59 protein-coding genes (1 of these 59 running past the window's edge) are annotated in these 57,671 nt (G+C 32.4%); 18 read left to right on the forward strand and 41 right to left on the reverse strand.

Going from position 1 to position 57,671, the window contains the following annotated elements; all coding sequences use genetic code 11:
- Window positions 1-387 precede the first annotated feature (387 nt).
- From ACFSSE_RS04725 to nhaA, 4 genes are all read left to right on the forward strand, one after another.
- On the forward strand, window positions 388-1,080 hold the full coding sequence (locus ACFSSE_RS04725) for a hypothetical protein (protein ID WP_379100755.1): 693 nt from the start codon (window positions 388-390) through the stop codon (window positions 1,078-1,080).
- Between the two features lie 301 nt (window positions 1,081-1,381).
- The gene (locus ACFSSE_RS04730; protein WP_379100757.1) at window positions 1,382-1,717 is read left to right on the forward strand and encodes a hypothetical protein; all 336 of its coding nucleotides are present in this window, start codon (window positions 1,382-1,384) and stop codon (window positions 1,715-1,717) included.
- A gap of 82 nt (window positions 1,718-1,799) precedes the next feature.
- A complete protein-coding gene (locus ACFSSE_RS04735; protein WP_379041767.1) occupies window positions 1,800-2,660 on the forward strand; it encodes an HAEPLYID family protein in 861 nt (286 codons plus the stop codon).
- A 184-nt stretch (window positions 2,661-2,844) separates the two neighbouring features.
- Window positions 2,845-4,008, forward strand: a complete 1,164-nt coding sequence (gene nhaA / locus ACFSSE_RS04740) for a Na+/H+ antiporter NhaA (RefSeq protein WP_379041769.1) — start codon at window positions 2,845-2,847, stop codon at window positions 4,006-4,008.
- Between the two features lie 190 nt (window positions 4,009-4,198).
- Here the strand turns inward: nhaA and ACFSSE_RS04745 are convergent, their stop codons facing one another.
- Window positions 4,199-5,104, reverse strand: a complete 906-nt coding sequence (locus ACFSSE_RS04745) for a hypothetical protein (protein ID WP_379041771.1) — start codon at window positions 5,102-5,104, stop codon at window positions 4,199-4,201.
- Window positions 5,105-5,389: 285 nt separating this feature from the next.
- On the opposite strand from ACFSSE_RS04745, the gene ruvX reads away from it, so the two are divergent.
- Both ruvX and recQ read left to right on the forward strand, forming a co-directional pair.
- On the forward strand, window positions 5,390-5,812 hold the full coding sequence (gene ruvX / locus ACFSSE_RS04750) for a Holliday junction resolvase RuvX (RefSeq protein ID WP_379041773.1): 423 nt from the start codon (window positions 5,390-5,392) through the stop codon (window positions 5,810-5,812).
- 2 nt (window positions 5,813-5,814) lie between these two features.
- Window positions 5,815-7,923, forward strand: coding sequence for a DNA helicase RecQ (recQ, locus tag ACFSSE_RS04755; RefSeq protein WP_379041775.1), 2,109 nt, complete (start codon window positions 5,815-5,817; stop codon window positions 7,921-7,923).
- Window positions 7,924-7,973: 50 nt separating this feature from the next.
- Here recQ and pgl read toward each other — a convergent pair whose 3' ends face one another.
- The 6 genes from pgl to ACFSSE_RS04785 all read right to left on the reverse strand — a co-directional run bounded on the left by pgl (window position 7,974) and on the right by ACFSSE_RS04785 (window position 14,615).
- A complete protein-coding gene (gene pgl, locus ACFSSE_RS04760) occupies window positions 7,974-8,696 on the reverse strand; it encodes a 6-phosphogluconolactonase (protein WP_379041777.1) in 723 nt (240 codons plus the stop codon).
- Window positions 8,693-10,213, reverse strand: coding sequence for a glucose-6-phosphate dehydrogenase (zwf, locus tag ACFSSE_RS04765; RefSeq protein ID WP_379041779.1), 1,521 nt, complete (start codon window positions 10,211-10,213; stop codon window positions 8,693-8,695). Before zwf ends, pgl begins: the two co-directional genes overlap by 4 nt.
- A gap of 255 nt (window positions 10,214-10,468) precedes the next feature.
- Window positions 10,469-11,206, reverse strand: a complete 738-nt coding sequence (locus tag ACFSSE_RS04770; protein ID WP_379041781.1) for an ROK family protein — start codon at window positions 11,204-11,206, stop codon at window positions 10,469-10,471.
- Between the two features lie 156 nt (window positions 11,207-11,362).
- Entirely contained in the window at window positions 11,363-11,917 is a 555-nt protein-coding gene (locus ACFSSE_RS04775) for a hypothetical protein (RefSeq protein WP_379041783.1), read from the reverse strand.
- A 19-nt stretch (window positions 11,918-11,936) separates the two neighbouring features.
- On the reverse strand, window positions 11,937-14,213 hold the full coding sequence (locus tag ACFSSE_RS04780; protein ID WP_379100760.1) for a TonB-dependent receptor: 2,277 nt from the start codon (window positions 14,211-14,213) through the stop codon (window positions 11,937-11,939).
- 66 nt (window positions 14,214-14,279) lie between these two features.
- Complete coding sequence (locus ACFSSE_RS04785; RefSeq protein ID WP_379041786.1) at window positions 14,280-14,615, reverse strand: hypothetical protein; 336 nt, start codon at window positions 14,613-14,615, stop codon at window positions 14,280-14,282.
- 103 nt (window positions 14,616-14,718) lie between these two features.
- Here ACFSSE_RS04785 and ACFSSE_RS04790 point away from each other — a divergent pair, with 103 nt between their 5' ends.
- A complete protein-coding gene (locus tag ACFSSE_RS04790; RefSeq protein WP_379041788.1) occupies window positions 14,719-15,060 on the forward strand; it encodes a hypothetical protein in 342 nt (113 codons plus the stop codon).
- Window positions 15,061-15,110: 50 nt separating this feature from the next.
- Here ACFSSE_RS04790 and ACFSSE_RS04795 read toward each other — a convergent pair whose 3' ends face one another.
- A complete protein-coding gene (locus tag ACFSSE_RS04795; protein ID WP_379041790.1) occupies window positions 15,111-15,632 on the reverse strand; it encodes a hypothetical protein in 522 nt (173 codons plus the stop codon).
- A 159-nt stretch (window positions 15,633-15,791) separates the two neighbouring features.
- Here ACFSSE_RS04795 and ACFSSE_RS04800 point away from each other — a divergent pair, with 159 nt between their 5' ends.
- Entirely contained in the window at window positions 15,792-16,109 is a 318-nt protein-coding gene (locus ACFSSE_RS04800) for a YbaB/EbfC family nucleoid-associated protein (RefSeq protein ID WP_379041791.1), read from the forward strand.
- A gap of 6 nt (window positions 16,110-16,115) precedes the next feature.
- The gene (locus ACFSSE_RS04805) at window positions 16,116-16,808 is read left to right on the forward strand and encodes a metal-dependent hydrolase (RefSeq protein WP_379041793.1); all 693 of its coding nucleotides are present in this window, start codon (window positions 16,116-16,118) and stop codon (window positions 16,806-16,808) included.
- Between the two features lie 47 nt (window positions 16,809-16,855).
- Here ACFSSE_RS04805 and ACFSSE_RS04810 read toward each other — a convergent pair whose 3' ends face one another.
- Together ACFSSE_RS04810 and mutY are read right to left on the reverse strand one after the other, a co-directional pair.
- Window positions 16,856-17,311, reverse strand: a complete 456-nt coding sequence (locus ACFSSE_RS04810; protein ID WP_379041795.1) for a single-stranded DNA-binding protein — start codon at window positions 17,309-17,311, stop codon at window positions 16,856-16,858.
- 17 nt (window positions 17,312-17,328) lie between these two features.
- Window positions 17,329-18,387 carry an A/G-specific adenine glycosylase gene (gene mutY / locus ACFSSE_RS04815; protein WP_379041797.1) on the reverse strand — a complete coding sequence of 353 codons (1,059 nt, stop codon included), beginning with the start codon at window positions 18,385-18,387 and terminating at the stop codon, window positions 17,329-17,331.
- Window positions 18,388-18,554: 167 nt separating this feature from the next.
- On the opposite strand from mutY, the gene ACFSSE_RS04820 reads away from it, so the two are divergent.
- The 4 genes from ACFSSE_RS04820 to ACFSSE_RS04835 all read left to right on the forward strand — a co-directional run bounded on the left by ACFSSE_RS04820 (window position 18,555) and on the right by ACFSSE_RS04835 (window position 22,314).
- A complete protein-coding gene (locus ACFSSE_RS04820; RefSeq protein ID WP_379041799.1) occupies window positions 18,555-18,854 on the forward strand; it encodes an HU family DNA-binding protein in 300 nt (99 codons plus the stop codon).
- A gap of 1 nt (window position 18,855) precedes the next feature.
- The gene (locus tag ACFSSE_RS04825; protein WP_379041801.1) at window positions 18,856-19,713 is read left to right on the forward strand and encodes a tetratricopeptide repeat protein; all 858 of its coding nucleotides are present in this window, start codon (window positions 18,856-18,858) and stop codon (window positions 19,711-19,713) included.
- Between the two features lie 251 nt (window positions 19,714-19,964).
- On the forward strand, window positions 19,965-21,515 hold the full coding sequence (locus tag ACFSSE_RS04830; protein ID WP_379041803.1) for an Rne/Rng family ribonuclease: 1,551 nt from the start codon (window positions 19,965-19,967) through the stop codon (window positions 21,513-21,515).
- A gap of 220 nt (window positions 21,516-21,735) precedes the next feature.
- Window positions 21,736-22,314 (forward strand): 1-acyl-sn-glycerol-3-phosphate acyltransferase, encoded by a 579-nt coding sequence (locus tag ACFSSE_RS04835; protein ID WP_379041805.1) that lies wholly within the window; start codon window positions 21,736-21,738, stop codon window positions 22,312-22,314.
- A 209-nt stretch (window positions 22,315-22,523) separates the two neighbouring features.
- Here the strand turns inward: ACFSSE_RS04835 and ACFSSE_RS04840 are convergent, their stop codons facing one another.
- Window positions 22,524-22,688 (reverse strand): FeoB-associated Cys-rich membrane protein, encoded by a 165-nt coding sequence (locus tag ACFSSE_RS04840; protein ID WP_379041807.1) that lies wholly within the window; start codon window positions 22,686-22,688, stop codon window positions 22,524-22,526.
- A 119-nt stretch (window positions 22,689-22,807) separates the two neighbouring features.
- On the opposite strand from ACFSSE_RS04840, the gene typA reads away from it, so the two are divergent.
- Complete coding sequence (gene typA, locus ACFSSE_RS04845) at window positions 22,808-24,619, forward strand: translational GTPase TypA (RefSeq protein WP_379041809.1); 1,812 nt, start codon at window positions 22,808-22,810, stop codon at window positions 24,617-24,619.
- Between the two features lie 93 nt (window positions 24,620-24,712).
- On the opposite strand, the gene ACFSSE_RS04850 is transcribed toward typA, so the two are convergent.
- The 3 genes from ACFSSE_RS04850 to ACFSSE_RS04860 form a co-directional block, all read right to left on the reverse strand.
- Window positions 24,713-26,644: an LTA synthase family protein gene (locus ACFSSE_RS04850; RefSeq protein WP_379041811.1), complete on the reverse strand. Its 1,932-nt coding sequence runs from the start codon at window positions 26,642-26,644 to the stop codon at window positions 24,713-24,715.
- A 153-nt stretch (window positions 26,645-26,797) separates the two neighbouring features.
- The gene (locus tag ACFSSE_RS04855; protein WP_379041813.1) at window positions 26,798-29,566 is read right to left on the reverse strand and encodes a PAS domain S-box protein; all 2,769 of its coding nucleotides are present in this window, start codon (window positions 29,564-29,566) and stop codon (window positions 26,798-26,800) included.
- Window positions 29,567-29,573: 7 nt separating this feature from the next.
- Entirely contained in the window at window positions 29,574-30,845 is a 1,272-nt protein-coding gene (locus ACFSSE_RS04860; RefSeq protein ID WP_379041815.1) for a serine hydroxymethyltransferase, read from the reverse strand.
- 127 nt (window positions 30,846-30,972) lie between these two features.
- Here ACFSSE_RS04860 and ACFSSE_RS04865 point away from each other — a divergent pair, with 127 nt between their 5' ends.
- Window positions 30,973-31,995, forward strand: coding sequence for a Gfo/Idh/MocA family protein (locus ACFSSE_RS04865; RefSeq protein ID WP_379041817.1), 1,023 nt, complete (start codon window positions 30,973-30,975; stop codon window positions 31,993-31,995).
- Here ACFSSE_RS04865 and ACFSSE_RS04870 read toward each other — a convergent pair.
- On the reverse strand, window positions 31,952-32,713 hold the full coding sequence (locus ACFSSE_RS04870) for a segregation and condensation protein A (RefSeq protein WP_379041819.1): 762 nt from the start codon (window positions 32,711-32,713) through the stop codon (window positions 31,952-31,954). The two genes, ACFSSE_RS04865 and ACFSSE_RS04870, sit on opposite strands and share 44 nt — an antisense overlap.
- 269 nt (window positions 32,714-32,982) lie before the next feature.
- On the opposite strand from ACFSSE_RS04870, the gene ACFSSE_RS04875 reads away from it, so the two are divergent.
- Together ACFSSE_RS04875 and ACFSSE_RS04880 are read left to right on the forward strand one after the other, a co-directional pair.
- Complete coding sequence (locus ACFSSE_RS04875; protein WP_379041821.1) at window positions 32,983-33,327, forward strand: hypothetical protein; 345 nt, start codon at window positions 32,983-32,985, stop codon at window positions 33,325-33,327.
- Between the two features lie 331 nt (window positions 33,328-33,658).
- Window positions 33,659-34,057 carry a hypothetical protein gene (locus tag ACFSSE_RS04880; RefSeq protein ID WP_379100763.1) on the forward strand — a complete coding sequence of 133 codons (399 nt, stop codon included), beginning with the start codon at window positions 33,659-33,661 and terminating at the stop codon, window positions 34,055-34,057.
- Here ACFSSE_RS04880 and ACFSSE_RS04885 read toward each other — a convergent pair.
- The gene (locus ACFSSE_RS04885) at window positions 34,054-35,322 is read right to left on the reverse strand and encodes an MFS transporter (RefSeq protein ID WP_379041825.1); all 1,269 of its coding nucleotides are present in this window, start codon (window positions 35,320-35,322) and stop codon (window positions 34,054-34,056) included. The genes ACFSSE_RS04880 and ACFSSE_RS04885 overlap by 4 nt on opposite strands.
- Before the next feature lie 559 nt (window positions 35,323-35,881).
- Here ACFSSE_RS04885 and ACFSSE_RS04890 point away from each other — a divergent pair.
- A complete protein-coding gene (locus ACFSSE_RS04890; RefSeq protein WP_379041827.1) occupies window positions 35,882-36,295 on the forward strand; it encodes a hypothetical protein in 414 nt (137 codons plus the stop codon).
- Window positions 36,296-36,412: 117 nt separating this feature from the next.
- Here the strand turns inward: ACFSSE_RS04890 and ACFSSE_RS04895 are convergent, their stop codons facing one another.
- The 25 genes from ACFSSE_RS04895 to ACFSSE_RS05015 form a co-directional block, all read right to left on the reverse strand.
- Complete coding sequence (locus ACFSSE_RS04895) at window positions 36,413-38,143, reverse strand: carbamoyltransferase family protein (protein ID WP_379041829.1); 1,731 nt, start codon at window positions 38,141-38,143, stop codon at window positions 36,413-36,415.
- Between the two features lie 8 nt (window positions 38,144-38,151).
- A complete protein-coding gene (locus ACFSSE_RS04900; RefSeq protein ID WP_379100765.1) occupies window positions 38,152-38,610 on the reverse strand; it encodes a DUF3368 domain-containing protein in 459 nt (152 codons plus the stop codon).
- Entirely contained in the window at window positions 38,588-38,830 is a 243-nt protein-coding gene (locus ACFSSE_RS04905; protein WP_379041833.1) for a UPF0175 family protein, read from the reverse strand. Before ACFSSE_RS04905 ends, ACFSSE_RS04900 begins: the two co-directional genes overlap by 23 nt.
- Window positions 38,831-39,084: 254 nt before the next feature.
- Window positions 39,085-39,945, reverse strand: a complete 861-nt coding sequence (locus tag ACFSSE_RS04910) for a glycosyltransferase family 2 protein (protein WP_379041835.1) — start codon at window positions 39,943-39,945, stop codon at window positions 39,085-39,087.
- A complete protein-coding gene (locus tag ACFSSE_RS04915) occupies window positions 39,935-40,672 on the reverse strand; it encodes a glycosyltransferase (protein ID WP_379041837.1) in 738 nt (245 codons plus the stop codon). The genes ACFSSE_RS04910 and ACFSSE_RS04915 overlap by 11 nt, the downstream gene beginning before the upstream one ends.
- Window positions 40,633-41,394, reverse strand: a complete 762-nt coding sequence (locus tag ACFSSE_RS04920) for a glycosyltransferase (protein WP_379041839.1) — start codon at window positions 41,392-41,394, stop codon at window positions 40,633-40,635. Before ACFSSE_RS04920 ends, ACFSSE_RS04915 begins: the two co-directional genes overlap by 40 nt.
- Window positions 41,391-42,014: a zeta toxin family protein gene (locus ACFSSE_RS04925; protein ID WP_379041841.1), complete on the reverse strand. Its 624-nt coding sequence runs from the start codon at window positions 42,012-42,014 to the stop codon at window positions 41,391-41,393. The genes ACFSSE_RS04920 and ACFSSE_RS04925 overlap by 4 nt, the downstream gene beginning before the upstream one ends.
- A gap of 1 nt (window position 42,015) precedes the next feature.
- Window positions 42,016-42,273, reverse strand: coding sequence for a hypothetical protein (locus ACFSSE_RS04930; RefSeq protein ID WP_379041843.1), 258 nt, complete (start codon window positions 42,271-42,273; stop codon window positions 42,016-42,018).
- Window positions 42,274-42,531: 258 nt separating this feature from the next.
- Window positions 42,532-42,720 carry a hypothetical protein gene (locus ACFSSE_RS04935; RefSeq protein WP_379041845.1) on the reverse strand — a complete coding sequence of 63 codons (189 nt, stop codon included), beginning with the start codon at window positions 42,718-42,720 and terminating at the stop codon, window positions 42,532-42,534.
- Window positions 42,711-42,935, reverse strand: coding sequence for a hypothetical protein (locus ACFSSE_RS04940; RefSeq protein ID WP_379041846.1), 225 nt, complete (start codon window positions 42,933-42,935; stop codon window positions 42,711-42,713). The genes ACFSSE_RS04935 and ACFSSE_RS04940 overlap by 10 nt, the downstream gene beginning before the upstream one ends.
- 510 nt (window positions 42,936-43,445) lie before the next feature.
- Complete coding sequence (locus ACFSSE_RS04945) at window positions 43,446-44,645, reverse strand: glycosyltransferase family 4 protein (protein WP_379041848.1); 1,200 nt, start codon at window positions 44,643-44,645, stop codon at window positions 43,446-43,448.
- The gene (locus ACFSSE_RS04950; protein ID WP_379041850.1) at window positions 44,642-45,976 is read right to left on the reverse strand and encodes a glycosyltransferase; all 1,335 of its coding nucleotides are present in this window, start codon (window positions 45,974-45,976) and stop codon (window positions 44,642-44,644) included. The genes ACFSSE_RS04945 and ACFSSE_RS04950 overlap by 4 nt, the downstream gene beginning before the upstream one ends.
- Entirely contained in the window at window positions 45,976-47,262 is a 1,287-nt protein-coding gene (locus tag ACFSSE_RS04955; protein ID WP_379041852.1) for a hypothetical protein, read from the reverse strand. Before ACFSSE_RS04955 ends, ACFSSE_RS04950 begins: the two co-directional genes overlap by 1 nt.
- A complete protein-coding gene (locus tag ACFSSE_RS04960) occupies window positions 47,255-48,304 on the reverse strand; it encodes a glycosyltransferase family 4 protein (protein WP_379041854.1) in 1,050 nt (349 codons plus the stop codon). Before ACFSSE_RS04960 ends, ACFSSE_RS04955 begins: the two co-directional genes overlap by 8 nt.
- Window positions 48,283-48,984, reverse strand: a complete 702-nt coding sequence (locus ACFSSE_RS04965; protein WP_379041856.1) for an FkbM family methyltransferase — start codon at window positions 48,982-48,984, stop codon at window positions 48,283-48,285. Before ACFSSE_RS04965 ends, ACFSSE_RS04960 begins: the two co-directional genes overlap by 22 nt.
- The gene (locus ACFSSE_RS04970) at window positions 48,977-50,071 is read right to left on the reverse strand and encodes a hypothetical protein (RefSeq protein ID WP_379041858.1); all 1,095 of its coding nucleotides are present in this window, start codon (window positions 50,069-50,071) and stop codon (window positions 48,977-48,979) included. The genes ACFSSE_RS04965 and ACFSSE_RS04970 overlap by 8 nt, the downstream gene beginning before the upstream one ends.
- Before the next feature lie 108 nt (window positions 50,072-50,179).
- On the reverse strand, window positions 50,180-51,253 hold the full coding sequence (locus ACFSSE_RS04975) for a glycosyltransferase (protein ID WP_379041860.1): 1,074 nt from the start codon (window positions 51,251-51,253) through the stop codon (window positions 50,180-50,182).
- Window positions 51,254-52,132, reverse strand: a complete 879-nt coding sequence (locus ACFSSE_RS04980) for a glycosyltransferase family 2 protein (protein ID WP_379041862.1) — start codon at window positions 52,130-52,132, stop codon at window positions 51,254-51,256.
- Between the two features lie 27 nt (window positions 52,133-52,159).
- A complete protein-coding gene (locus tag ACFSSE_RS04985) occupies window positions 52,160-53,053 on the reverse strand; it encodes a glycosyltransferase family 2 protein (RefSeq protein ID WP_379041864.1) in 894 nt (297 codons plus the stop codon).
- Window positions 53,050-53,700, reverse strand: a complete 651-nt coding sequence (locus ACFSSE_RS04990; RefSeq protein ID WP_379041866.1) for an acyltransferase — start codon at window positions 53,698-53,700, stop codon at window positions 53,050-53,052. Before ACFSSE_RS04990 ends, ACFSSE_RS04985 begins: the two co-directional genes overlap by 4 nt.
- Complete coding sequence (locus ACFSSE_RS04995; protein WP_379041868.1) at window positions 53,675-54,844, reverse strand: glycosyltransferase; 1,170 nt, start codon at window positions 54,842-54,844, stop codon at window positions 53,675-53,677. Before ACFSSE_RS04995 ends, ACFSSE_RS04990 begins: the two co-directional genes overlap by 26 nt.
- Complete coding sequence (locus ACFSSE_RS05000) at window positions 54,823-55,722, reverse strand: NAD-dependent epimerase/dehydratase family protein (protein ID WP_379041870.1); 900 nt, start codon at window positions 55,720-55,722, stop codon at window positions 54,823-54,825. The genes ACFSSE_RS04995 and ACFSSE_RS05000 overlap by 22 nt, the downstream gene beginning before the upstream one ends.
- Entirely contained in the window at window positions 55,722-56,342 is a 621-nt protein-coding gene (locus ACFSSE_RS05005; protein WP_379041872.1) for an acyltransferase, read from the reverse strand. The genes ACFSSE_RS05000 and ACFSSE_RS05005 overlap by 1 nt, the downstream gene beginning before the upstream one ends.
- Window positions 56,329-56,916, reverse strand: coding sequence for an acyltransferase (locus tag ACFSSE_RS05010; protein WP_379041874.1), 588 nt, complete (start codon window positions 56,914-56,916; stop codon window positions 56,329-56,331). Before ACFSSE_RS05010 ends, ACFSSE_RS05005 begins: the two co-directional genes overlap by 14 nt.
- Before the next feature lie 50 nt (window positions 56,917-56,966).
- A protein-coding gene (locus tag ACFSSE_RS05015; RefSeq protein ID WP_379041876.1) for a sugar transferase crosses the window boundary here: on the reverse strand, window positions 56,967-57,671 show its 3' portion. 201 nt of this gene lie beyond the right edge of the window; the window shows 705 of its 906 coding nt (coding positions 202-906); its start codon lies beyond the right edge, outside the window; the stop codon is at window positions 56,967-56,969.

The following is a 57,671-nucleotide window of genomic DNA, read 5'->3' on the forward strand; positions in this document are numbered from 1 at the left end:
AACAATGGACTGTCCGAATTTTTACCCGATTGCTTTATTAATGATTGTATTACTTTCTTTTGTACTATTGTCATCAGGCCCGTATTTTTTCTTTTTTTTGGGTTTCGCAACTCAAAATTAGAATTATACAGGCCTTTTTTGTATATTATTTGTTCGGACAGTTATGACAATATCTGACTTATGTATTTTCATATTATTAAATATACTACAAATATATTTATAACTTACAAATAAAAGAACTAATAATATTAGTAAATCCATATCTACCCTTTCTTATGAAAAAAAAGGCAGCTTATAACAAAGGTTTTGTCCTACTTAGGCTGACCTGCAATAAAATTCTGTTGTTCTGTTTTCTTCTTCATTTCTTTCTATTTTGTTCTTCTGCTAATGCCTTGTAGTACAAAGCCTGAATACGGCACAGGTGACCACAATCAACTTAGTAGAAAACAATTAGATAATCAAATGAAAATGATTTGCTCGATATTAAAACTTATTCTTGTAGTAGGGTTTGTATTTTATTTGACAAGTTGCAGTAACAAAAGTGATGCTAAACAGACTTCTCAAAAACAAACACAAGACACAGCAAAAGGACAAAAATTTGAACCCAATAACAATCCATATTTAGAATTACGAAATATGGCATTGAATGCTACACCTGAACAACTTGTAATCGAATTACCAAAAGACAAAACAAAAATATATGGTGTTGTTATTGACTGGGGTTTAGAAGAAGGAACTGCAACCCTTGTAGCTTTTATGAGAGGAGATGCAAGTTTATATCTAAGTTCTGGTGGTGGAATAATGGGAGGTGTTGGACGTGAAAATGTACAAAAAGCTGTAAAAAACTTTATTGATAAATCTGAAACATATTTAAGAAAGACCACGAAAACAGAAACTACACCACAAGCAGAAAAAAACGATGTGAAATTTTACTTTCTAACAAACAATGGAAAATATGTTGGACAAGAAAGTATGACTAATATTGAAAATAACACTTCTGGATGGTTGCCATTATTTGAAGAAGGCAATAATTTAATTACAGAAATCAGAAAGTCAACCAAAGACAAAAATTGGGAATAGTACCTAATGAAAAAGAACGAAGTGCTAACTTGGTTTTGCAAAAGGCTTTAGTACTAGGCTGAACAATTGTACTTTCTTTTAGCTTTTGTACTTTCTAAACCCCACCTTCGCCAAGCCCAAAACCGTTACACCAGCATTTCTATGCTTTAAAACACATATTATCATACTTTTCAATTCCTACTTTCCTCCCACAATTACTAAATTAGCAATCACATCATGAAAAAAGATAAAAGAATGTTAATTTTGGACCGTGTTTAGTCAAATAAGAAATAGCATATTTAGCAAAATCCTTTGGACACTTATGGGGATTCATCTTTTTAACGTTAGTGTTGATACGAGAGATCCTAATCCCGAACATATCACTGAAGATTTATCAATTAACGATCAGGAAAGTATCATTGAAATAGTTTTTGAACAAGTTTTAGGTTATGAAGATGCTTTTAAAGAATATGACGACCATGATACAGAAGACCACAACAAAAAATCGAATGTTAAAATTGATTTAAGCACTTATTATATAACTGAAATCATCTTTAATAAAAAATCAAGAATAAAATCTCGACAAAATTTTCCTGATTACACGACCTTTTTGACTGAAGGTTTTAAAAAACTCCATATTCCACCTCCCAAGATTTAATTTGTTTTACAGTTAAACTAACTCCTGTTGTCTTATTACATGACAGCGGTATAATTTATTATGCTAAAAAAACAAATTAAAAATGTATTTAAAAAAACCATTGATGCTAATGCTGCTATTAGCATACTCAACATATTTATTTGCACAAAATACAAATACTGAAAAAGATAGTATTTATATCCAACAAGTAGAAAGCCATAAAGAACCTGTCAAGGTATTACACGCAGAACCTCTCTATATAGACCTTATACGAGATTTGGGAGCAAGGAAAGGAGAAAAGGAGTGGAACGTTGGTTTAGGTTTAACAGATAATTTAAAATTTGATGCATACGAAGCCTTAATTGAATATGAATGGGCTCCCGTAAACAGATTGGGTTTTGAGGTAGAGTTGCCTTTTACTTTTTACTCAGCACAAAGCGGAATGGGAAATGAAGAAGCGCCATCTAATAGCTTAAATAGTATAAAAATAGCAACTCAATGGTCATTTTTTGTTAGTGAACCACTGGCTACTTCTATGGCAATTGGCTATATTAACGAGTTTGAACTGTCCAATTTCAGAAACTTTGGGAACCCATTTATTACGGGCAATGTGTACAACCCATTTTTTGTAGTTGCAAAACGTTGGGGAAGTAACTTTCATTCGTTAATTTACACTGGGCCAATGATTAAGCAAAATTTCAAAAACAACCATTTTCGTTTTGCATACGATATTAATACAAGTTTTCATTATATGATTACAGGCACAAAAAACTTTCTTGGTGTTGAATTTAATAAGACTGTTGAAAATGGCCAACTGGATATGACCATGCGGCCACAAATGCGTTTAGGAATTGCTGATAACTTATTGATTGGGATTGTCGCAGGAATTCCTTTAAACAAAGAAAACGAAAGATTAAGCTCTTTTTTACGATTGATATGGGAACCAAATAGCAAGCATAAATAAGTTAAGGCTTAGAAAATTTATAGAAAACAGGAGTTTTGGGCTAATTTTTGTAAGCAAATTAGTTTTTAATTACCTTAATTTTAAAGGGCATGTATTTAAACTTAATAACATTTTTGTACTAATGTTATAGCAAAGTCACATCATCTACACATATAATTATTTAATAAATATTTAAAAATAGGTAATGAAAGCAACTAAACTTTTTAAAGAATTTTTTGAAAGTGAAAAAGCAGGAGGTCTCGTTTTAATAGCTTGTACACTTGTTTCTCTTGCCTTAGCTAACTCAAACTTTGGAGCTAATTATCAAAGTTTTTTTCAAACCAAACTTACAGGCTTGTCTATTGAGCACTGGATAAACGATGGGTTAATGGCCATCTTCTTTTTACTAATAGGCTTAGAATTAGAAAGAGAAATTTATAAAGGAGAATTATCTAATTTTAAAGATGCTTTGTTTCCAATTTTTGGAGCTATTGGCGGTTTAATATTTCCTGCAGGGATTTATCTGTTATTTAATTATGGTTTAACAACCCAATCCGGAATTGGAATTCCGATGGCAACAGATATTGCGTTTGCATTGGGTATTTTATCACTTTTAGGTAACAAAGTGCCACTTTCATTAAAAGTTTTTTTGACAGCGTTAGCCATAATTGACGATTTATTTGCAATCATAATTATAGCTGTTTTTTATACCAAAACTTTATTTTTTACTAATTTATTTATAGCATTAGGTGTTTTTGCGCTATTGCTGATATTTAACAGACTTAAAGTTAGAAACCTTTTTATCTATCTTATTGGCGGCGTAGTAATGTGGTATTTTATGTTAAATTCTGGCGTTCATGCTACTATTACAGGGGTTTTATTGGCATTTGCTATTCCGTTTGGTAACGGAGATGAGGCATCATCTTCTTATAAACTACAACACTTTTTACATAAGCCAGTTGCATTTGTAATTTTACCCGTTTTTGCATTAGCCAATACTGCAATTATTTTTAGCGGTTCAATTGCTCAAATACTTTCAGAAAACTATAGCTTAGGTATTTCATTGGGGCTAATTACAGGCAAGCCACTGGGTATATTTCTTTTAACATTTTTGGCTGTAACATTTGGACTATGCAAGCTTCCTAAAGACTTAAATTGGAAATCTATTTTTGGGGTTGGTCTTTTAGGCGGTATAGGTTTTACCATGTCTATATTTATAACCTTACTTGCATTTGATAACCAAGTTATCATCAATAATTCAAAATTAGTAATACTTTTTGCATCATTAATTGCAGGGCTTTTAGGGTTTTTGACACTAAAATTTTCGCTAAAGCCAATCTTAGCCAAAGAAAAACTTAATGTAGAATAAGGCAATGGCATTAAATTGAGAAGTGGTGGGAGTTGGCAAAAAAATATACAGTTGAATATAAAATGATAAGAAATAATCAAGGTATTATATTTATAAAAAAAGTTTACAAGCTGCTAAAAAATAAGGGATTTTGTTTCAAACAAAATCCCTTATTAAAATATAATGCCCAACTGCTTGCTGACGCAACAAATTATCTTAAACTAAAAGTACCTCTTCCCATGGTGTAACCATCAGCATATAATACAACGGTATAAGTGCCAATCTCAAAAGCATTTCTGTTGGTCCAATCAAGTGTAAAGTTTTTAGCTTCGCCATTAAACTCAACAGATGTTTTGTAGGTGTATTGCAATTCTTGGTCGTTAGCCATAAAACTACCACCTTCTCCAATTATTAAATTTCCTGCGGGGTCTAAAACTCTCATCAGTATGGTGTGCGATCCTTTTTCGGCAATTGGGTTAGGGTTAATTGTAAAATTAACCTTAATTTTTTGTGCGGTATTTGCTCTCGTAACATCTGTTTCTTTACCATTAGATTTTATTCTGAAAGTACCAATATCAACCCTAGTAGTTTTTAAAGCCGCAGCAGCTTTCACTTTCACATACAAAGAATCATTGCTTCTACTTAAGTTATTAGCCAGTTCAGTAACATTGTTTACTGTAGATTTTAAACTGTCCCTTTCTCCGGCTAAAGCAGCATTCTTCTTCAGTAAATCATCAATATCATTGGTGTATTTACCTACAAAATACCGCAATTGTTTAACATCTTCTTTCGCTTTAGCTAATTCGCCAGCAGTTAATTGGCCTTTGTTTAAAGCAACTCTTAACTGTGCAATTTTTGCCCTAAGTTCTTCATCTTTAGCTTTAAGCTCTCCAGAAAGTTCGCCGGTTGTATTGTTAGCTTGTTCAAGTTCGGTCTCTAATTTTTCTAGTTCTGTTTGCAAAGCAGTTTTTTCATCGCTTACAGTAACAATTCTTTGATCCGATTTAGTTTTTTGGAAAAATAAATAAACATTCGTTCCCAATAAAGCTACTATCACCGCAATAAGAAAATATATCTTATTGGTATCTTTCTTCTTCTTTTGCTCTTGATTATCCATTTTATTTTTTTGTGTGTTTCAAATTAACAAAAATAGTTCCAATTTTGACCATTAATTTTTAAGGAATATTAAAAAATTTAAGTTCATTTCTAAAACGTTAGAATTTGTTAATTGATATAATTAACCTTTAGCAGCTTTAATTTTTTAAATTTGGAATTATTTTACGCTTCATCAATTCATTAATTTACTAATCACAAATACAATTTTTTGCGGTATAGATTTTTAACATTAAAACTTTAAATCTTGCTTTTAGCATCAATATAAGCTTCATAATTTTTTATAAACATGGCAAGAATAATGGCATTCGATTTTGGTACAAAACGTTTAGGAATTGCAGTTACCGACCCTTTAAAAATGTTTGCAACTGCTTTAACAACCATACACCCAAAAGATACAATTATTTTTTTGCAGCAATATTTGAATACAGAAGCAGTAGAAACTTTTGTAGTTGGAGAACCTAAACAAATGGATGGTACTGCATCACAATCTGCACAAGATGTTAGAGGTTTTGTAACCATATTAAAAAAAAATTTCCCAAATATTCCGGTTCAAATGATTGACGAGCGTTTTACCTCTAGAATGGCAAGTCAGGTGATTTCTCAAAGCGGCTTAAAAAAATCTGACAGGCAAAGAAAAGATTTGGTAGATACAGTAGCCGCTACCATTATTTTGCAATCATACTTAGAAAAAATAAGCTTAAACTTTTAATCATGTTGGCTCCTAATAAACTACTTAAAAAACATTTTGGATACGATAAGTTTCGCCCACAGCAAGAAGAAATTATTGAAAAAGTTTTAAGCAATGCCGATGCTTTAGTTTTAATGCCAACCGGTGGTGGAAAATCTCTATGCTTTCAAATACCAGCTTTAATGCTTATGGGTACTGCAATAGTGGTTTCACCATTAATTTCATTAATGAAAGATCAAGTAGATGCTTTAAATAATAACGGTATTGCTGCTGCTTTTTTAAATAGTTCGCAAACTTTTGAGCAACAACAATATATTTTAGATGCTTGTCACAATCAGCAAATTAAACTGCTTTATGTATCGCCAGAGAAATTAATTTCCGATATAAACATCATCAGCCAAGCTTGTAATATAAGTTTATTTGCTATTGATGAAGCACACTGTATTTCATCTTGGGGACATGATTTTAGACCAGAATACACCCAATTAGGTTTTTTAAGAGAGCGATTTGCCCACGTTCCTTTTATTGCATTAACTGCAACCGCAGATAAAGTAACTCGCAGAGATATTATGAAGCAGTTAAAGCTTAAGAACCCACAAGTTTTCTTAAGCTCTTTCGATCGTAAAAATTTGAGTTTAGATGTTCGCATCGGTGTTAAGCCTAAAGAAAAAATAAAAGAAATTATTGATTTTATAGGTACCCGTAAAAATGAAAGCGGCATTATATATTGTTTAAGCCGTAAAAAATGCGAAGAAGCTTATGAGGCTTTAGCAAATGCAGGTATTAGCGCAATGTATTACCATGCAGGTATGAATAGTGAGATTAGAGCTACCGTACAAGAACGTTTTATAAAAGACGAATTACAAGTAGTTTGTGCAACTGTTGCCTTTGGTATGGGGATAGATAAATCTAACGTACGTTGGGTAATACATTATAATTTACCTAAAAATATGGAGGGTTATTACCAAGAAATTGGTAGGGCAGGTAGAGACGGTTTACCATCTGAAACTATTTTGTATTACAACTATGCTGATATGATGTTGCTGAACAAATTTGCAAGTGAAGGCACACAAGCTGATGTTAATTTAGAAAAGCTAAAGCGCATACAAAATTACGCTGAGGCGGATAGTTGCCGTAGAAAAATTTTATTGAATTATTTTTCAGAAAATTTGACCGAAAACTGTGGCAATTGCGATGTTTGCGAAAATCCACGGAAACATTTTGACGGGACTATTATGGTACAAAAGGCATTATCAGCCATTGTGCGCACCAACCAAAAAGAAGGTGCAAACATGATAATTGATGTGTTGCGTGGCTCTAAAAGGCAAGAAATTGTTGCTGCCGGTTACGATAAGATAAAAACACATGGTGCCGGTGCAGAAATACCTGCTTTTGATTGGCAACGTTACATGATGCAAATGCTAAACATAGGAGTTTTAGAAATGGCTTATGATGAAAATTTTGCTTTGCGGATGACTGCTTTGGGGAAAGAAATATTGTACAATAACCAAAAAGTAGAGCTTACTGTTTTGCAAACACTTATACCTTTAGAGCAAACTATTAAAACCAAAAGAACGCAAGCTATTAGCCCAGATGAGGAGTTGTTTAACAAATTAAGAGCGGTAAGAAGTAAATTTGCAAGCCAAGAAAATGTGCCTGCCTATGTTATTTTTTCTGATGCAACGCTAAAAGAGATGGCGCAAGAAAAACCTATTACTGATGCAGATTTATTGTTAATTGGCGGTGTTGGCGAGCATAAATTAGAAAAATACGGACAAGCATTTTTAAATGCAATTATAGATTTTAATCCAAATTCTGGCATAAAAAAAACAAGTACTTTCCAAGAAACTTTAGCCTTGTACAAGCAAAACATTGCAGTAGAAGAAATTGCCAGAATTAGAAGTACTGCTTTACCTACCGTTTTTTCTCATATAGCGCAGCTTTACATTAACGGTGATATTGATCAATTATCTCAGTTTGTTACCGAAGATGAAGTGATGCAGGTAAGGGAAGCGGTTCAGAAAATAGGGGAGACCAAAGCTATGAAACCAATATTTGAGTACTTAAAAGAAGGTGTGGCTTACTATAAAATTAGGTTAGCCTTAGCTATTTTAGAGAAAAGACGCCAATAAAAGAGGGTTTCATTTTTTGAATGAAACCCTCAATAATTCTTTATAAACACTTATTTTTTCTCAAGCTTACTCACAGCAGCTTCATCTACAAACCAGCTTAAATTACCATTAACAGGCTTAATTAATTGAGCTGGGTATTGTTCAACATCTTTTTCACCTTCTAAAACCGCTTTAATCGCGTCGGCTTTATTTGCTCCAAAAGTTAAAAATGCAATTTCTTTTGCTTGGTTTATTAATGGTGCTGTAAAACTAATTCTGTAAACTTTTTTATCTTCTAAATAAACTTCCTTTACAAGCTCTTCGTCAATCCAAATTAAAGCTGTATTTGGGAAAATTGAAGCTGTGTGTGCGTCATCACCTAAACCTAAAATAATTAAATCAAAGCTGGTTTTATTATCAAAAAAAGCACAAATACTTCGTTGGTATTCTAATGCTGCACTTGCAGGGTCTAAACTGGTGTCAACTTTAAAAATTTGATTTTCGTTAATTGGTAAAGCATCAAATAAACCGTTTTTAGCTAATAAATAGTTACTGTCTGCATGGTCATGTGCTACGTAACGTTCATCCCCAAAAAAGAAATAAACTTTAGTCCAATCAATTGCTTCAGCATAATTATTGGCCAAAACATCGTATAATTTTTTTGGCGAACTACCACCAGATAGCGCAACAGAAAATTTATTGTTTTGAGCGATAGCTGTCTTTGCTTTTTCAACAAATACTTTTGCTAAAGCTTCTATAGCTTCGTTACTTTCTTTAAAAACGTTTAAACTCATTTTTTGTCTGTTTTTTTAATGGGTAAAGTAAACCAATGGAAACCATCTTTGGCAATTAAAGCTTCTGCGGTTTCTGGTCCCCAACTATCGGCAGAGTAATTAGGGAAACTGATACTTTTTTTAGATTCCCAGCTTTCTAAAACTGGCATAATTAAATCCCAAGCGGTTTCTACTTGGTCACCACGCATAAATAATGTTTGGTCGCCTTTCATGGCGTCTAATAATAAAGTTTCGTAGGCTTCTGGGCTATCGTTTTCATAAGTGCCATCGTAATTAAAAACCATGTCAACAGGGTTTAAAATCATATCTACACCTGGTCTTTTTGCTTGTACTTGCAAACGGATACTCATTTCTGGTTGAATACTAATAATCAACCTGTTTTGTTGCCAACTTTCTGATGATTGAGAAGGGAAAATTAAATGCGGAACATCCTTAAATTGAATACTGATGATTGAAGATTTTTGATGTATCCTCTTACCAGTTCTTACATAAAAAGGAACATTTTGCCATCTCCAGTTGTCAATAAAAAACTTCATTGCAGCAAAAGTTTCTGTATTAGAATCTTTATTTACACCTTCTTCTTCTCTGTAACCAGCTACTTTTTCGCCTTTTACCCAGCCCTCACTATATTGGCCACGTACGGTATTATTTCTTAATTCCTCGGTGCCAAACTTACGCATAGCTCTAAGTACATCAACTTTTCTATTACGTATTTCTTCCGCATCAAAATTTACTGGTGGTTCCATTGCAACTAGGCAAAGCACTTGTAAAATATGGTTTTGTACCATGTCTCTTAAAGCGCCAGAACCATCGTAATAACCGCCTCGGTCTTCAACACCAATATCTTCTGTAACAGATATTTGTACGTGTTCTATAAAGTTTCTATTCCAAATTGGCTCAAAAAGTGCATTTGCAAACCTAAAAGCTAACATGTTTTGAACCGTTTCTTTACCTAAATAATGGTCTATTCTGTAAATCTGTTTCTCTGCAAAAATACTACTCAGTAAATTATTTAGCTCCTTTGCCGATTCTAAATCATGACCAAATGGTTTTTCAATTACAATTCTTGTTCTAAGACAATCACTTGCCGAATCTAATTTTGCAAGATTACTAGCTATTATAGGAAAGAAATTTGGTGCAACAGCTAAATAATGAATAATTGCAGGTTTTTCTGACCATTCCGCCTCATGCTTTTCAATAATAGATTGCATTTTTAAATAATCACCTTCGTTGTTAACATCGGTTCTTAAATAAGTGATACGACTAGAAAATTCAGCCCATTTTTCTTTATCGGCTTTACCACTTCGTGAAAATTTATTGACACCTGCCAATAGATTTTTTATGAAACTTGAATCATTATAATCCGTACGGCCTAAACCTACAATGGCAAATTCTTTATGCATGTAATTCTCTAAAAATAGATTATACAATGCAGGAATTAGTTTTCTTTCAGCAAGATCACCCGTACCGCCAAAAATCATAAATATTGTTGGCTTTGGTTTAATGTTAGATTTCATTTATTTGTTGTTCGGTTTAGTTTAAAGGTTAAATTATATGCTTTAAAATGGTTGGTTTTTTTCTCGGTTTCTGAGTTTAAAATAGTGTGATTACAAAAAATAGGATTGGTTTGCCAATTTGAAAGATTTATGATTAAACATTAATTTTAAGCGGTATCCAAATCCACGTTTTAAATTTTGATTCTTAATTGCCCCAAAAGTATCAATTGTTTTAATTGATTTTTGTATTAATTTAAAAAAATGAAATTCAAAAGATTAAGGTTTAACCGTTTTAACGCTATAGCTTTCTTCAATTGCCCATAAAAAGACGCCACCCTTTATTCCGTCTCTATTGTTTACTACTTTAATATTAGCATCTAATTTGAAATTTATTTTCTTAGAATTTCCTCCGCTAAGGTATAAATGATCGTAATTAATTACTGTTTTAAATGTTTTTAAAACTTCTTTAAGTTTTTCGTTCCATTTAACTTCTCCATCTTTTATCAAAGCATCATCACCAATAAACTCATCATAATCTATATCTTTCCTTACTGGTAAATGTGCTAATTCTAAATGAGGCAGTAAGGCACCATCCATAAAAAGTGCCGTACCAAAGCCTGTACCCAAAGTAATTACCATTTCTAAACCTTTACCTTTTATTAATGCAAAACCTTGTAAGTCGGCATCATTTACCAAACGTACAGGCCTTTTAAATTGTGTGGCTATTGCTTTACTTAAATCAAAATTTTCAAATGCTTTGTTGTTTAAATTTGGGGCGGTAAAAACAACACCTTTTTTAACAAAACCGGGGAAACCCACTGCTATTTTATCAACCTCAGGAAAATCTTTAGTTAAAGTTTCTATAGCTTTCAATACTTTTTTCGGATCTGCTTTTTCAGGAGTTTCAATCTTTTTATACTCATGTACAGATTCTCCATCCTCACTTAATACTGTAGCCTTAATATTGGTGCCGCCAATATCAATCACCAATATATTTTCTTTTTTAATTTTCATTTTTTATGTTTTAAGATATAAGGTTTTGGATTTGTGCAAATTTGCAAACAATTTTATGCTAAAAGCATAAATAATTAAAAGTTAAGGTAATAAACAAAAAGAAAAGGAGCTAAAAATTTTAGCTCCTTTTCTTAAAATATAATTCAAATTGAATTTTTAATTTACTACTGCTAATGGAAACGTAGCTTCTAAATCAGTGCTTCCAGGTGTTTCAGTGCCGTTTTTAACACCATTAGGCTGGTGTCTTAAAACAATTGTAAATGTACCATTACTTGCTGCACCGGTTGTGCCTCTGGCAGTAAAGCCTACTGGTAAATTTTTCGAATCGACATCAAAATTGCTAAAAGTTAAATTAGCCCCAGTAGTTTTATAAACAAACAAATGTTCGTCTTTTTTTTCTTCAACTTCTTCCTTAACGTCCTCCGCAGGATTTTCAGTTTCATTTAAAATAGAAGTTACAGCAACATTATATACTTTATTAGCTTTTAAAGATAAATTGCTAATTACTGGCGCATTGCCACCATCACCGTCTAAATCTCTGTAGGTAATAGTTTTAACATCCGTAGCATCTGTTGTATTTGTAAATGTTAAAGAAATAGTTGTAATTAATTCTTCTTCATCAACATCGGGTAAATTGTCTTTTTTACAAGCGTTTAAAGAAATTGATACAATTGCAAAAGCGAATATTAAATATTTGAATGAATTTTTCATAATCTGTTTTTTTAATGTTTTAAAATGGAATTTTTATTCTAAAAATAAAGTTTCTGCCTTGTTCATCGGCAAAGTATCTAAACCTATTTAAGTAGTTTCTGTAAGCTAAGTTTGTTAAGTTTTGTACGGTTAAACTAAAACCTACCTCTTTTTTGAATAGGGTAATTTTTGTACTTACATCTGCACTAAAGAGGGTGTAAGCTGGGGGTGTTGCTGCATAATCTTGTGATTGTAATACTCTGTTTTGTCTGTTTGTGTGGGTTAGGCCAAAGTTAACAGTACTATTATGAAGTTTACCAATCTTCTCTATATTCCAGATGGCACTTAATCCATATTGGTCTGCAGGAATAAACTCTAAAAACGTATCCTTTGCTCTATCAATTGCTCTAACCATAGAGTATTTAGCTTGCAATTCTACACTGTTTACTATTTCAGTACCAGCTAAAAAATCTATCCCAGTAAAACGGGCATTTACTTGTTTGTAATTAAAAGTTGGATACGCACCTCTGCTGGTTAAAATGAGTTCTGTTCCGGGTTTTAAATAAATATAATTATCTATTAGGTTCAGATAAGCATTTACATCAAATGTAAACTTACCTTGTTCCTTCTTTAATCCTGTGGCAAAATTAAGTGCACTTTCTTCTTTCAAGTTTCTATCGCCAATTTCAAAAGTTCCACTGCCTTGGTGTGTCCCAAAGCTAAATAACTCGTTAATAGACGGTGGTCGCCAGCCCTTACTAAAAGTAAAATTTGCTAGAACAGCGCTTCCAATTTGGTAATTACCGCCTAAAGAAGCAGAAAACTGACTAAAGTTGAACTCCGGTCTTATTTCAGGTGAAGTACTTACATTTGGGTTTTCACGCAATCTGGCTACCATATATTTATAGTCAAATCGTAATCCCGCTTCTATTTCAAACTTATTACCAACATACTTTTCTGTTGCGTAAACACCATTTGCTAAACTGTTAAAGAAAGGCACTAAATACCTACCATCGTAAAAATTTTGCTGAAAAATAGCATTGTAGCCTATTTTACCTTTAATGTTTTTGCTTAAACTATGGTCCAAGTGAAAATCCAAATTATGTGTACTTAGCTCAAATCTTAATTGGTAAGATTTACTTTGCGATGCTCTAATTTGATCATACTCTTCACGGTTATTCTGTTGAAAGCTATATTGTAATTCTAGCTTTCCCATATTAACCAATTTAAAAGCCTTCAACTTTAAAATACTATGACTAACTTGCTGGTAAGGCCTATCAATTTCATAACCAAAATCTGCATCAGGTAATGGTCTAGTGCCATTAATTGCATTTTGCAAATCTGTAGTACTTCCAATCTGAGCGCCAGAAAAAACACCAATCTTAGTAATAAAATTACTTGCGTAAACTTCAAATCCAAATTTGTTTTTTTGATAACCTGCCATCACAGCGCCATTAAATTGCTGGAAACCTGTATTGTCTAAATAATAATCTGGCGTTTTGGCATTGCCTGCAATTTGAGAAGTTAGATAGGCTCTCCAGCTCCAATTTTTAGATGAATTTTCTACCCTTGTGTTAAATAAAGCTTGTCCATTATTGCTTCCGCCAACTAAATTAACTTCACCATTAAATCCGCTTTGATATTGCAAAGGTTTAGGTTCTACTAATATTACTCCGGCTATAGCGTCAGATCCATAAGCTACCGCAGATGCTCCTTTTAAAACGATAATTTGATCTGCAATTAATGGGTCAATTTCTGGTGCATGTTCTACCCCCCATTGTTGCCCCTCTTGCCTAACACCAGCATTATAAATTAATACACGGTTAGAGTGCATGCCATGTATAGCAGGTTTAGAAATGGAAGGACCGGTTTGTAAAGATGTTAAACCCGGTATTTTTTTTAAAGCTTCGCCAAGGCTTGCACCTTTAGTCAATTCTAAATTTATACCTGTTAAAACAGATCTGGTTTGTGTAGGGGTTTCAATTATCTTTTTCTCGGTAATTACTACTTCGTTTAAAGCATTATCATCCATTTTTAAAAAGAAATTTAATTCTAAGTTTTTGGCAATAGTTATTTTGCGAATAACTTTTTGGTAACCCAAAAAAGAAATTTCTACAGTATAATCTCCTGCACACAAATTTTCGAAATGAAAATGACCTTCATAATCTGTAACCGTTTGTAGGTTTTTTTCAGCTAGCTTAATAAACGCACCTGGTAACAATGTTTTAGTTTGGTTATCATATACATTACCAAAAAAAGTATAGTTACAGTTTTGCGAATAGAGTTGTTGGCTAAAGCTTAATAATGCAATAAGCATTAAAAACTTAAACCAATTTTTAAAACACATGGAATAATTAATTAGTGATAATTATTAAATAAAAAATTATGCAGCAATTAATACAGGAGGGGCTTTATTTCTACAGAAATATAAATATTTGGTATAACGTTTATCTTCAAAATTTACAATTAAATCTATAAAAGGGCCATCAAAATTATCTGATTGTTGAATGTTCGGAATATTCCCTATAAAAACAGCATCAGAAAAAGTATGACAGTGTTCGTCATGAGATTTAATGTGGTTTTCGCAAAATTTAAGATTACAATCAACAATAGGTAAAAAATGATGATTGTGAAAAATATTATGCAAAGGTATAGAGGCACTAGTAATGGCTACTAATAATATAATACTATAAATATATTTTACTGCCCTTTTAAGCATAGCCACAAAATTAACTATTTTAGCCTAAAAAAAACTTTTGGTAGGTAACAATATCCGTTACATTACATTAAACAAACAAAAACATCATCTATCTTTGCTTAACATGAAACCAGCAGAAGTCAATCAAAAGTTTAAAGAACTTCAACATAAATTAGCCATACAGTTTGATAGTGATACGCCAGATATTAAAGTAATTTTATTTTTAATTGGCGTACAGGAATTAGGTAAAGGCCCTAAAAAATTTAGTAAAAGACAAAAGGAAGAATTAATGCACATTGCAAATTGCAGGCTTTTTTCTGAATTGGGTTTTTACGAATTAGAAGGTGTTGACCAAGACGGCTGGCCACATTGGCGTGTAACCAAACCTATACCTGCCTATACTGTATTGGAGCAAGAAATGCTGATGAAAACTTTAATTGTAAAGTATTTTGAAGATGTTTTTTAACAAAAAAAGCCGCTATAAGCGGCTTTTTTAATTTTCATAGGTGTATGAAATTATTTGTTTGGTCTTTTAAAAGCATAAGCTAATCTTACAGCAACCATTCCGTTACTCACATCGTTTTTATATTCAAAACCCTCATAACGTAAAGCAATATCCCATTTGTTGTTAGCATAACCTAAACTTGGAGCCCAAGCAAATGCAGTTCCAGCACCATTTCTAGTTCCAAAAGCAACACCTGCTTCTGGTTGTACGTAAAATGTATTTCCGAAGAAAAATTTTGCACCAGCCTTTAATGGAATTAAATCACTTTGTTGGTTACCTTCTGGACCACCAACAAAACCATAATAACCAGTTGTTAAGGTTAAAGAAGTTCTTTCTCCTAAGTCACGCTGTAATCTCAAATCGGGAGCTATAACAATATCGCCCATATTTGATTTTGTTGGAACACCAATGCCTAAGGCACCACTTAATCTTGTTACATGTCCTTTTTCTGAAGTTTGCGCCGAAGCATTTGTAAATTGTATTAGGGCTAAAACAGCTACTGCAATAATCCCTTTAAAGTTAATTTTTTTCATAATCATTAATTTTTTATTGGCTTAAGCAAGAGCTGTGCCAAGTTATCCCTGTTATTGTTCTACATTCTACAATATTCTGTATCACTGATGATTATAAAATTATTTCTTTTGTTTAAAAAAAGAACGATTTTTGCAAGTGTATAATAAAAACCCACTAAAATGTTTGATAAACTATTTGAAGCACAGCAAAAAGCCGAGGAGGCTAAGAAAAGATTAGACGCTATAATGGTAAGCGCAGATGCACAAAATGGTGCAGTAAAAATAACAGCTACAGCATCTAAAACTATAAAAACTATAGAAATTGACGAGAAATTTATAGAAGAAAATGGTAAAGAAGGCTTAGAAGAAGTTTTAGTCATCGCTATAAATAAGGTTTTGGCACAAGCAGAAAACGTGTCTCAGGCAGAGATGGCAGCAGTAACAAACCAAATGTTAGGTGGAATGGGCGATTTAGGTAGCCTATTCGGTAAAAAATAATTGACAATGGAGATTAACTATTTAGGACATTCTTGTTTCATCATCAGTGTAAACGGAAAAACTATATTGATAGACCCTTTTATTACCCCCAACCAATTAGCTAGACATATTGATGCAAATGAAATTGTTTGTGATTATATTTTAGTAAGTCACGGACATGAAGACCATGTTGCAGATTTGGTTGAAATAGCAAAGCGCACCAATGCTAAAGTGGTAAGTTCTTTCGAGATTATAGCGTGGCTAAAAAAACAAGGTATTGAAAACGGACATCCTATGAATTTAGGTGGGAATTGGGATTTTGATTTTGGTAGTGTGAAAATGATTTACGCTGCACATTCTAACTCTTTACCTGATGGTACTTACGGAGGAACAGCTTCGGGCTTTGTAATTAAAGCAGAAGGAAAGACCATTTATTACGCTGGTGATACAGCCTTAAACCAAGAGATGAAGCTTACTGGGGAGATATTTGATATTGATTATGCCTTTTTACCCATTGGCGATAACTTTACAATGGGTATTGATGATGCCATTACTGCCTCCAAATTTATCAATTGCAAAAACATCATTGCGATGCATTATGATACCTTTGGATATATTAAAATAGATCATGAAAAAGCTAAACAAGCTTTTGCTGATGCTGGCTGTGATTTAAAAATATTACCAATTTCTGTTGCTGAGGCAGATGCTTTAACCATCTAAAACCAAAAACAGCGAATTTATTCGCTGTTTTTGGTTTCAAATAAGTTTTAAAATGGCAAATCGTTTTCAGCTTCGTCTAAACCAAACTTTCCTGTGCCTAAATCTTTAGGACCTTCTTCTGAAACTTCGTTGTTATTACTGGATGATGCAGGCGTAGTTGGACCTTCAAAATCGCTTTTTCTGCCTAACAAAGTAAAATTCTCTGCAACTACTTCTGTACTGTATTTTTTATGGCCCTCTTTATCTTCAAAAGAGCGAGTTCTTAATTTACCTTCAATGTAAACCAACTTACCCTTGTGTAAATATTTTGCAGCAACATCAGCCAAACCTCTCCACATTACAATGTTATGCCATTCGGTTTGTTCAATACGCTTTCCATCTTTGTTGTAAGATTCTGATGTAGCTAAAGGAAAACTTGCTACAGTTACATTTCCGTCTAAATGCCTCACTTCTGGGTCTTTACCCAAGTGACCAACTAAAATAACTCTGTTAACGCCTGACATAATTTAAGGGATAAATTTTAATTGAATTTATGAATTTTTTGTAGGAACGCAAAAATTAATTTCGGCATTCCATAATTATAGATTTCATCAACTTTTACCCAAATGCCATCATTTGTGTTTATGTTATATTTTTCTGCTACACTAATTTCTAAAAACTGAGCATAAATTTTTTGATGCGTTAAAATGTGTTTTATTTTTTCTGATACTGATTTTATAGCTAATATTTTTTTAAACCATTTTTTATAATCAGCATGGTTTAGTAGTTCTGGTAATTCTGTTGTTTCTGTAAACTCAACGCTTGGTAAATCATATAATCCAGCCCAAATATCATTGTTGTTTCTTCGTTTTATTAATATTTCGTTTTGTTCATTAATTAAAATCAAGAAATAAAAGTAGCGTTCTTTTATTTTTAACTTTTTAAGTTTAACAGGTAAATCATTAATTTTTTGATGCTTGTAGGCATAACAACTTTGTATAAAAGGGCATATTTGGCAATTGGGGTTTTTGGGTTTACATTGTAATGCACCAAACTCAATCATCGCTTGGTTGTGCTCACCAGCGTTATTTAAATCCAATAAATCATCGGCCACAGCCTGAAAGCTTTTTTTACCTTCTGTAGAATTTATAGGTGTATCAATACCAAAATACCTAGCCAAAAGTCTATATACATTACCATCTACCACAGCTTTAGCCTCATTATTAGAGAAAGAAGAAATTGCGGCTGCTGTATATTCTCCAATACCAGTTAAAGTGATTAAATCTGCATAAGCTGAAGGAAAAACACCGTTAAAGTCACTCACAATTCTTTTTGCAGTTTTTAGCATGTTCCTGCCTCTAGAGTAATAGCCTAAGCCTTGCCATAAGCGTAAAATTTCATCCTCAGATGCTTCCGAAAATCTTTTTACAGTCGGAAATGCTTCCGAAAATTTTAAAAAATAAGGCATACCTTGTTCAACTCTTGTTTGTTGCAAAATAATTTCAGACAACCAAATTAAATAAGCATCGTTTGTATTTCTCCACGGGAGGTCTCTCTTATTGTTTCTATACCAGGTTATTAACTCGTTTGAGAAGTTCATTTATTCAAATTAATGTAAAAAAATACAGGTGCAAATTGCTTAATTATTGTCTAACAAGGGGTTGAAATAAAAAAATAAGTATTTATTTTTCATATTCAACTAAAAGCAATACTTTTGCAACCCCAAATCACTGCACAACATAATAATTTTAAAAGAATATATATACAATGACAAAGGCAGAAATTATAGCAGAAATTGCTAACAAAACCGGAATTGAGAAGGTAGATGTACAAGAAACGGTTGAAGCTTTCTTTAAAGTAGTAAAGAACTCAATGGTAAGTGGAGAAAACGTATATGTAAGAGGCTTTGGAAGTTTTGTAGTTAAGAAAAGAGCTGAAAAAACCGCAAGAAATATCTCAAAAAATACTGCGATTATCATTCCAGAACATTTTGTTCCAAGTTTTAAACCAGCAAAAGTTTTTGTTGATAAAGTAAAAACAGGTAATAAAGTTACCGCAAACGCTTAATATGATGCTTAAATCTAAACAATACATTTTAATAGGAATAGTAGCTTTACTAGTTGTTGTTTTGTATAATTTAGATATTAAGGGTTTAGTAAAGCAAGAGGGAGAGAATGAAGGAATGCAAAATACGGCAACTTCTAACGATAAATCCCAAACTGTTGAGGTTGAAGCAGCGAGTGTAATTTCTGTGAGTAAACAAATGATAAATGAAAGCCTAGCGGCTGATATTGAAAAACTTGAAAAAGATTTAGCAGCTGCTTCTGCAGATGAGAAAATAAGTTTACAAGAGCAAATTGCTAAAAAGTGGGATGATGTAAATCAATCTGCGGCAGCAGCTTTTTCTTACGAATCAATTGCGAAAGCAAAACCAACATTAAAAAACTGGTTAATTGCTGGCGATAGATTTACAGAAGGTTATCAAAATTTTAGAGATACTACAGCTACTTTAGGTTTATTAAATAAAGCTATAAATGCTTACAATAAAGCTATCGAGATAGATTCTACTAATTTAGACGCTAAAACAGGTTTAGGCGTAGCTTATGTTACTGGCACACAAAACCCAATGCAGGGTATTCAATTGCTTTTAGGAGTAGTTAAAGAAGACCCTAAAAATGAAAAAGCAAACATGAATTTAGGTATGTTTTCTATGAAATCAGGCCAATTTCAAAAAGCGGTGGATAGGTTTAAAACGGTTATAGCTGTAAAACCAACACCAGAAGCATGGTTTTATTTAGGAACCAGCTACGAAAATTTAGGTCAAAAATCAGAAGCTGTTTTAGCTTATGAGAAAAGCAAAGAGTTAGCTGCAGATCCAAGTTTAACAGAATTTGTTGACCGTAAAATAAAAGAATTAAGTAATTAAAATAATTAAATAAAACATTAAAATTAAAGATTATGCCAAGCGGTAAAAAAAGAAAAAGACATAAAATGGCCACCCACAAGCGTAAAAAACGCTTAAGAAAAAACAGACATAAGAAAAAATAGGCAAGCCCTATTTTATTGATAACAAAATATTTATCTCTTAAATTTTAGGGGGTAAATATTTTGTTTTGTGTTTATTTTTCCTCTGTTGATAAAAAGATTGTTAAACAATCTTTTCTAAAAAAGTAGCTGTTGGTAAAGGAGTTAATTATTAATTCGACCCCAAGTGGGGTTACTATTGCATTACTGCAAGACAAGCAACTGGTAGAACTTAACAAAGAGCAAATTAACAACAGTTATGCTGTTGGGGATATTTATATGGGCAGAATTAAGAAAATTATGCCCGGCTTAAATGCTGCTTTTGTTGATGTTGGCTACGAGAAGGATGCTTTTTTGCATTATTTAGACCTTGGCCCACAAGTACAATCTTTGCTAAAATTAACTAAGCAAGTAAGAGGTAATTCTTATAAAGACCGTTTATTAGATCATTTTAAGAAAGAAACTGATATAGATAAGGGTGGTAAAATTTCAACCATACTTACTAAAAATCAGTTATTACCTGTTCAAATTGCTAAAGAGCCTATTTCTACAAAAGGCCCTAGGTTAAGCTCAGATTTATCTATTGCAGGCAGGTTTGTAGTACTAGTCCCATTTTCTGATGTAATTTCTATCTCAAAGAAGATAAGAAGTAACACAGAGCGTACACGCCTAAAAAAAATTGTTGAAGGCATTAAGCCCTCCAATTTTGGCGTAATTATTAGAACCGTATCTGAGCATAAGGGAGTTGCAGAAATTCAAAAAGATTTATTGGATTTGATCTCTAAATGGGAAACTTTTATGAAAAAGTTACCACACACAGATCCTTCAAAAAGAATTTTGGGCGAAATGGGTAGGGCTTCAACCATTTTAAGAGATATCTTAAATGATGATTTTACCCATATTCATATTAACGACCCCGCCATATACGAAGAGGTGAAATCTTATGTACATGAAATTTCTCCGGAATTGGAGAAAATTGTAAAACTGTACAAAGGAAAAGAACCTATTTTCGAACATTTTGGTATCGAAAAGCAAATTAAAGGCTCTTTTGGAAGAACCGTAAATTTAGCTGGTGGCGCCTATTTAGTGGTTGAGCATACGGAAGCTTTACATGTTATTGATGTAAATAGCGGTAACCGTAATGCAAGCCCAGAAAACCAGGAAGAGAATGCTTTTATGGTTAATAAGGAAGCTGCTAAAGAGATTGCAAGGCAATTAAGGCTAAGAGATATGGGCGGTATTGTGGTTGTCGATTTTATTGATATGCACAAAGCCCCAAATCGTAAAGACTTATTTGATTATCTAAAAGCAGAAATGAATTTAGATAGAGCTAAGCATACTATTTTGCCTCCAAGTAAGTTTGGTTTGGTTCAAATTACGCGTCAAAGGGTACGCCCAGAGATGAATATTGTAACCAACGAAAAATGTTCTTCTTGTGATGGTACCGGAGAAATTAAAGCAAGTATTGTTTTATTAGATGATATTGTGGCCAATTTAGATTATGTTTTAAATGAACAAGCAGAAAAAGGAATTACATTATGTGTACATCCTTATGTAGAAGCTTTTATTACTAAAGGATTAGTTTCTTTACAAATGAAATGGTTTTTTAAATATGGGCAGTGGGTTAAAGTTAAACCTATCGCTGCTTATCATTTAACAGAATTTCATTTTTTAAGTTCTAAAGAAGAGGAAATTAAGCTATAAGCCTAAAAAAGTATCTTTTAATTCAGCCTATAAGTTTGCTTATAGGCTGTTTTTTTATAGCATCTATTCGTTTACATTTGATTAAATTATCAATTAACCCTAGTTTGATAATCAATAATAATTTTAATCTTTATATATTTCTTAATACTAAATGATTATAAAGCCTAAACACCTACCAGTTCCAATCCTTAAAATACTAGCTGTTTTTTTAAAGTGGTATATGAAAAGGCGTTTCAATAAATTAGTAATTAATAGTGTTCCTAAAAAAGAAAACCATTCTTATCTATTAATGTTTAACCATTTCAGTTTTTGGGATGGTTTATTGGCTATTTATTTATGTTTAAGTTTAAAAGAAAAAGATGATGATTTGAGAAGCATTCATTTTATGTCTTTAAAAAAGCAGATGGAAAAAAAGCCATGGCTAAGATATATCGGGAGTTTTTCTGTTGATCCTAGAAAAAAATCTATTAAAGAAAGTCTGGATTTTGCAGCAGAAATATTAAGTAAACCCGGCAATGTTTTGGTGCTATATCCACAAGGAAACTTAGAATCTAACCATGTTAGGGATATTATTTTACAAGATGGAATAAATCAGATAGTTCCTAAAATTGCAGGTAATTGCCAATTGGTTTGGAGCAGTAATTTGGTGGAGTATTTTGAAAGTTTAAAACCAACTGTTTACTTCCACATGATGGATGCTGGCACTAACCACGATTATGATTTTGAAACATTAAGTGCCAAAATTAATGTACATCATAAAGAAGCCATTAAAAAGCAATTCAGATTTACAGATAATTAAGAGCCTGTTTAAAATTTATCTAATAATTTGTTTATGCTTCTTTTCGGCTACAAATTCGTTAAATTTTTTCGGTACATTAATTTTTTAAAAGGAACTCAAGAGTGCTAAAGCAGTTTTCGAGATAGTAGCTTTGCCATCTCTCCAAAATTTGCCTCTTTTCGCTCAAAAATAAGCTATAAACATTTTCACAATATAAATTTAAAAAGGCTCTAAAATTTGTTTTTTTTAATTTCTGTTGCAGAAAAATCAACAGCACATTTTTTACAACCACTACTGCAAGATTTTTTAGCTTTTAAAGTATTGTAAATAAGCCTTGCGACGTAAAAAACAGCACCTATGAATAAAATTATTATCGCTATATTTTGAAAATTCATGATGTTCAAAGTTAATTTAATATAAATAATAGATAGTCATTTTAAATTCAAATGATTAACCTGCAATAATTACAAATTTAAAGCTTACCTTTGCAGAAATTTTTATAGAGTTTTTTTGCATGCAAAAGATAAGAAACATAGCGATTATCGCCCACGTTGACCACGGTAAAACCACTTTGGTTGACAAAATTTTACACTCTTGTTCTATCTTCAGAGATAACGAATCTACAGGAGAATTAATATTAGATAACAACGATTTAGAGCGTGAACGTGGTATTACCATCGTTTCAAAAAACGTATCTGTTCAATATAAGGACGTGAAAATCAATATTATTGATACTCCTGGTCACGCCGATTTTGGTGGTGAGGTTGAGCGTGTATTGAAAATGGCTGATGGTGTTTTGATATTATGTGATGCTTTTGAAGGTGCAATGCCTCAAACTCGTTTTGTAACACAAAAAGCTTTGGCTTTAGGTTTAAAACCAATTGTTGTTGTAAACAAAGTAGATAAAGAAAACTGCCGTCCAGAGGAAGTTTACGAACAAATTTTCGAATTATTCTTCAACTTAGAAGCTACAGAAGAGCAATTAGATTTCCAAGTTATTTATGGTTCATCTAAACAAGGATGGATGAGTACTGATTGGAAAACCCCTACTGAAAACATTTTCCCTTTAATGGATGCTATTTTGGAAAACATTCCACCAGCACCCATACAAGAAGGTACTTTACAAATGCAAATTACTTCTTTAGATTATTCTTCTTTTGTAGGTCGTATTGCAATTGGTAGAGTTGCCCGTGGAACGATTAAAGAAAATATGCCAGTTTCTTTAGTGAAACGCGATGGTAAAATTGTAAAATCAAGAATTAAAGAATTATATACTTTTGAGGGATTAGGCAAAGTTAAAGTTGCTTCTGTTTCTTCTGGAGATATTTGTGCGGTTGTAGGTATTGATGGTTTTGATATTGGTGACACCATTGCTGATTTTGAAAACCCAGAACAATTAGAAGTAATTTCTATTGATGAGCCAACAATGAATATGTTGTTTACCATCAATAACTCTCCTTTCTTTGGTAAAGAAGGTAAATTTGTTACTTCACAACGTTTACGCGAGCGTTTACATAAAGAATTAGAGAAAAATTTGGCTTTACGTTTAGTAGAGACTGATTCTCCAGATTCTTACTTAGTTTACGGACGTGGTATTCTGCATTTATCAGTTTTAATTGAAACAATGCGTAGAGAAGGTTACGAAATGCAAGTTGGACAGCCACAAGTTATCGTTAAAATAATTGACGGTGTTAAATGTGAGCCAATTGAGACATTAATTGTTGATGTTCCGGGTGAAGTTTCTGGTAAAGTAATTGAATTAGTAACTCAGCGTAAAGGCGAGTTGTTAATTATGGAGCCTAAAGGCGATTTACAACATTTAGAATTTGATATTCCTGCTCGTGGTATTATAGGTTTACGTAATAACGTTTTAACTGCAACTGCCGGAGAAGCGATTATGGCTCACCGTTTTAAAGCTTATGAGCCTTGGAAAGGTCCAATCCCAGGACGTTCTAACGGTGTATTGGTTTCTATGGATAAAGGTATGACAACTGCTTATGCAATTGATAAATTACAAGATAGAGGTCGTTTCTTTATTGATCCAGGAGTTGATATTTACGAAGGTCAAATTTTAGGAGAGCACATCCGTGATAATGATTTAGTGATCAATATCACCAAAGGAAAGCAATTAACTAACATGAGAGCTTCTGGTACTGATGATAACACTCGTATTGCCCCAGCTATTAAATTCTCTTTAGAGGAATGTATGGAGTACATACAAGCTGATGAGTACATTGAAGTTACACCATTAAGCATCCGTTTACGTAAAATCTATTTAACAGAACAAGAACGTAAGGTTAAAGGAAAATCTTTAGTAAATCAATAAGATTTAATTTAAAACATATTTAAAAGGTCTCAAGTTTTATAATTTGAGACCTTTTTTGTGTCTATATTTTTGATTGCTTAATCTTGGTTAAGCTTATTTGGCAATTAAATCATTGTTAATCATGTGGTCATTGTACTGCTGTATAAACGCTTTTAGGTGCTGCTCCATTTTCTCCACTTGTATTTGAGCTGTTTCTTTAATGTCGTTTTTAAGAAAAATATCATCCTTATAATTGAATAGCTTTAGTACTTTATCGTTCCTGTAAATCATTAAGTAATTGCCCATTATGATTTGATAATCGCCATTTATGGTATTTATTACAAATTGATTTTCGCTAGGTTTCAACATATCGTTACCAAAAGCGAAATAGGGTTTATCATAATGTAAGTAATTCATAATTGTTGGTAAAATATCAATTTGTTGCACAGGCCTATCAATTTCTCCTTTTAAGTTACCACTGGGATCGAATATCATGATGGGTACTGCAAAGGCTCCTAATAATGTTTTATACTCATCATGCCAGGCAACAGTAGAATGGTCTGCTGTAATTACGAATATCGTGTTTTTGTACCAAGCAGATTTTTGGGCTGCCTGAAAAAACTTTTTTAAAGCCATATCAGTATAACCAATATTTTGATGAATAGGCAAAGTACCTTTCGGAAATTTGCCCTCATATTGGCTAGGTACTTTAAACGGATGATGAGAAGAAACGGTGAAAATATTACTGAAAAAGGGTTCTTTAAAAGTGTTTAATTGTTTAGCCCAATATTGTAAAAATGGTTCATCCCAGATGCCCCAAATTTGGTCAAAATCAGCATCGTTATTATATTCTGTTTTTCCATAATAGTTTTTAACGCCAGCTACATTTACAAAAGAGCTAAAACCCATAGAGCCATTTGGTGCGCCGTGGAAAAAAGAAGTATGATACCCTTCTTTACCTAATAAACTAGCTAAACTGTTAATTTTATTGCCAGAGTAATAGCCTAAAACAAACGGTTCATTTATACCTGGGATACTCGCAATTACAGATGGAAGCCCTTCTATAGATTTACGGCCATTAGCATAAGCATTGTTAAAAGATAATGAAACAGATTTTAAAGAATCTAAAAAAGGAGCATAGCCTTTATATTTACCATTATCTAAATTTTTATTGAAACTACCAATATACTCTCTGCTAAAACTTTCTAAAACTAATACAACAATATTTTTTTTGTTAAAGCTTTGGTTTGCTTCATTACTATTTTTTATAGGATTGTACAAACTATCTAATGCTGATTGGTTAAAATAGGATACCTTTTTTAAGGGTTTTGTTTTAACAGTTCTGATGATAGAAAATGGGGTATTGATCACAATGTTTATTTCGGCAGGGTCTGTAACAAATTCGCCGGCATTGCTTAATGTTATTGGTCTTGTACTATGTCTAAAACCGCCTCGCATTGCGGCAATACAAAACCAAAACAACACCAGCATCATCATGGTTGTTCCAACGTAGTATGGTATAGGTTTAGAAATTATAGGAAGCCCAATTTTTATTTTTTTATACAACCATACCATTAAAAACAGCATCAAAATAAAAAATACGGTAATGTACCAGTAGTCTAAAAATGCAAATTTGAAAAACAGCTTTGATAAATTACTTTCGTTTTCAAACTGAGAGAAAACTGAAAAAGTGGTTCTTTTTAAGGTGAAAGGATAGTAAACAATGTCGGATGTGTTTGCTAATATGCCAATGGCATTGGGTATGTAAAATAGATATGCACTTAATTTTTGGTACTTTATATTATATACAAACTTAAAGGGTATAATTTGACTTATAATAAATAGGATGTTAACGTAGATAATTGCACTTAGATCAAACTTTAACCCACCTAAAAATATACGATATAACTCATGAATGTTTAAGCCAGTAAATGAGTTAAGATTGAAGATTAGAAATACAGCTCTACCAACGGTATATAAAAGAAATATAATGAGTAATCTTAAAACTAAAGCAATATAGATATTACTTCTAATGTATTTTAGCATTTTTGGCCTAGTTGTTTTAACGGCGCAAAGTTAAATTAAAATTAATGTTAAATTTTAATTAATAAATATGATATGGTTGACTAAATATCTATATAAAAGGTTACAAAATTAACCTTTTGTATATTTCATGTTATGAAACTAAAACGGATATATCTACGCGTTAAGATGGATTTTAATTTTTGTCATCAATTCTTCGGGTTTAAAAGGCTTTAATTGAAAGTCATTCATTCCGCAAGCCTCAATTTCGTCTAAATTATCTTCAAGTATTGAAGCGGTTAATGCAATAATTGGTAATTTTTTATAGTATTCTTCGGGTTGTTGTCTTATTTTTTTGGTTGTCTCGTAGCCATTCATATCAGGCATGTGTACATCCATTAATACCAAATCAAACGCTTGGGTTTTTAATAATTCAATTGCATTAAAACCGCTGTCTGTAGTGGTAACCGTTAAACCATATTTAGTTAAAACTTTGCGGGCTAATAGTGTATTGATATCGTTATCATCAACCACTAAAATTTTTGCATTTATATTTTTTATAACTTCGGGCGTTACCATTGTATCTGTGTGAATTCCTTCTTTAAATTCATTAAAAATAAGGTTAAATGTAAATTCTGTGCCTTTGCCTAAGGTACTTGCTACTGATATTTCACCTCCATATAAGGTTATGAGTTTTTGAGAAATAGATAGTCCTAAGCCAGAACCACCATATTTTCTTGATGTATTGGTTTCTGCTTGGGTAAAAGGTTCAAAAATAGAATCTAACTTAGCTTCGGCAATTCCTATACCTGTGTCTTTTATTTTAAACTGAAGATTAATTTTTTGGTGTTGAGCTTCTAATAAATTAACTTCTATTGATATTGAACCATGTTCAGTAAACTTAATAGCGTTGTTAATTAAATTTACTAATATTTGATATAAACGGGTTTTATCACCTCGTATTAAATCTGGTATTTTATCACTTACGAAATATGTAATGCTTATGTCTTTTTCTTTAATTTTAAACGCAAAAGTGTTAACAATGTCTTTTAGCAAGTCTCTAACAGATAGACGCTTATTTTCTAACTCCATCTTTCCGACTTCAATTTTAGAAAAATCTAGTATGTCATTTATCAAATTCAATAAATTATCTGCCGAAAATTTTAATAGATTGATGGATTGTACTTGAGTTTCTAATTTTTCTTCTTCGTTTAAAATATTCGATAAACCAATTACAGCATTTAAAGGAGTTCGTATTTCATGGCTCATTATAGATATGAACGTCTCTTTTGCTTTACTTAGTTGTAAGGCTTCTTCTTTAGATGCTAATAGCTGAATTTCTATTTGCTTACGATTTGTAACATCTGTAATAATTTCAATCTGGTGGTATTGATTTTTAGCTTCATCATGTAGAGGAGTATTTGATATAGATAGCCAAACCTCGGTGCCATCTTTTTTGTAAACTTTTAACTCTATAGTATAAGGTTTATGCTTTAAAGCCTCTTCTCTTACTAATTCTAATAATTGCTTATCTGTTTCTTTACCTTTAACAATATCGCCTAATTTATAACCAATAACTTCTTCATTACTATAGCCTAAAATATTTTCTAAAGCTTCATTTATCCAATTTACCTCTCCATTTTCATCGCAAATGCAAACCCCATTATTGGTTTTGCTGGCTACTAAGGATAGTAATTCTAACTGTTTTTCAGATTCTTTGCGTTTAGTAACATCTATTATAATTTCTATTAAACTTTCAACTTCTCCTTTAATATCTAAAATTATAGTGTTATGTATAGAAAGCCATATTTCTTGTCCGTCTTTTTTGTAGGCCAATAACTCTATCGCAAACGACTTTTTATTTTCTGTTTCTTTTCTGGCCTTTACTACTATTTCTTTATTAGTTTCTTTACCAACAATTACATCACCTAATTTTTTGTTGGTTAAATCATTTAAGTTAAAACCAGTAATTTTTGTAAAAGCGTGGTTTACCCAAATTACTTCACCATCTGGTTTGCTAATAACCACGCCATTGTTAATTTTACTGGCTACTGTAGATAACTGGTTTAAGTTTTTTAAAATTTCTTTTTGTTTGGTAATTTCTCTTCCAATAATATACCAACGTCTAGCTTTCGTTACTGCATTCCAACTTATCCACTTAATCTCGTTGTTTTTAGATTTAATTCTGGTTTCAACCTCAAAATTTTTAATCTTATTTTTGAGGTTTCTGGCGGCTAATTCTAAAACTGATTTTTTATCTTCTTTAACAATAAATTCAGAAATGTTTAATCCAATACATTCTTCAGGGTGATAACCGAAAATTTGGAGAGATGTATTATTTATGCTGGTGATTTCTACTTTATCATTTAAAATGCATATTAAATCTGGTGATGAATTAAATAGAATATTATAATCATCAGTAATTTTGTTAGATTGATGTTTTTGGATATTTCTTTTTCTAAGCTCTAAAACATTTAGTACCTGTGCAGAAAGAGCGTTAAAAGATGTTATTTGGGCTGTATTTAACACTTTTTCTATTTCACTACAAACACATAATGTTCCTATAACTTGTGCTTTAGATATTAGCGGGATACCAGCATAAAACTTCAATGGTATATTTTTGTTTTCACAAAGAAATTTAGTTTTTGGGTGTGTTTGAATGTTAGCAATTTGTAAAAATTGTTTTTCTTCAATAGTAACCTTACAAACAGTTTCGTTTAATGAAATTACTAGTGGAGCAAAACCTTTAGCAAAACGTATTTCTTGCCTATTATCTTCAATAAATGATATAAATGCCAAGTCACATTCGCAAATGTAACTGGCTAATTCTAGTAAATTATTAAATTGATCATCAGAATTTCTATTATACAAATCATAATCATCCATAATTTTATTAGGATGATTATGATTTGTTAAAGTTTCAAGATCTTCTTCTGATGATTTCAAATCTAGGTTATTTATAAAGGGGATGTTTAGCCATCCACGCATTAACTTTGTTACGGATATCTTTTAATAAGGTTTCATCTTTATGGTTAATGATAGCTTCATCAATAAACCCAACAATTTGAACCATATCTGTTTCAACTAATCCTCTACTTGTTATTGCAGCAGTACCAACTCTAATGCCAGATGTTACAAATGGAGATCTTTTATCAAATGGAACCATGTTTTTATTAACGGTAATATCTGCTTTACCTAAAGCTTCTTCTGCTAATTTACCAGTAATGTCTTTGTTGCTTAAATCTATAAGCATTAAATGGTTATCTGTACCGCCAGAAATTAAATGGTAACCTTTTGCTACTAAAGCTTGCGCCATTGCATCTGCATTTCTCTTTACCTGCGTAATGTATGCTTTATATTCATCACTTAAAGCCTCGCCAAATGCAATTGCTTTTGCTGCAATAATATGCTCTAATGGGCCACCTTGTGTACCCGGAAAAACAGCACCGTCCAAAATAGCCGACATTTTTTTGACTTCACCTTTTGGTGTTTTTAAACCCCAAGGATTTTCAAAGTCATTACCCATCATTATTAAGCCACCACGCGGGCCTCTTAATGTTTTATGAGTAGTTGTAGTAACTATATGGCAATGTGGGAGTGGATTTTTTAATAAACCTTTAGCTATAAAGCCAGACGGATGAGAAATATCAGCTAAAACTAAAGCGCCAATTTCATCGGCAACAGCTCTAATAAATTCATAATCCCAATCTCTAGAGTAAGCAGAAGCACCACAAATAATTAATTTTGGTTTTTCTCTTAATGCAATTTCTTCTAATTGTTTGTAATCAATTAAGCCCGTTTCTTCCTGTACTCCGTAAAAAAATGGTTGGTATAATTTTCCTGAAAAATTAACAGGAGAGCCGTGTGTTAAATGACCTCCGTGAGATAAATCAAAACCTAAAATTTTATCTCCAGCGTTTAAAACTGCCAATAAAACTGCTGCATTTGCTTGTGCTCCAGAGTGTGGTTGTACGTTTGCCCATGCTGCGCCAAATAATTCTTTTGCTCTCTCAATAGCAATAGTTTCTATTTCATCTACAACTTCACAACCACCGTAATATCTTTTTCCGGGTAAACCTTCAGCATATTTGTTTGTTAAAACAGAACCTGCTGCTTCCATAACTTGCTTACTTACAAAGTTTTCTGATGCAATAAGTTCTATTCCGTTTTCTTGGCGCTCTTGTTCTTTTTCAATTAGGTTAAAAATTAATTGATCTCTTTTCATGAATTTTTATTAAATTTTTAATATTATTACAAGCTTGTAGAGTAATACACTCGTTTTTTAGTTTTATTTTAACTGAAATAAAGCCCTAAATTAGACATTTTACTGCATTTTTTGAATTAAAAATTACATGAGCACAATAAACTTCGTAATCATTGGTATTGGTAATATTGGAACAAAGTATGTTAACCTTATCAATGGTTTTAAAGATGCTGAATTGGTAGCTGCTGTTGATATTAATTTTAATTCCAGAAAAGCAGTAAATAAATTAATCCCTTTTTTTATTTCTGTAGATGATTTTATTGCAGCTAAAATTCCGGCTGATGTTGTATGTATTTGTACGCCTAATGGCTTACATGCACAACACACTATAGCTTGTTTAAATGCAGGGTACCATGTAGTTTGTGAAAAACCAATTGCATTAAAAACCGAGGATGTTGAGCGAATGATGGTAGCAGAAAAAAAATCGGGGAAAATGGTTTTTGCAGTAATGCAAAATAGATACAGCCCAGTTGCTATTTGGTTAAAAAAGTTGATGAAAAACAAATTATTGGGTAATATTTTAATGTTACAGATTAATTGTTTTTGGAACAGAAACCAACAATATTACAATGATTCGCCATGGAGAGGAACTAGAGAAATTGGTGGTGGACCATTATATTCTCAGTTTAGTCATTTTATTGACTTGATGATATGGCTTTGCGGAGATCCGGTAGATATTAGTAGTGATTTATATACTTTAAAGCCCGAAATAAAAACAGCATTTAATGATAGCGGAATGATAAAATTTACTTTTAGAGATGGGGGTAAAGGCGTATTTAATTTTAGTAACGCTGCTTATGAAACTAATGTTGAAAGTAGTTTAACCATTATAGGTTCTGAAGGAAACGTGAAAGTAGGAGGGCAGTATATGGAGAAATTGGATTTTGTGAATTTAAAAGAGAATTTTGAAATTCCTGTTTTTAATCAAATTACTCAAGCAAATAACTACAATTATTACCAAGGCTCTGCCGATAAACACGATGTATTTTTAACAAGAGTAATAGAATGTATTCATAAAGGGGTTAAACCAGAAATAGGTTTAGAAGATGAATTACATGTAATTAATTTTATTGAACAGGCTTTGTTTTTTGCTGAAGCCAAAAGTTATTAAAACCAAGTCCAATTTGAATGTTAGCCAACTCTTGTTGCAACATTTCTAACATTGCTAAAAAGTTATATACAAACTGCACCTTATCTTTAGAAATACTCATCAAATTATTGAAGTCCATTTTTTGATTGATTGCCAATAGCTCCCCAATTTTTATTTTTTGTTCTTCAATGCTGTAAGGATATTTTTCTACTGTATGAGTCACAGCTTTAGCCCTAATTTGGTAATTGGCCATTGTTTTATGGTAAGATTTTAGCAACTTATACAAATCAAATGAAGTAAAACCTTCGGTTTGGTCAGTTTCTGATAAAAGAATTTTTACATCTTCTAAAATATTTCCTCTCTTTAATTTAAAAAACCTTTCTTCTTCAAATTTTTTAAGATCTTCTGCAGCTTCTTTAAATCTTTTATATGCTAACAATCTTTTAACCAAATCTTCTTTTAAATCTATTTCTTCACCTTTTTCATTCAATTCTGGCCGAGGTAATAACATTTTAGCTTTTATACGCATTAATGTTGATGCCACAAAAATAAACTCACTAGCCAGCTCAATATTTAAAGCATTTAGCTGGTGCAGATAGTTCAAAAAATCGTCGGTTATTTTTGAAATAGGGATGTTGTAAATGTCCAATTCGTCTTTTTCAATAAAGAACAATAACAAATCAAACGGACCTTCAAAAATGGGAAGTTTAATGGAGAAATCTTCTACTTCAACAGACATTAAGCTATAACTCTAAATTATTTTAAAAATTGAAATCAAATATAGCAAGTGATACTGAAATTAGAGCGTTTTAACGCTTGATGTTGCCTATAATGTAAGAATGAATTTGCCTTCCTCCAGTTTTAATGATTTTGGTGGAAGTTTGTTAAGCAATAAAACCTATAAGGTTTTTGAAACCTTATAGGTTTAGAAGGATAGGAAAAATTCAAAAGGCCTTTCCGCCGGCAATGAGGCGGGAAGATTTTAATTCAAAGAACAAATCAAAAAAGATGGATAACCGTAAACCAAGCGAGAAGCAATCAACACAGGGATCGTCACCTCACCCCATCGCAAAACCCGACGCTTCACTCGTCACAATGACGCGGTTGTGGAAGGCAGTTCGTGTTAATGGGAGTATTGTAAAAAGGATTCCCAAAAGCAATAACCATTCATTACCGTCAAATTCCGCCTTGTTTTATGCGGTAGGGATGCAGAAACTAGAGCAAAATGTTAACCGCTTCATATATTGTGGAAAAAGCCTCACCCCAGCCCTCTCCGAAGGAGAGGGTGAGCTTATCAATTGGAAACTTGCAGTCAGCAAAGTAAATGTAACCTTTCCGCTGGCAATGATTTAACAAAACATTACAAATAATTGAAACACCAAAAATCCAGATTCTTCCAATTAAGCACCAATCTTAAATTACTGTAAATTCCGCCTTGTTTTATGCGGCAGAGATGCAGAAACTAGAGCACTTCCTTTGTATCAGAAAACGCCAGCCTACCGCAGGCAGGCAGCGGAGAGTTTATTCAATCTGTTTATTGTTTTTTAAAGGCTTTCATGTATTCGCTCCGCTCGGGTTTGGGTAGTGATTTTGGTGGAAGTTTGTTAAGCAATAAAACCTATAAGGTTTCAAAAACCTTATAGGTTTAGAAGGATAGGAAAAATTTAAAAGCCAACCGCCGGCAATGAGGCGGGAAGATTATAATTCTAAGAACAAATCAAAAAAGATGGATAACCGTAAACCAAGCGAGAAGCAATCAACACAAGGATCGTCACCTCACCCCAGCGCAAAATTAGACGCTTCACTCGTCACAATGACGCGGTCGTGGAAGGCAGTTCGTGTTAATGGGAGTATTGTAAAAAGGATTCCCAAAAGCAATAACCCTTGGTTAACGGTGAATTCCGCATTGTTTTATGCGGTAGCGATACAGAAATTAAAGCACTGCCATTGTAGCAGAAAACGCAGCGGCGGCTCTTTGTTACTTTTGAGCTGCAGCAAAAGTAATAGCCTTTCCGCCGGCAATGAGGCGGGGAGATTACCACTTAAAGCAATACATTCAAAAGAAAAAATCAAGAAAAACTAAGAATTACTGATATCCTCTAAAGTCATCGGTACCAACTTCTTCGTCTTAAACCACGTAACCCCAGCAACCAATAAAGTCATAGATCCCCCAAAAACTATAGCCGGAACGGTACGCATTAATTTAGCGGTTAAGCCCGATTCAAACTGACCAATTTCATTGGAAGAACCAATAAACATGCTGTTTACCGCAGAAACCCTTCCTCTCATTTCATCAGGCGTTAAAAGTTGTAAAATAGTTGAGCGAATAATCACACTCACGCTGTCAAAAGCGCCTTCTAAAAATAAGAAGAATAAAGTGAGGTAAAAATTAGTAGAAAGTCCATAACAAATAATCGATACACCAAACCCTGTAACCGCAATCAGTAAGTTTCGCCAAGGTTTACCCATAGGAGAAAACCTCGTCATCAATAACATGGTTAAAACAGCACCAACTGCCGGCGCAGCTCTCAGGAAACCAAATTCGGTGGCACCAACATGTAAAATCTCTGTTGCAACTACTGGAATTAATGCAACTGCACCGCCAAAGAAAACAGAAAATAAATCGAGACTTAAAGCGCCAACTAGCATTTTTGTTTTAAATACAAAACGCAACCCTTCTGATAAGCTTTGGTATATGCTAGTAGTTGGAATATAAGTTGCGGGTCTGCTTTTAATAAAAAATGTAGCTATAAAAGAGATGGCTAAGCAAACAATAATAAAAATAAAAGTATCGTGAATGCCAGAAAAACCATAGAGCAAGCCTCCAATTGCAGGACCAATAATAGAAGCTGTTTGCCAAGCAGAACTATTCCAAGTGGAAGAATTAGGGTAATGTTCTCTGGGAATCATTAGGGCCATTAAGGAGAATGAAGTTGGAGCGTAAAACCCTCTTGCAATACCATTTACAAAAATCATTAAGTAAATAATATAAATGAGGTTAGATTGCCTTAATTGTACGGTTACCGATGGTAATGTGACTACAAAAAGCACAGTTGAAGAGAGTAGAATAAGTGCGACAACCCTATTCAATAAAACTTTTTTATTAGATTTATCCGCAACATAACCGCCGTATAAAGCGATACCAATAGCAGGAATGGCTTCTGCTAAACCCACTAAACCTAAAGAAAATGGGTCTTTTGTAAGGTTATAAATATACCAACCAATTACCACCCCTTGCACTTGGTAGCCAATGGTTAAAAAAAAACGCATCAACAGAAACGACCGAAATTCGGGGTATCTTAATGCAATGTATGGGTCTTTTTTTAGGGATTGTGGAGCTGCTTCCAATGAATGTAATTAAATTTAAGCAAAGCAACAGAATAATAAAGGACTTAGCAAATGAAATTTAAGATCAAATATTCTGCTTATAAGAAAAAACTTCATCTTTAATGGAATGAAAGGTCTCTTAATGTTAAGAGCTTTTTAACTCAATTATCCTAAAAGCAACCCCCTTTATAAACCGCTAAATTCCGCCTTGGCGGTTGCGGTAAAGAAATAGAAGTTTTAGCACTTCCATTGTAGCAACTGGCGCAGCGGAGAGTTTTTTGGTTACTTTTTTGCGGAAAATTGCGAAGCACTCTTGAATGCCTAAAAATAAAATTAAGAAACAATGAAAAAAAGTCACTAGCCCTTATGCCCAGGCAGGGTCTCTCAAATGGGAACCCTGCGTTTTATTAAGTTTGTGCTACTTATTTTGTGATTTCACAAGAAACCTGTCCGCTCCTTGTATTATGGAAAAGCCTCACCCCAGCCCTCTCCAAAGGAGAGGAGCGCTTATCAATTGGAAAATCTGTAGTTCAATAAAGTCATAATTCTTATATTATAGCATCCCGTCACTTTGAATGCAATGGAAGATCACACAAGCAAGGTAAATAAATACAAAATAAAGAGCAATATCACTAAACCAAAATTCCCTAAAAGTAATAGCCATTCGTTACTGTCAAATTCCGCCTTGTTTTATGCGGTGGAGATGCAGAAATTAAAGCAATACCTTTGTATCAGAAAACGCCTGCCTACCGCAGGCAGGCAGCGGAGAGTTTTTTCTCATTGTCTATTGTTTTTTAAAGGAGTTCAAGTGTTCGCTATCGCTCGGGTTTGGTTACTTTTCTCAGCTGCTGGAAAATTGCGAAGCACTCTTGAATGCCTAAAAATAAAATTAAGAAACAATGAAAAAAAGTTACTAGCCTTTCCGCCGGCAATGAGGCGGGAGGATTCCAACCTAAAATGGAATTCCATCAGATTAAAGCAAAATACACTATAGACGATAACCTCCTCAACCCCCTCCAAAGGGGGATACTTGTATTGTTGAAAGAAAACAACCAATGTTCTCCCTAATCCCTCCTAATAAACCCAACGAATTTCCCCCTAATGAACTTATTTAGAGAACCCTACTCACCACAATATCACCCATTACCAACATATCCATTTTGGTTCTTAAATAGCAAGCTAAAGCCTCCTCAGGTTTGTTAACAATAGGTTCGTTTTCGTTAAAAGAAGTGTTCAATAAAATAGGAACACCTGTTTTTTGTCTAAAATTCTCTATTAAACCATAGTATTTTGGTTCTACATTTTTATCAACGGTTTGTAAGCGTCCGGTGCCATCTACATGAGTTACAGCAGGTATAGCAGCATGTTTCTCTTTTTTGATAGGGAATACTTTCTCCATAAATGGAACTTCATCAACAACTTCAAAATATTCTGCCACATATTCTTTTAAAATGGAAGGCGCAAAAGGTCTAAAAGATTCTCTTCGTTTTATTTTTGCATTTAAAATTTCTTTTGCATCTGCTCTTCTAGGGTCGGCAATAATAGAACGATGCCCTAAAGCTCTTGGACCAAATTCTGCTCTGCCTTGAAACCAGCCTACCACACCAGAGTTAATTAGGCAATCACTTACCCTATTAAATAAAGCTTCACCTTCTAATTTTTCGTAAGCAATATTTTGACTTTCTAAAACAGAAATAATTTCTTCATTAGAAAACTGACTTCCTAAATATCCATGATTGGTAATGGGTAATCTTGGTTTTTCTAAAACCTGATTATAAATCCATAAAGCAGCACCTAAACAAGTTCCAGCATCATGCCCAGCAGGAGGGATGTATAACTTCTCAAAAGTCGTATTTGCTAAAATTTTGCCATTTGCTACCGAGTTTTGGGCTACACCACCAGCTATGCAAATATTTTTTAAACCGGTACTTTTGTGCAGATGATTTAACATATGAAAAATCAATTCTTCTGTAATTCTTTGAATAGAAGCCGCTAAATCTTTATGATATTGAGATAATGGTTCGTCTTTCTGGCGCAAAGGACCAAATTTATCAATCAAATGTTGAGTGTAAAGACTATCCATGTGTGGCACACCACCTTCCCAAGCCATTTGTACACCATTTTTAGGATGGTTAAAATAATCTAAGTTCAATTCGAAAAGCCCGTTGTCTTTAAAAATCAGAACATCTTTGAGTTGATCAACATATTTTGGCTCGCCATAGGGCGCTAAGCCCATTATCTTATATTCATCGCCATAATGTGGAAATCCCAAATATTGGGTAAAAGTGGTATAAAATACACCAGCAGAGTGTGGATAAGACACGGTATCTAACACCGTAATTTTAGTGCCTTTACCAGTAGCAATCATGGTAGAAGAATAATCTCCAAAACCATCAATAGATAAAATGGCAGCCTCCTCAAAATCAGATGCAAAGAAAGCACTCGCTAAATGACTTCTATGGTGTTCTACATTAATAATTTGAGCTTTTAATACAGATTTTTCAATTTTAAAATGACTGATGATTTCATCCTCAATGCTGGCAGCTTTCTTTAGATTTTTAGCCCTATTGAGCATATTGCTCATGCTTAACCTATTTTTTAAGGCAGTGAAAACTTTTTTACTAAAATTAGCCTTTGGGTCTCTAGAAATCCCAATATAATCAACATCGCTAATGCTGATACCAGCTTCTTTTAAACAAAATTCTATGGCAATGGTAGGGAAACCAGCCCAATGTTTAATACGTCTAAAACGTTCCTCTTCTGCGGCAGCAATTAATTGGTCGTTATGGTAGATACAAGCTGAAGCATCAGCATGGTAAGCGTTAATTCCTAGGATATACATTCAATATATTAAATTTCACCAGATTTTTTTAAAATTTGATTTTCTAATTCTGATGTGATATGAAAATTTGTTATTTTTATTTTATCAATTATTGCCTTTACAGAGGCTAACTTACCCATTTTTTTTGCAATTATAAGTAAACCTAAAGTTCCTGTATAAAGCAAATTTAAATTTGCTGCTAATTTTCTAGCTTTTAAATCGTCTAAAATAACTAAAGCATTTTTTTGCTCAAAAGCTAGCGCTATTGAGCTAGCTTCTCCTAAATCAACGGTTGCATTTAATATTGTTAAAAGGTCATTATTTATTGGATTTGATATCATAATCCATCCAGGTAATTGATTTCCAAACTCTAAAGCTACCACGGAAGTAATATGGACAGTAATGAAAATATCCTTTAAAAGGTTTAAATGCCCAATTTTATGTAAAAGAATTAAACAGCTGGTATCAGCTATAATAATTTTTTGCATTTTCCAAATCTTGATTTAAGTCTTCGGGAGCATAGTTAAATACAGATACCTTATAATTAGCAAGTAGTTCCATAAATGTAGACTTGGAATAACCTGCTAAATCTGCGGCTTGCCCTAAAGATAGTTTACCAATATCATAAAGCTGGGCAGCTAAAGCAGTATTGATATCTTTCGAACTTAAATCGAGAGAATCTGGAAGCTCTATGGTTAATGTTTTCATCAATCAAAAATACTAAATGTTTTATATGTTATTAGCCTTTATTTTGTTTCTAATTAAATTTGATTATTATACAAATTTAAGAGCCTGTTTAAAATTTATCTAATAATTTGTTTATGCTTATTTTTGGCTGCAACTTCGTTAAATTTTTCTAGATAGCTTCCGGCTATCTCTACAAAATTTGCCTTGTTTCGCTCAAAAATAATCTATAAACATTTTTACAATACAAATTTAAACAGGCTCTAAGTCAAATAAAACTAAATGGTATTCCTTTTACTTTTTAACTCGTAAATTTTGGCATCCACTAAAAAACGGAACCAAAATCCTTGTAAAAAGTGAAATACTAATCCAGTTTTTCCATCTAAAAATCCCAATTTAAAAAAGTATCTAATGATGAAATAAACAAAGGGGCGAACAAATAGTGGGAATTTTTCGTAAATAGACTTAGAAAACCTTCTTCTTTGTTGCGCATTGCCTGTAAATTTAGCTTGCACTAATTCTTCTTTATTATTTTTTGAATAGGCCGAAATTTGGTCCTCTGCTTCTAAAGTTGCCCATCTATTATGTCTTTCTGTAAAAGAGTTTAAAGAGTCTGTTAAAGTATCAATCATATCAGATTTGATGGTAGCACATTGTCCTTCTACCACAAAATGCTGATCGTACAACTTATCTTCACAATAGCCAAAACCTCTTCTAAATAGTATGGCATGATAAACTGGGTAATGCCCCCCATACTTTATCCACTTACCCAAAAATATAGTTCTTCTACTGATCAGAAATCCATTGATACTTTCTGCTATAGTATTGGAGAAAATTTGCTCAATTTCTTTAGATAGCTCCTCAGTCATCCTATGGTCTGCATCCATATTCAAAACCCATGGAGTGTTTATAGGTAGGTTTTGTAGCGCCCAATTTCTTTGTTGCCCATAATTTTGAAAAGGGTGATGAGAAATATGTACCTTATATTTTTCTGCTATACTTAAGGTAGCATCTGTTGATCCAGAATCTACCAAAAAAACAGAACAGTTTAATGCTGAAATACTTTTTAAGCAAGCTTCAATGTTCTTTTCCTCATTATGTGTAAGAATGATAATGGAAAGCGCATCTTTAATCAACATGGTACATTAATTTATATTTTGAGGCTAAAGATGTGAAATCTTTATAGGTTTTAAAAGTTAAACCTTGGGTGTGCGTAAAATGCTGAAGCTCTTTTAATAAAGAATCAACATCATGTTGGTGCGTTAAACCTAATTCATTTTTAACCACAAACTGAGCCAAACCAACTTTATCTGAAATTAAGACAGGCGTACCTACAGCCAAACTTTCTATCACTACGTTGGCAAAATTTTCATTATAGGAAGGGAGTACAAAAAGATCATTTTCTGCCAATAGCTTAAATTTTTCATCACCATATACTGCGCCCACCCAATTTATACAATCTTCAAGCCCTAAGTTCTTTACTTTCAACTTTAAACTTTCAACATATTCAATGTCACCTTCTCCCACAATACTCAGTTGAAAAGGAAAATCAACTAAAGCCAAAGCTTCCAAAAGCAGCTCTATTCCTTTTTTATGATGTATCCTAGATAAAAAAATCAATTTTAAGGTCCCATCATATACCCTATCCCTAAGAGGTAAATTAGCAGGTACTTTCACAATATTGTGAATTATAAAAATGAACCTTTTCTCCTTAATATTTCCTCTTCCTTCTAAATTCTTAACTTTCCACCTTCTACTTCCAACCTCCGATAGTATATTACTGAATTCTGAATCAAAGCTTTCAATTCCTTTATCCCCCTCCACTTCTATCTGCGGACTGCGGCCTCCCGACTTTCCACTTTCCACTTTCCACCATTATCATTGTTAATTCCTCTTTGCTCTTTGTTCTTTACTCTTTCTTCTAAATCCCCCTCCATCAAATCCACAACTTTCACTTTCTCTTGATCGCCAAAAACCTGCATCACCATTTCATCAGCTTCCATTTGAGTAGTCGCATGAAAATCGCAATTCTTTAGCAAAAACTTACCTATCAGTTGATGAAATATTTTTTTGCCTCTGCTAAAAGTATAATCCCCCAACATCCCTCTAGGTGAAACAATAGGCTTAATTCCTTTTATCAAACAAATGAATACAGCACCCATACTCACTAGGTTCCACCAGGCGTGTATGTGTATCACCTCAAATTGCCTCGCTGTTTTCCATAAATACCATAAAAGACTAGGGGAGAAATGACTATGGTCTTTAGTGATACGCTTAAAGTATTGAACTGATACGCCTTCTACTATTTTTTCTTCTCCATTTTGATAAGGTAATTCTTCTTTACCATTAGCTAAAGTAGTATAAACTGTTACCTTGAAATTTGACTTTTGACTTCCGCCTTCAGACTTCGGACTTTCATTATCCATTGACTTCCTACATTCACCTTCGGACTCCGGACTAATAGCTTCCGACTTCTGACTTCCGTCTTCCGGCTTTATTAAAGCTTCACACAAGGCAGCCACCGAATAAATAGGTCCGCCATAAATGAAAGCAGGTTTGTAAGACGCTGTAATGTGAAGGATTTTCAAGATTTGATCAGTTTAACTAAATTAGGGAGATACAAAATTACCCAAGTAGGCAAATCCGCGTAGTTTATAGATTCTTTAACTGCATTATTTCTGAATAAAATTAATGATTTATGTATGGTTAAAGAGGTATCTACAATTTCTAAAGAATCAAATAAGTTTAAGTGGTCATCAACTTTTCTTAGATTACCATAAAAATTTTCTGTTAATGTAATTCTGTCAACATAGTGGCCTCCCTCAACTGCTCTAATCAATACTCTTTGAACTGAAAGTTCTATATCAGTTAAACCAAAAAAAACAAAATGAACTTCATAGCCTGCTTTTTTGAATATTTTAGGTAAAATCCAGCTACTTTCTAATGAAAAGTGCCCTTCATAAGCAAAATCTATTTTTTGATCTAGTGCATTTTTAACTAAAGAATCTAATAATTCATCAACATAATTGGATGCAAGTTCTTTGATTTGTTTTTCTGATCTTAAACCTTTCCTCCATAAAAGAGATCTTTTTACAAGATATTCTTTATCTCCATCAAATATGTCGCCATGATATTGGTTAAGATAGGAGAATCCAACTGTTGATTTACCAGCACCATTAGAACCTGTTATGATGAAAAGTTTTGGCAAACTAAATTAAAGAGAATGATGTTCTTAATTCATTTGCTTCTAATGTTGAAAGTTTCTCTAAAGTTTGAAATTCGATACCGGATTTGGAAACTGCAACTTTGGTAATCGTTCCATCAGGATATTCTAGGTAACATGTATTTTTTTCAATTTCCTCGGTATTTATCATAAAAGGTAAACCCATGCTTAATCTTTTTTTTCGTAATTGAAGAACAGCTTTAGTTCCGTTTCTGCTACTTTGATGTAAATGCGGATTTATCATATTTAAAGAATATAATCAAATATAAGCATATTTTAATTTTGAAAACAAATAGGTTAAATAAAAGCAGCCACCGAATAAATAGGTCCGCCATAAATAAAGGCGGGTTTGTAAGATGCTGGAATGTTGAGATTTTTCAAAAAAAAATTATTTAGGGTTTGGGAAATTTCTGTTTTGGGTGTTGGCGAGTATCAAAAAAGGTTAAAAGAATGAGTTTATTATCTTTGATCAAATCATCAGATTATGTTTTGTTACAACAGCTTATCTTATCTCTAGTGTGGATGAAATTGATCTAAAAATTTTAGGTTGAACCGTCAGGGTCTGTATTAATATTTCAGTTCGTCTTACAAAATCTTTAGCAACTTGGTTGCCCCAATTTTCATTAAGATAGCTAATAACACTATGAAACTTTTGCAATGATTTTGGAGACCATTGAATTTCTAAAGCCATTTTTTATAGGTCTCTTGAGCTTCTAAATGATTTATTAAATCCCCTGCTTCAACTTGCCCAATAGCGTCCTTAATATCTTCAATTACCTCACTCGGAAGATTTGTCCAGTTATCTGAACTTTGTGTTGAACCAGAAAGAATAGATTTGATAGATTTAATAATATCAATATCATTCGTATCCAATAATTGTTTTACTAACTCGATCTTCTCTGCCATGATATTCATATTGTAAATTTATGAAATTTAGGGCGATAATAAAACTCAATTTTTCTTGATAAAAACATGATGTGATCTAAATCGAATTGCCCTAAGGTTAAGGTTTTATCCTTTTTCTTGCCAATTGTAGCTAACAAATAATCATAATTATATTAATCTGTTATCCAATATACTCATTATCATTTGATGGGTAATGGGTTGGGAAGCATAAGATTGTATAGCTTGCAATATTTGTATTTAAAAATGTAATATATTAAGGTTATAATCGGTAATTATCCGATTATCTTATCAAAAAAATACATTATTTAGCAATGCTAATGATAAATTTCAAATCTTCCTTAAATTCAATTAAACCATTCAAATCTATCTTTTAAAACTACTTTCATCGTAATTCCGCTGACAAATTTAACGTTCATCCTCTTTCAACTTTCCACGCTACCTTGCCTTCCGCCTTTTAATTTCAGCCTTCCGCCTCTTCCAACTTTCCACGCTACCTTGCCTTCGGTATTCTTATTTATGGTTCTGTCTTAAAGTAGCTGTTTTAATTTCTTTCCACATGAACTGATAACCCCATTTTTCTAATACTATTTGATTGATTTCATTTTTTATGGAACCATTTAAAATTATAGATTCTTGTATTTTATCAGCTAAGTATTTGTAATCACCAAAAGGATAAGTATGTCCATTTTTTCCTTCCACAATTAAATCTTTACTAGATCCTACCTTATCAGAAGTAATCACTGAACAATTACAAGATAGCGCTTCATGAACCGATACTCCCCAAGGTTCGTTTTTTGCCGCATGTATAAAAATAGTACTTAATCCATAGTAGTAGGGTAGTTGCTGATAAGGAACATAGCCTGTAAAAATAATTTGCAAATGACTGTTTTGATTAGCATATTCTTCTAAAGCTTTTCTTTCTTCGCCATCGCCTACTAAAATTAAGGTTAAGTTTTTATCATTCAACAATTTAAAAGCCTCCAAAATATCCCAAGGAGATTCTCTTGGGACAAATTTAGCCACACTTAATAAAACTGTTTCATTCTTAATTTGTAATGTTTCTTTTAAAAATTTTACTTTTTCTACATCTGCTGATTGTGCTTTAAACCAGACTTCATCTACCGAGTAAGAGAAATAACTGATACGATGATTTGCAATGCTTAACCAATTTAAAAAGCGTTTAGTTTCAGAGCCAACGGCAAAGAAATGGTCAAATTGTCTGTAAGCAAAAGGTAAATAGATGCGCTTCAAAAACTTTTTTACTGGACTTAAATTATAAAGTACAGAGTCTATCCTTAATGCTATGGGAATATTTTTAGATTTACACAGTTTTGCTAAGCCTTTGTATGAATTTTTATATCCATTCAAAATGATATAATCATAATTTTCCCTAGTAATAATTGTATCTACAGCATTTACAATGTCATTTCTATCAGCAATAAAATGAGTATAACCTTCATATAAGTTAAACCCCCAGCCTACTTTTTTACCCAATTCAAAATCGTGATAATCCTGCTGGTCAGTATTGTTAAAGATCACATGAAAATCAAAACGCTCATTTTCCAATGCTTTCGGCTTTAAGCCTTCCGCCTTCCGCCTTTCCCCTTCCGCCTTTAGCTTTAAGCTTTCCGCTTTAAGCTCTTTTGCTACATACTGGTAAAATGGCACTTCAAACTGCGTTGGAAATTCCACTATGAAAGCTATTTTCATCGGTTATCTGCTAAAATTTCTTTAAAAACTTTCCCTAACTGGATATAATAATTCTCCCAAATCATATTTTTGGAACTAGCTAAAACTCTTAATTTTAATTCATTCCTTTCTTGCTGATTGAGCTGGATGTAATACTTTAAAATATTAGATAAATGCTCACTATCTAATCGATCCATAATAAAGCCATCTTTTTCATGTGTTATCATTTCGCCAGCACCAACAAAAGGAGAAACCACATTAGGAATTCCTTGCATCATGGTTTCTGGTACCACCATCGCAAAAGAATCAAACCTGCTGGTTTGTACATTTAAATCAAAAGCTTCTTTTCGCAGATAATTAAATAATTCTCCCTGACTCATCGCCGGCTGATAGATAAGTTTAATGTTTTTATTAAGAATTGTTTTCGGAAGATGCTGACTTACCCATTCCTCTCTTATCCTGCCTATTAAGTGCACCTCTACAAAAGCGGAATACTCATACCCATAAACTCCTTCTAAAAATATATCTAAGCCCTTACGATATTCTAAATTAGCTATAAAAGATAATTTAATGCTGTTTATGGACTTATTATTATCATTGAGATTAATAATCTGCTGACTGCTGACTTCCAACAGCGGACTATTCAAAGCTTGATTATTACTACTTGACTCTTGCATCTCCCCCAATTTTCCCATATTTCCAATGTCTTGTTTCTTGCTGCTTGCTGCTTGCATCTCCCTTCGCTCTGCCCCCAAATACAATACAAATTCCTTCTTAGCCGAGGTCATCCCTTCAAAACTATCTCTACAAAATTTAGAACAGTAAAATCCATAATCAATTAAAACTCTCTCTTTCAGCTTTAAATCAATTCCAAATGGAGTTTCATTAATTCCTAATGTCTTCGCTTTTTCATGACTAATAGACGCAAAATCCATAATCACAGGGATATTCCACTTATTACAATATTTAACCACAGGCCATCCGGTAGTTTCAAAACAAACCACCATCAAATTTTTTCTGTTCAAATAAATGGATGGCAGGCATAAATAACCAAATATTTGTTGCCAAAAATAAATGGGGTTATTATGGCTTTGGTTGTTTGGGTTAACAATGATTTTATTGTATAAAAATTTGCTCAAACTATATAACAAGGTATATAGGTAATGATTGATGATTTTAATCTCTTTATCAATTGGCTTCACCCGTTTTTTTAATATCCCAAATACTTTATCACTGGGCTTATAAAGCACACTGGTTAATAAGGTGATATTTTTAAATAAGCCAGACCTATTTGCTCCATTAGCTAAACGTGGTGAATGTTGTATGCCGGGATGAATGATAAACAATTTCATTATAAATCCTTGGTGCTTTCTAAACGGCTAACCCGATCAATCATAGCTATTCCTAACATGAAGAAAAAAGCATTATAAGTATTATAAATAATGCTAAATACAAATAGAGAAAGGGTAAATATTGTGAGCTTAAAAAAGAAACTACCTTTTAAAAACTGCATGAGATAAAAAAGCATCACAAATCTTAATATTAAAAGTACATATCCACCTTCGAGTACTACTCTTTTAAATTCTGTTTCAAAACCTTGACCCCTCAAATTGGGGTTGTATCCAAATAAAGCATTGGCGCCTTGATAGGTAGAGCCTAACCCGACACCAATCATATCATGTTCAAATTCTAAATTAATTAACTCGTTTAATGCACCAGATACTCTACCTTGCGTGTTTTCACTTGTACCTTCTGTTCTTTCTTCAAAGTTATTTGAGCTTTGTGTAAATTTCTCATAAATATGCAATGGATCTTGCAATATGAAATTAAAAAAACCACCCACAAAAACCACCAAAAACGCACCACCTATTAATTTACTATTGGCTTTGATATTTACAGAAGTTAAAATGTACGTCCCAATAATGATCAAATAGGAATAGGTAGTACCTCTAGAGCCAGATATTAAACAACCATAATAGCCTATGGCTAAAAAAGGGATCAAAATGAAGGGCTGATACCTGATTTTAATTAAGACGCAGGCCATTAAGGTATAAAATAACATGAAAGAACTATAACCGCTAATATAGCTAAAGGTACCAGAAACTCTTACTGCATCTCCTACCAATGCATCAGCAAATCCTTCCCCCTCTGTAACTGCATACCTGTTTAAATAGGCATCAGCAGGTAAGGTAGATTGTATAGAACCTAAAATAACTTGGGCAAAGCATAGGATAATAAGTAAAGGAATTAATTTTTCTAGTTTAAAAGCTTCTGGATCTTTCACGTAAATAAACATAGGTAACCAAAAACTCAAGTGGACTATAATTCCTAAAATACCATGCCCCAAGGTAGCGCCTAGAGGATTTGCAGCGAGTAATAAAAGCGTAAAAATATAAGTAAGTAGAATAATGAAAATATTCCGCTGTTTATAATCAAAATGAAATGCATTTTTAAAAAGAATAAAACTTAATGGAATTATTAATTGTATGCCTAAAATTGCGTTCGATAAAATTTTAGAATCTGTCCCCCACTTTCTTGCGGCACCCGAAAGCGTGGTGAAAAGAAAAAGATAAAGAATTATCCGCAGCCTCTTTTCATTTTTTAAACCTACCCAAGTATCTTTAATAGCTTTAAACATTGATAATAGCTTTTAAATTTTTTATGTAATTTGTATAAGAATAATCAACTGAAATAAGCTTGCAATATTTTTTTATATTCGAATAACTGGCTGCATCTACTAAAAAGTTTAACTTTTTTATTAAGTCATTCAAATCTCCAGATTCAAATATTAAATTTGATTTTTGTACGGATGCTACCATTGCTGGTTGAGAAGAAACCAATACTGGTACGCCCATCATTAAAGATTCTGCCATAATTAAAGGGGAGCCTTCAATATGGCTTGTAGAAGGAATCACGGTTAAATGGACTTTTTTCAACCACTCTTTAAGTTGCTCTTTCGAAACGGGTTCATGGTAGTAGATAAAGTGTTTAGTGTTTTGATGCTGCAAAAATCCCCTTTCTGGGCCATCTCCAACAAAATGTAAATGTATAACTTCTTTATACTTATTAATCTCTTTAACGGCATCAACGATAAGGCTAACGCCTTTACCTTCAATTAATCTTCCTGCAAACAAACATTGAAAAGGTGTTTTTGGCAAAATATCATCATAATGATCATCATCCTGGTTAGAAAACGTTGGGTCTGCAGGGTTGATAAGAAGCTTTGAATTGTGCCTGCCAAAAGCTTTTTTCAACTCTAAAAAGCTATATTGACTAACTCCAATGTTTGCTTTTGCTAACTTTGCCAATACCCATCTTAACTTATTTAAAACTTTAGTTTTTAAACTATTATTTCTAATATCTTTAAAAAGTGTTGCCATCTGATAAATAATCATAAATGGTTTTAGAGCGAATATGGAAGGTATAATGATTTTAAAAGACACGCCTCCATTAATCATAACTAAATCGTGATTTTTTACTTGGTTATAAAATAAATAGAGCGATTTGCTTTCTAAAACATTAAATTTAGCATGATTAAGTGCATTTTTTTGTGGGGTAAGTAAAGTAAGATGATGGCCTAATAAAACAAGTGATTCGCACAAAAGAAGAGTATTGTTTTCTAAACCACCAATAGATGGTAAATAATTTTCTGTATAAACTAAAATCCTTTTTGTACCCATAATTGATTTCTATAACCACTCTCCTCTAACTTATCAAGTTGCAGTTCAAACCCAGCATTACTTAGTTTTAAAATATGCGTAGCTAATTTTTCGCCATCATAATGAAACTCTATAATGATTGCTTTAGCAGCCTTTACCCAGTCAAAGTAATTTTCAAAAAGTAAATCTTCTGCCCCTTCTATGTCAATTTTCAATAACTCTGGTTTCTCCAATAAATTAAAATCAATAAAGGGGACTTCAATACCATTTTTTGATATTTTGCTAGCTAATAAATTCTTTTTATCCGCACTAAAAAAAATATTTTCTTTAGGCCCTGCAGCGCCGTGTCTAATGGTATAAAAACAGTTAGGTGTTAAACTACTCATGTTCTCTTCTAACTTTTTAATTAAGCTTTTATTTGCTTCAACTAAAACATAATCAATTTTTTGAGGCTCATATTTATAAGCAAATACTTGGTTACACAAACTACTAAACAAACCAAAATTAGCACCTAAATCAAAAATGTTTTTCGGTACAAAATTTATTTTAAAAAGCGCATCCCAATAAAATGGATTCAAAAAAACATCTTGAAATGAAGATATTTTATGTTTATCATTTAACTTGATACTCGCATTTCCGGATAGGCGCAATAAGCAAGGAACTAAAAAACCCAACCTTCTAAACAAAAAACCGCTATCCATTTTTTTTCATTAAAATTTCCATTCTATTCACATATTGCTTCCAAGCAAAACTAGTCTCATATAATTTTTTTCCATTTAAACCAATTTCAATCAATTGATGATGGTCTTTTAAAGAGTTATAAATTATGGAAGTTGACTCTTCTACATCGTTATGATCAAGGCAGATATAATTTTGGTTCTCTATAAAAACGTTTGGCTCAGTAAAATCTCCTTTGGTAGAAAATATAGGAATACCCATACAAAGTGCAGTGGCGCTAGCACCACTCTTAGTGTTTAAGCCGCCTCCACCATCTTCTGTTACGGGTTCCAACAATATAAATGCATCTAATGTTGCCAAATGCTTTACAATGTTCGAATCCGTTAGCTTTCCGCTACGACTAATTTTTATAGAGTTTAACTTTTTAGTAATATCTTTAATTTGCTTAATGTACTTTGGCTGGTAGTTCCCTATAAACTCGAAATCACAAATTAAGCCTTTAGCTTCAAGCCTTATAATTACTTCTAATAAAAATTTAGGGTCTCTATTACCAAAAGTCCCAATTTTTAACCTTTCTTTAGAAATTTTAGGCCCATCTAGCTCTTCAATATAATTCTCAAAATTAGAGGGCGTAAAAAAAACCTGGCTCTTTCTTCCCATTTCAGTAAGTTGATTTTCATACAAATGGGTGGTGGTTAAAATTAAATTGGCATATTTACTAGCCTTACGCAGTGTTCTTTGCTGTAAAAAACGATAGATTCTTAATTTTAGACTCTTTTCTTCTCTAATAAAAGTTTCGTGTATAATTAAACATACCTTCGCTGGTGTATAATGATGAATTCTATTATACAATTTAGTTAGCCAATTTGGTGCACCAAACCTATTATAACTATAACCATTATATTGAAATATTACCCAATCTGATTTATGACGTTTAATTTTGTTAACTAAAATTCCAATTTCTTTTTCTTCTAAAGAAATGATGCCATCATCATAAATAACCTGTACAGCATGACCTGCTTCAATTAAATATTGATTTAAATATCCGCTATGATGGCCTATCCCGTCTGGTGTAGGATGATAATATCTTGTAATGATGGTAAATTTCAAATCAAATTTTAAGTATAATAGTTCAGTTAATCAATTATAAAGCAAAGGTATTCAAATTAAATAAAAACTTGCCTATGTTTTATTGGGCATAGTATCAATGGCTGGTGCTTACTTTTTCAGGATATTTTCTATTAAAAGTACATTATTATCAATATTATAGTTAAGTATAATATGATCTTGTAGTTTACTAAAATCATAACTTAATTCAGAATGGTAATATTTAAAAATCCTATCTGCTAACTCCAACTCAGTTTCATATACAAATGTATTTTTTTCTGGAGCTAATATCTGCTCCACTATTCCTACCTTTCTTGCAAAAACAGGGGTTCCCGCTAAAACAGATTCTGGCAAAGTTCTGCCGAAAGATTCATCTATAATGGATGGAAAAATAGAGATGTCATAATTCTGGAAATATTCAAACGGGTTAGTAATGGGGCTTTTAATGTTCACTAGGTAGGCCAATTCTTTTTCTGAAATAAAAGTAAGGATTTCTTGTCTGTACCTTTTTTCGATCGCAGAATCTGAAGGGCCAGTAATGTCTAAATGTATTTCAAGTTGAAATTTTTCTTTTAGTATTAACCATGCTTCTAATAATTCTAAGAGCCCTTTTTCTGGAGATAATCGACCTAAATAGGTAGCATTATTAGTAAATGCTTTTCTTTGGGGTAATGGAGCTTTTAGAGAGATTTTTATCCCATCATTAACCACATTTAATTTGTGCTCCTTAAAATAGTTTAAATATTGTGCTTTAATAAGGTGGTTTACACATATAAAGTTATCTACCAATTTACCTGCTAAATTAAACAGCCTACTATTACCTTGCTTAGGCACACGAATATGACAGATTATGTTTACCTGTCTTAATAATTTGCAAATTGAGGCAGTAATTGTATCAGATAATTGATTAACATAAATAACATCAGGTTTAAAATGGTTAATAATTTTAGCGGCCTTGTATAATTTAACCCAAGTAGAAACGCTTGAATAGTTTATTTCCGTTTTTGGTATTTTTATATGTTGTATTCCAATTTTGTCATAAGCTAATAGGTAGTCTCCTTCTTCTACATAAAAAACGGTGACCTGGTGACCTAAGTTTTTTAGTCCTGCTAGAACTTCAAAAAAAGCTTTCTCAGACCCACCTTTTTTACTTGTAGGGTGATATTCTATCGCTGAAATTTTCATTTAATCCTCAATTTTTTTATAACGACTGAAAATGTAATACTCTTTCATGAAACAGTTTAATTGTTTAAAATCAGGAAGATGAAAATGTTTTAATTGGTATTTTAAATGATGTACAATTCTATTGAATAATAATTCCTTTGTTTCCTTTTGATGATTAGTTAACAAAATTTGGCGATACCTAGGGAATACGTCAAACAGCCAAGAATACCTTTCTCCATTTTTTATTGATGAATTATTGGTTTCATGCTTTCGGTAATATCCTCCAATATCGTCAGAGTAATATAAATTCAAATGATTAACCCCTAATCTGAAAAATAATTCTGCATCACATATTTGAGTATTTAAAAATAAATCTCCATTACTTAAGGTGATAGATTGAAGAGATTTTGTTTTAAATACAGTAAAAATGATGTGGAAGGGGTTATGAAAAAAGCATTGTCTAAATAGTTCTTCCTGAAAGCCAATACTAAGTTCTTTCTGTATACCTACTTCTTTAATTTGTTTGCTTTGATCTTCTAAAATTTTATAGTTGAAACTAACGGCATCTGCATTTTCTTCTTTGTCAAATATTTTCAAGGCATTCTCAATCATATTTGGGTCGTAAACATCATCTGCGTTAGCCATTACTAAATAATCACCTGTTGCTTTGTGAAAAACCTCATTCCAATTTCCACCTATTCCCAAATTTTTTTTATTCCTATAAACCTTTACTCTAGAATCTTTATGTGAAAAATTAAAAGCTTTATTGTAGGTGTCATCTTTAGAGCAATCGTCTTGAACTAAGATTTCTAAATAAGGATAAGTTTGATTTCTCCAACCATCTATTGCTTCTTCAATATATTGAGCCGCATTATAAGCAGGTATGCAAATCGATATCAAGGGATTTATATTCACGCTGATGTTTTTTTAGCCTCTTAGACCTTTATAATTTATAGTATATTTAAGTACAAACTTCCAAAAAACATTCACTTTCATATATTTAAAATTAAATGAAATGAATTTAACAAAATTAATTGAGTTTTTGAAGGAGGGTTCATGAGCTTGCCAAAGTTTAATTTGCTCTAAAGCCAACCAATAGTTTAACACTCTTTTTATAATCACTTTAATAGACTTGTCCTTTTCTGATTGATAAAGGTTTTTATAAAAACTAACAATCTCCTCTTTACTTTTCTCTTGTATTAAGGAGGTTTTTGATTCAGCATGAACTCTAAAGTTGGCCAATACTTTATCAGTATAACTTATTTCAGTGTTTTTCTTTAGATAATTTACATAAAAGAAAAAATCAAAATAGTAATGGCTTTTAATGTCTAAACCAAATGATTTTGTATCATGTAAATTTACCCAAATACCAGGTTGGTGATAGGTTGATTTTAGGTTTAAGAACTCATTATGGGTTAAATTACTGTTCTGGGTAAAGTCATTAAGTGCAGGGTTTTCTGGATAAAAATTAAAGACCTTCCCCGCAATGGTTAATCCAGGTTTATATAATTCCGAAATGGTTTTTAAAGCATTTACCGCTAATATATCATCACTATTTATCCAGTTGAATAGATCACCAGTACAATGTGCCAAACCTTTGTTTATAGCATCTGCTTGACCTTTATCTGGTTCGCTTATCCAATAGGTTAAATGTTTTTCATATTTTTTTATAATCTCAACAGATTCATCTGTGCTTCCACCATCAATAATAATGTACTCTAAATTGGGGTAATCTTGGTTAATTACCGAAATAATTGTTTCTTCAATGTATTTACCTTGATTAAAGTTAGGGGTTATTATAGATATTTTTGGTGACATCATATACTTCTATGTGAATTCCAATTAATAGAAGCTTTTACTTCCTTAGCGGGGTTGCCTGCCACAATAGTATTTTTCTCTACTTTTTGTACCACAACTGCCCCAGCTCCAACAATACTGTCATTTTCAATGGCCACCCCTTTTAAAATCTGAGCCCTTGTACCAATCCAAACATGATCTTTAATGTCAACGTCTTTACCTTCGTTTATGACACTTTTGGTTTCCATATCAATTATCGGATGTGAATCACCAGTTCTTATGATAATATCTTCTGCTAACATGCAGTTTTTACCAATACTAATTTTTCTGCCAATTTCCGTAACAGCCAAATGAGCGGATTGTATACTTGTGTTTTCACCTATTATAATAGCGTTATTATCATCTTCTATCCATAAAATACCACCATACATATAAACTTCATCTCCTATTTTAATATGATGATTATTCCCTCTAATTTTGATGGTTACATTTTTTAAATAACAACTTCCAAATTCTACTAGGTTGTTATTCCCTTCAATATCCCATTTAACAAATAATACGGTGTTTTTTGATTTGGTAATTTTATTACCAACACCACGTATGGTGAAGATAGATTTTTTGAAATCATGATACCAGTAGCGGAGTTTATTTATTAGCATAGTTTGTTTCATTTTTTAAAATAGCCATAAATTCTTTTGCAAAAACTGTTATATTTTGATGATAATCTATAATAGCGTTTTTTGAAACATTACTTTTATAACTAGCTAAACTGAGATGGTTTGCAAGATCGTCCTCATTATGTGGGTTAAAATAGTGAGCCTCGTATTTTTCTAATTGCTCTCTATGAATTTTCAAGTCAGATATGATGAGTGATTTATTTAGAAATTTCGCATCCTCGACAATGGTACTCCAACCTTCAAATAAAGAGGGTTGAATAACAGCCTGGGCATTTGAAAGTAAATTTAGTTGTACCTGTCTATCCACAAAACCTAATAAAATAACGTTTGTAGATAAGCTATTAGATAATATGAAATCTGTTAAATCTTTATAATATTTTTCACTTTCAAGGTTTACGCTCACTTTTCCAGTGAAAATTACCTTTATCTCTTGCCCTTTATCTTTTAGGTATTTGATAGCTTTTAAAATGATTAAGTGATTTTTGTGTGGCCAAAACTGATTACAACAGATAAAGTAATTTCCTGGTATTTTTTGTTGGTTTACTTCTGCAGGTATAGAACTGTTAGTCAGTTTTGGTAAAGAAACTGCAAAAGGGACAACATGAGTTGAAACTTTATAACCTGGGAAAATTTTTTTAAACTGATTAAATGCATCTTGGCTACTTAAAACCAAATCGAAGTTACTCGATGCTATTCCTTGTTGCCATTTTAATCTTCTTTCAATTTCAGAAACTTTAAACATTTCAGCAAAAAAATGATCCTGAAAATCAGGAATCCAATATATTTTTTTCTTAGCTAAATCAAATTGAATGGAGTTAGTATACGGGAATACCCCATCAAGATTTTTGATTTTTTGCGAGCAAACAGATTTCCCTAATAATCGTCTAGTTACTATGTTAATTCCTCTACATAATATGTTTTTCTCGCCCGAGTGTATTTGAAATTTTAAATAAGGATAAGATGTGTTTTTCTTTAATAATAGAAAATCACTTTTTTTGATCACTATAGCTATTATTTCAGGTTTTTCAATGTCATTTAACGTGTTAAGTGATTTTACTAAATTCTCTAAGTAATATGTCCCACCAATCCAGTTTTCATCATAAGAGTATTTTAACCCTAATCTAATTCTTTTAGCCATTCACTATATTCTTTTAGTCCTTGTTTTATTGTTATTTCTTGAGCGTATCCTAAATCTTTTATTTTTTTTATGTCGGCACACCAATAAAGAGGATCACCTGCTCTATTATGATTGTTGAATTTAAATTCGCCTTGCCAACCTATTTCATATAATAACTGTTCAATTGCAACTCTAATTTCTATTTCTTCACCATTTGCAATATTATAACAATCAACATCAAAAGCAGAATTTTGTAAAATTAAGTCAATTGCTTGTACAACATCCGAAATATGGATAAAATCTCTGGTTTCTTTTCCTGTACCAAAAAAATCAATATAATTTGAGCCTTTACTTTTTTTATAAACATCCCAAAATAATTGTTTTTTTAGCGAATTTCCGTAAGCAGAGAAAATTCTGACAGAACAAGCGTCTATATTATAAAACTCCTTAAATTCTTTGCAAATATTTTCGGCCATTACTTTATGATAACCATAAGGAGACATGGGCTGTAGGCTTGCATCTTCTGCAATAGGTAGCTTAGTGGGATTCCCGTAAACAGCAGCACTTGATAAATTTAAAAACTTACAGCTTGGAGAAAATATTCTGATGTTATTTAGTAAATTAAATACATTAAATGTGTTTAAATAGAAGTCGTGTGAAGGATTTAATAAAGATTCAGGTACGCTAGCCGCACCCGAACAATTGATACAAGCATCAAAATGGTTACTCCTAAAAATACTTTCAAAATCTGAATTACTATTATCCATCAAAATGTATTTAGAATCCTCAAATTCTGCACTTACATCACAGCCCCAAACATCTTTATCAGCTTGTAATCTGTAAAAATTCAATAAATGTTGGCCAATAAATCCTTTAGAGCCTATTATCAATATTTTCATTATAATTTTTTTATAAGTTTTGCAGGGTTGCCGCCAACAACAGTAAAGGCTTCCACATCTTTAACTACATAACTGCCTGCACCAACTACGGCACCTTCTCCAATAGTTACCCCTTTTAGTATGGTGACATTAAAACCAATCCAGGCTTTAGATTTTATCAAAATTGGACGTGAAACTACATTTGACCAATCTTTTCTTGCTATAGCATCACCATTAAATTCCGTATAATCTTTATATGACTGTGAGTTGTCATATTTTCTCTCTTCCCAGTAAATACTATGAGAATTATGATCGTAAATTGTAATACCCCATGCCATTGTAACATCGTCTTCGATTTCTATTTTTGTTCTGCAAATAAAATGAGCATGTCCAATATGAACATTTTCGCCGATTTTAATTTCTCCTTTTGATGTTTCAAAAGTACAAATTGCATTTATTAAACATTTTGATCCAATAGTAACATATTTCCTGTTTTCAGGCTGAATTCTGAAATCGAGATTAAAAGATTTTAAAATTGCAGTTGAATTTATGGACACATTTTTTTCGTAAATCTGCAAATCGCTTCTTCTTTTTTCTAAAAATAGTTTTTTGATTACGTACTTAATTTTACTCAACATCATTTAGGAGTTTAATTACTTTACAAGGGTTTCCCATGGAGAGTGAATATGGAGGAATATCTTTAGTAACAATAGATCCAGCACCAATAATTGCCCCCTCTCCAATTGTAACACCTTTTAAAATGGTTACGTTAAAGCTTATCCAAACATTGTCTCCAATACTGATTGGCGCATTCAGAATACTTCCCTTGGTAGTCCAAAGTCCATTTTTAATTAAATCTTGATATCTATTTATTCTCTCCTTTGTGTCAATTTCATGTGCATTAGTATCCATAATATTTACATTGTGTGATATGAGAACATTATTTCCAATAGTGATTTCTTCGCCTGACCATATTCTAGTCAAATCGCCTATATAACAGTTTTTTCCAATAGTAATTTTCCCTCCATATTTAAAAATTAGTAAAGTACCTGCAATCTGGCTTAATTCGCCAATAACAATTTGGTTGGGATTGTTTTGTCCGTTATGGATTAAAGCGTTCTTATGGAACGTTACATTATTCGCCAAGCAAGTTTTACGACAGTTTAAAACATTAGCCCTATTAGATTCTTCGGCTAAAATTTCGGTTATGTTCAAAATTCTGATAAAATACCGCAATACTTTTTGTAAGAATAGCTTCATTTTATTTAATGTTTGGGGGAAATGATTTTCTTAATAAATCTCTTAATCTTTACATATTGTGAAACTTTCTCAGCGGGAGCTTCTTCAAAATAAAGCGTTAATTTTGACATTAAATCCATATCTATGTCTTCTTTTAAGGTAACCCTTATTTTATTTTGATAAAGCCTTTGAGTTATTTCATTGGGCGTACAGTTTTCTCCAGAACCATCAAAACCTATATTATAAATCAATGATACTGATGGAAATAAACCTAATCCATTTTGTAAAAATGCGGTATAATGCCATTTGATTGCCCATGATTTAGGATGGTCCAACATATTTGCGTAATCGTAATCGCCCAAATTAAATCGTTGCCTTAAAAACTTATTGTCTTGTATTACATTTTTATAATCAAGGTCTAATTTTAACTTATTCCATCTGTCTTTCCAAGTAGCCCAGCCCCAAGAAGTGGTTGCAAGGGTAGATAAAAAAGTATCTATCTTATTTGTGTCTAACGGAAACTGATATGCATTTATAGAAAAAACATGGGAAATATTCTCATATACATTCAGTCCATCATTACAATAATTTAGAAAAAACGGAGAAGTAACAAGATCGTCTTCTAAAACAATTATTTTCCCATACTTATTTATTACCTCAGTTATTCCATCTAATACATTCTTTACTAATCCAAAATTTTCTTTTCTTTCCACAATAAAGACTTCCTTACA

The organism is Pedobacter alpinus (genome assembly GCF_042684645.1).
Classification (GTDB): domain Bacteria; phylum Bacteroidota; class Bacteroidia; order Sphingobacteriales; family Sphingobacteriaceae; genus Pseudopedobacter; species Pseudopedobacter alpinus.

What these genes read in the sequence shown, in the direction of transcription:
- ACFSSE_RS04960 (WP_379041854.1), bottom strand. Translation starts at nt 48,304, where the DNA reads ATGGGTACAAAAAGGATTTTAGTTTATACAGAAAATTATTTACCATCT.
- typA (WP_379041809.1), top strand. Translation starts at nt 22,808, where the DNA reads ATGCAAAAGATAAGAAACATAGCGATTATCGCCCACGTTGACCACGGT.
- ACFSSE_RS04930 (WP_379041843.1), bottom strand. Translation starts at nt 42,273, where the DNA reads ATGATAAATCCGCATTTACATCAAAGTAGCAGAAACGGAACTAAAGCT.
- ACFSSE_RS04865 (WP_379041817.1), top strand. Translation starts at nt 30,973, where the DNA reads ATGAGCACAATAAACTTCGTAATCATTGGTATTGGTAATATTGGAACA.
- ACFSSE_RS04835 (WP_379041805.1), top strand. Translation starts at nt 21,736, where the DNA reads ATGAAAAGGCGTTTCAATAAATTAGTAATTAATAGTGTTCCTAAAAAA.
- ACFSSE_RS04955 (WP_379041852.1), bottom strand. Translation starts at nt 47,262, where the DNA reads ATGTTTAAAGCTATTAAAGATACTTGGGTAGGTTTAAAAAATGAAAAG.
- ACFSSE_RS04935 (WP_379041845.1), bottom strand. Translation starts at nt 42,720, where the DNA reads ATGGCTTTAGAAATTCAATGGTCTCCAAAATCATTGCAAAAGTTTCAT.
- ACFSSE_RS04880 (WP_379100763.1), top strand. Translation starts at nt 33,659, where the DNA reads ATGAGGCGGGAAGATTATAATTCTAAGAACAAATCAAAAAAGATGGAT.
- ACFSSE_RS04825 (WP_379041801.1), top strand. Translation starts at nt 18,856, where the DNA reads ATGATGCTTAAATCTAAACAATACATTTTAATAGGAATAGTAGCTTTA.
- ACFSSE_RS04985 (WP_379041864.1), bottom strand. Translation starts at nt 53,053, where the DNA reads ATGATGTCACCAAAAATATCTATAATAACCCCTAACTTTAATCAAGGT.
- ACFSSE_RS04795 (WP_379041790.1), bottom strand. Translation starts at nt 15,632, where the DNA reads ATGAAAAAAATTAACTTTAAAGGGATTATTGCAGTAGCTGTTTTAGCC.
- ACFSSE_RS04745 (WP_379041771.1), bottom strand. Translation starts at nt 5,104, where the DNA reads ATGGATAATCAAGAGCAAAAGAAGAAGAAAGATACCAATAAGATATAT.
- ACFSSE_RS04770 (WP_379041781.1), bottom strand. Translation starts at nt 11,206, where the DNA reads ATGAAAATTAAAAAAGAAAATATATTGGTGATTGATATTGGCGGCACC.
- ACFSSE_RS04995 (WP_379041868.1), bottom strand. Translation starts at nt 54,844, where the DNA reads ATGGCTAAAAGAATTAGATTAGGGTTAAAATACTCTTATGATGAAAAC.
- ACFSSE_RS04735 (WP_379041767.1), top strand. Translation starts at nt 1,800, where the DNA reads ATGTATTTAAAAAAACCATTGATGCTAATGCTGCTATTAGCATACTCA.
- ACFSSE_RS04780 (WP_379100760.1), bottom strand. Translation starts at nt 14,213, where the DNA reads ATGCTTATTGCATTATTAAGCTTTAGCCAACAACTCTATTCGCAAAAC.
- ACFSSE_RS04775 (WP_379041783.1), bottom strand. Translation starts at nt 11,917, where the DNA reads ATGAAAAATTCATTCAAATATTTAATATTCGCTTTTGCAATTGTATCA.
- nhaA (WP_379041769.1), top strand. Translation starts at nt 2,845, where the DNA reads ATGAAAGCAACTAAACTTTTTAAAGAATTTTTTGAAAGTGAAAAAGCA.
- ACFSSE_RS04940 (WP_379041846.1), bottom strand. Translation starts at nt 42,935, where the DNA reads ATGGCAGAGAAGATCGAGTTAGTAAAACAATTATTGGATACGAATGAT.
- zwf (WP_379041779.1), bottom strand. Translation starts at nt 10,213, where the DNA reads ATGAAATCTAACATTAAACCAAAGCCAACAATATTTATGATTTTTGGC.
- ACFSSE_RS04790 (WP_379041788.1), top strand. Translation starts at nt 14,719, where the DNA reads ATGAAACCAGCAGAAGTCAATCAAAAGTTTAAAGAACTTCAACATAAA.
- ACFSSE_RS05000 (WP_379041870.1), bottom strand. Translation starts at nt 55,722, where the DNA reads ATGAAAATATTGATAATAGGCTCTAAAGGATTTATTGGCCAACATTTA.
- ruvX (WP_379041773.1), top strand. Translation starts at nt 5,390, where the DNA reads ATGGCAAGAATAATGGCATTCGATTTTGGTACAAAACGTTTAGGAATT.
- ACFSSE_RS04950 (WP_379041850.1), bottom strand. Translation starts at nt 45,976, where the DNA reads ATGAAATTGTTTATCATTCATCCCGGCATACAACATTCACCACGTTTA.
- pgl (WP_379041777.1), bottom strand. Translation starts at nt 8,696, where the DNA reads ATGAGTTTAAACGTTTTTAAAGAAAGTAACGAAGCTATAGAAGCTTTA.
- ACFSSE_RS04730 (WP_379100757.1), top strand. Translation starts at nt 1,382, where the DNA reads ATGGGGATTCATCTTTTTAACGTTAGTGTTGATACGAGAGATCCTAAT.
- recQ (WP_379041775.1), top strand. Translation starts at nt 5,815, where the DNA reads ATGTTGGCTCCTAATAAACTACTTAAAAAACATTTTGGATACGATAAG.
- ACFSSE_RS04875 (WP_379041821.1), top strand. Translation starts at nt 32,983, where the DNA reads ATGGATAACCGTAAACCAAGCGAGAAGCAATCAACACAGGGATCGTCA.
- ACFSSE_RS04840 (WP_379041807.1), bottom strand. Translation starts at nt 22,688, where the DNA reads ATGAATTTTCAAAATATAGCGATAATAATTTTATTCATAGGTGCTGTT.
- ACFSSE_RS04975 (WP_379041860.1), bottom strand. Translation starts at nt 51,253, where the DNA reads ATGAAAATTTCAGCGATAGAATATCACCCTACAAGTAAAAAAGGTGGG.
- ACFSSE_RS04910 (WP_379041835.1), bottom strand. Translation starts at nt 39,945, where the DNA reads ATGTTGATTAAAGATGCGCTTTCCATTATCATTCTTACACATAATGAG.
- ACFSSE_RS04805 (WP_379041793.1), top strand. Translation starts at nt 16,116, where the DNA reads ATGGAGATTAACTATTTAGGACATTCTTGTTTCATCATCAGTGTAAAC.
- ACFSSE_RS04725 (WP_379100755.1), top strand. Translation starts at nt 388, where the DNA reads ATGCCTTGTAGTACAAAGCCTGAATACGGCACAGGTGACCACAATCAA.
- ACFSSE_RS04820 (WP_379041799.1), top strand. Translation starts at nt 18,555, where the DNA reads ATGACAAAGGCAGAAATTATAGCAGAAATTGCTAACAAAACCGGAATT.
- ACFSSE_RS04810 (WP_379041795.1), bottom strand. Translation starts at nt 17,311, where the DNA reads ATGTCAGGCGTTAACAGAGTTATTTTAGTTGGTCACTTGGGTAAAGAC.
- ACFSSE_RS04945 (WP_379041848.1), bottom strand. Translation starts at nt 44,645, where the DNA reads ATGAAAATAGCTTTCATAGTGGAATTTCCAACGCAGTTTGAAGTGCCA.
- ACFSSE_RS04850 (WP_379041811.1), bottom strand. Translation starts at nt 26,644, where the DNA reads ATGCTAAAATACATTAGAAGTAATATCTATATTGCTTTAGTTTTAAGA.
- ACFSSE_RS04905 (WP_379041833.1), bottom strand. Translation starts at nt 38,830, where the DNA reads ATGAAAACATTAACCATAGAGCTTCCAGATTCTCTCGATTTAAGTTCG.
- ACFSSE_RS04800 (WP_379041791.1), top strand. Translation starts at nt 15,792, where the DNA reads ATGTTTGATAAACTATTTGAAGCACAGCAAAAAGCCGAGGAGGCTAAG.
- ACFSSE_RS04890 (WP_379041827.1), top strand. Translation starts at nt 35,882, where the DNA reads ATGGAAGATCACACAAGCAAGGTAAATAAATACAAAATAAAGAGCAAT.
- ACFSSE_RS04870 (WP_379041819.1), bottom strand. Translation starts at nt 32,713, where the DNA reads ATGTCTGTTGAAGTAGAAGATTTCTCCATTAAACTTCCCATTTTTGAA.
- ACFSSE_RS04990 (WP_379041866.1), bottom strand. Translation starts at nt 53,700, where the DNA reads ATGAAACAAACTATGCTAATAAATAAACTCCGCTACTGGTATCATGAT.
- ACFSSE_RS05005 (WP_379041872.1), bottom strand. Translation starts at nt 56,342, where the DNA reads ATGATGTTGAGTAAAATTAAGTACGTAATCAAAAAACTATTTTTAGAA.
- ACFSSE_RS04965 (WP_379041856.1), bottom strand. Translation starts at nt 48,984, where the DNA reads ATGGATAGCGGTTTTTTGTTTAGAAGGTTGGGTTTTTTAGTTCCTTGC.
- ACFSSE_RS04895 (WP_379041829.1), bottom strand. Translation starts at nt 38,143, where the DNA reads ATGTATATCCTAGGAATTAACGCTTACCATGCTGATGCTTCAGCTTGT.
- ACFSSE_RS04860 (WP_379041815.1), bottom strand. Translation starts at nt 30,845, where the DNA reads ATGAAAAGAGATCAATTAATTTTTAACCTAATTGAAAAAGAACAAGAG.
- ACFSSE_RS04900 (WP_379100765.1), bottom strand. Translation starts at nt 38,610, where the DNA reads ATGCAAAAAATTATTATAGCTGATACCAGCTGTTTAATTCTTTTACAT.
- ACFSSE_RS04785 (WP_379041786.1), bottom strand. Translation starts at nt 14,615, where the DNA reads ATGCTTAAAAGGGCAGTAAAATATATTTATAGTATTATATTATTAGTA.
- mutY (WP_379041797.1), bottom strand. Translation starts at nt 18,387, where the DNA reads ATGAACTTCTCAAACGAGTTAATAACCTGGTATAGAAACAATAAGAGA.